Annotated in this window: 47 protein-coding genes and 2 tRNA genes (1 of these 49 only partly in view); 15 read left to right on the top strand and 34 right to left on the bottom strand. The window is 43.0% G+C overall.

Annotated elements, in window-relative coordinates:
- On the top strand, nucleotides 1–1,812 hold the 3' portion of the coding sequence (locus tag T426_RS0103655) for a glycoside hydrolase family 95 protein (protein ID WP_027585293.1). It extends 645 nt beyond the left edge of the window; only the last 1,812 of its 2,457 coding nucleotides appear in the window; its start codon lies off the left edge, out of view; the stop codon is at nucleotides 1,810–1,812.
- Nucleotides 1,813–2,523: 711 nt separating this feature from the next.
- Here the strand turns inward: T426_RS0103655 and T426_RS0103650 are convergent.
- The 14 genes from T426_RS0103650 to T426_RS22610 all read right to left on the bottom strand — a co-directional run bounded on the left by T426_RS0103650 (nucleotide 2,524) and on the right by T426_RS22610 (nucleotide 27,707).
- Nucleotides 2,524–3,495 carry a glycoside hydrolase family 43 protein gene (locus T426_RS0103650; protein WP_025864158.1) on the bottom strand — a complete coding sequence of 324 codons (972 nt, stop codon included), beginning with the start codon at nucleotides 3,493–3,495 and terminating at the stop codon, nucleotides 2,524–2,526.
- Nucleotides 3,496–3,507: 12 nt separating this feature from the next.
- On the bottom strand, nucleotides 3,508–4,665 hold the full coding sequence (locus T426_RS0103645) for an endo-1,4-beta-xylanase (protein WP_025864157.1): 1,158 nt from the start codon (nucleotides 4,663–4,665) through the stop codon (nucleotides 3,508–3,510).
- Between the two features lie 17 nt (nucleotides 4,666–4,682).
- A complete protein-coding gene (locus T426_RS0103640) occupies nucleotides 4,683–6,155 on the bottom strand; it encodes an MFS transporter (RefSeq protein ID WP_025864156.1) in 1,473 nt (490 codons plus the stop codon).
- A gap of 554 nt (nucleotides 6,156–6,709) precedes the next feature.
- Nucleotides 6,710–8,719: a family 43 glycosylhydrolase gene (locus T426_RS22615; RefSeq protein WP_169737669.1), complete on the bottom strand. Its 2,010-nt coding sequence runs from the start codon at nucleotides 8,717–8,719 to the stop codon at nucleotides 6,710–6,712.
- Nucleotides 8,720–9,037: 318 nt separating this feature from the next.
- Entirely contained in the window at nucleotides 9,038–10,081 is a 1,044-nt protein-coding gene (locus T426_RS0103630; RefSeq protein ID WP_025864155.1) for a DUF5627 domain-containing protein, read from the bottom strand.
- A 30-nt stretch (nucleotides 10,082–10,111) separates the two neighbouring features.
- A complete protein-coding gene (locus T426_RS0103625; RefSeq protein ID WP_025864154.1) occupies nucleotides 10,112–11,869 on the bottom strand; it encodes a RagB/SusD family nutrient uptake outer membrane protein in 1,758 nt (585 codons plus the stop codon).
- 23 nt (nucleotides 11,870–11,892) lie between these two features.
- Complete coding sequence (locus tag T426_RS0103620; RefSeq protein WP_199898526.1) at nucleotides 11,893–14,721, bottom strand: SusC/RagA family TonB-linked outer membrane protein; 2,829 nt, start codon at nucleotides 14,719–14,721, stop codon at nucleotides 11,893–11,895.
- Between the two features lie 26 nt (nucleotides 14,722–14,747).
- Entirely contained in the window at nucleotides 14,748–16,568 is a 1,821-nt protein-coding gene (locus tag T426_RS0103615) for a RagB/SusD family nutrient uptake outer membrane protein (RefSeq protein WP_025864152.1), read from the bottom strand.
- Between the two features lie 10 nt (nucleotides 16,569–16,578).
- Nucleotides 16,579–19,734, bottom strand: coding sequence for a SusC/RagA family TonB-linked outer membrane protein (locus tag T426_RS0103610; protein ID WP_025864151.1), 3,156 nt, complete (start codon nucleotides 19,732–19,734; stop codon nucleotides 16,579–16,581).
- A gap of 1,038 nt (nucleotides 19,735–20,772) precedes the next feature.
- Entirely contained in the window at nucleotides 20,773–24,585 is a 3,813-nt protein-coding gene (locus T426_RS0103605) for a hybrid sensor histidine kinase/response regulator transcription factor (RefSeq protein ID WP_244957738.1), read from the bottom strand.
- A gap of 629 nt (nucleotides 24,586–25,214) precedes the next feature.
- A tRNA-Pro gene (locus tag T426_RS0103600) sits at nucleotides 25,215–25,289 on the bottom strand.
- A gap of 34 nt (nucleotides 25,290–25,323) precedes the next feature.
- A tRNA-Ser gene (locus T426_RS0103595) sits at nucleotides 25,324–25,413 on the bottom strand.
- 619 nt (nucleotides 25,414–26,032) lie between these two features.
- Nucleotides 26,033–26,953: a bifunctional metallophosphatase/5'-nucleotidase gene (locus T426_RS0103590; RefSeq protein WP_025864150.1), complete on the bottom strand. Its 921-nt coding sequence runs from the start codon at nucleotides 26,951–26,953 to the stop codon at nucleotides 26,033–26,035.
- Nucleotides 26,943–27,707: a 5'-nucleotidase C-terminal domain-containing protein gene (locus T426_RS22610; protein ID WP_025864149.1), complete on the bottom strand. Its 765-nt coding sequence runs from the start codon at nucleotides 27,705–27,707 to the stop codon at nucleotides 26,943–26,945. The genes T426_RS0103590 and T426_RS22610 overlap by 11 nt, the downstream gene beginning before the upstream one ends.
- Nucleotides 27,708–27,899: 192 nt before the next feature.
- Between T426_RS22610 and T426_RS0103580 the strand changes: the two genes are divergently transcribed.
- Both T426_RS0103580 and T426_RS0103575 read left to right on the top strand, forming a co-directional pair.
- Nucleotides 27,900–28,919: an N-acetylmuramoyl-L-alanine amidase family protein gene (locus T426_RS0103580; RefSeq protein WP_081782414.1), complete on the top strand. Its 1,020-nt coding sequence runs from the start codon at nucleotides 27,900–27,902 to the stop codon at nucleotides 28,917–28,919.
- Between the two features lie 11 nt (nucleotides 28,920–28,930).
- Complete coding sequence (locus T426_RS0103575; protein ID WP_025864147.1) at nucleotides 28,931–29,338, top strand: thiol-disulfide oxidoreductase DCC family protein; 408 nt, start codon at nucleotides 28,931–28,933, stop codon at nucleotides 29,336–29,338.
- 14 nt (nucleotides 29,339–29,352) lie between these two features.
- On the opposite strand, the gene T426_RS0103570 is transcribed toward T426_RS0103575, so the two are convergent.
- From T426_RS0103570 to T426_RS0103535, 8 genes are all read right to left on the bottom strand, one after another.
- Nucleotides 29,353–29,895 carry a DUF4924 family protein gene (locus T426_RS0103570; RefSeq protein WP_025864146.1) on the bottom strand — a complete coding sequence of 181 codons (543 nt, stop codon included), beginning with the start codon at nucleotides 29,893–29,895 and terminating at the stop codon, nucleotides 29,353–29,355.
- A 55-nt stretch (nucleotides 29,896–29,950) separates the two neighbouring features.
- Entirely contained in the window at nucleotides 29,951–30,331 is a 381-nt protein-coding gene (locus tag T426_RS0103565) for an RNA-binding S4 domain-containing protein (RefSeq protein WP_025864145.1), read from the bottom strand.
- A gap of 38 nt (nucleotides 30,332–30,369) precedes the next feature.
- Nucleotides 30,370–30,933, bottom strand: coding sequence for an aminoacyl-tRNA hydrolase (gene pth, locus T426_RS0103560; protein ID WP_027585289.1), 564 nt, complete (start codon nucleotides 30,931–30,933; stop codon nucleotides 30,370–30,372).
- A gap of 15 nt (nucleotides 30,934–30,948) precedes the next feature.
- A complete protein-coding gene (locus T426_RS0103555) occupies nucleotides 30,949–31,533 on the bottom strand; it encodes a 50S ribosomal protein L25/general stress protein Ctc (RefSeq protein WP_025864144.1) in 585 nt (194 codons plus the stop codon).
- A 201-nt stretch (nucleotides 31,534–31,734) separates the two neighbouring features.
- Entirely contained in the window at nucleotides 31,735–32,670 is a 936-nt protein-coding gene (locus T426_RS0103550; RefSeq protein WP_025864143.1) for a ribose-phosphate pyrophosphokinase, read from the bottom strand.
- Between the two features lie 139 nt (nucleotides 32,671–32,809).
- On the bottom strand, nucleotides 32,810–33,412 hold the full coding sequence (gene yihA, locus T426_RS0103545) for a ribosome biogenesis GTP-binding protein YihA/YsxC (protein WP_025864142.1): 603 nt from the start codon (nucleotides 33,410–33,412) through the stop codon (nucleotides 32,810–32,812).
- Nucleotides 33,413–33,475: 63 nt separating this feature from the next.
- On the bottom strand, nucleotides 33,476–34,465 hold the full coding sequence (locus T426_RS0103540) for a type I phosphomannose isomerase catalytic subunit (RefSeq protein WP_025864141.1): 990 nt from the start codon (nucleotides 34,463–34,465) through the stop codon (nucleotides 33,476–33,478).
- Between the two features lie 87 nt (nucleotides 34,466–34,552).
- Nucleotides 34,553–34,855 carry a Dabb family protein gene (locus tag T426_RS0103535; protein ID WP_025864140.1) on the bottom strand — a complete coding sequence of 101 codons (303 nt, stop codon included), beginning with the start codon at nucleotides 34,853–34,855 and terminating at the stop codon, nucleotides 34,553–34,555.
- A gap of 185 nt (nucleotides 34,856–35,040) precedes the next feature.
- Between T426_RS0103535 and udk the strand changes: the two genes are divergently transcribed.
- Nucleotides 35,041–35,658: a uridine kinase gene (gene udk / locus T426_RS0103530; protein ID WP_025864139.1), complete on the top strand. Its 618-nt coding sequence runs from the start codon at nucleotides 35,041–35,043 to the stop codon at nucleotides 35,656–35,658.
- Between the two features lie 12 nt (nucleotides 35,659–35,670).
- Nucleotides 35,671–36,402: a 3'-5' exonuclease gene (locus T426_RS0103525; RefSeq protein WP_025864138.1), complete on the top strand. Its 732-nt coding sequence runs from the start codon at nucleotides 35,671–35,673 to the stop codon at nucleotides 36,400–36,402.
- 61 nt (nucleotides 36,403–36,463) lie between these two features.
- Here the strand turns inward: T426_RS0103525 and smpB are convergent, their stop codons facing one another.
- A complete protein-coding gene (gene smpB / locus T426_RS0103520; RefSeq protein ID WP_025864137.1) occupies nucleotides 36,464–36,919 on the bottom strand; it encodes an SsrA-binding protein SmpB in 456 nt (151 codons plus the stop codon).
- Between the two features lie 43 nt (nucleotides 36,920–36,962).
- Nucleotides 36,963–37,544 (bottom strand): Yip1 family protein, encoded by a 582-nt coding sequence (locus T426_RS0103515; protein WP_025864136.1) that lies wholly within the window; start codon nucleotides 37,542–37,544, stop codon nucleotides 36,963–36,965.
- Nucleotides 37,545–37,629: 85 nt separating this feature from the next.
- Here T426_RS0103515 and miaA point away from each other — a divergent pair, with 85 nt between their 5' ends.
- Complete coding sequence (gene miaA, locus T426_RS0103510) at nucleotides 37,630–38,553, top strand: tRNA (adenosine(37)-N6)-dimethylallyltransferase MiaA (protein ID WP_027585288.1); 924 nt, start codon at nucleotides 37,630–37,632, stop codon at nucleotides 38,551–38,553.
- Between the two features lie 116 nt (nucleotides 38,554–38,669).
- Nucleotides 38,670–39,446: a type I methionyl aminopeptidase gene (gene map, locus T426_RS0103505; RefSeq protein ID WP_025864135.1), complete on the top strand. Its 777-nt coding sequence runs from the start codon at nucleotides 38,670–38,672 to the stop codon at nucleotides 39,444–39,446.
- A gap of 73 nt (nucleotides 39,447–39,519) precedes the next feature.
- Here map and T426_RS0103500 read toward each other — a convergent pair whose 3' ends face one another.
- The 4 genes from T426_RS0103500 to T426_RS0103485 all read right to left on the bottom strand — a co-directional run bounded on the left by T426_RS0103500 (nucleotide 39,520) and on the right by T426_RS0103485 (nucleotide 44,431).
- Nucleotides 39,520–40,155, bottom strand: a complete 636-nt coding sequence (locus T426_RS0103500; protein ID WP_025864134.1) for a cysteine hydrolase family protein — start codon at nucleotides 40,153–40,155, stop codon at nucleotides 39,520–39,522.
- A 94-nt stretch (nucleotides 40,156–40,249) separates the two neighbouring features.
- Entirely contained in the window at nucleotides 40,250–42,268 is a 2,019-nt protein-coding gene (locus T426_RS0103495; protein ID WP_025864133.1) for a protein-disulfide reductase DsbD family protein, read from the bottom strand.
- Nucleotides 42,269–42,376: 108 nt separating this feature from the next.
- Nucleotides 42,377–43,924: an Rne/Rng family ribonuclease gene (locus tag T426_RS0103490; protein WP_025864132.1), complete on the bottom strand. Its 1,548-nt coding sequence runs from the start codon at nucleotides 43,922–43,924 to the stop codon at nucleotides 42,377–42,379.
- A 222-nt stretch (nucleotides 43,925–44,146) separates the two neighbouring features.
- Nucleotides 44,147–44,431: an HU family DNA-binding protein gene (locus tag T426_RS0103485; protein ID WP_025864131.1), complete on the bottom strand. Its 285-nt coding sequence runs from the start codon at nucleotides 44,429–44,431 to the stop codon at nucleotides 44,147–44,149.
- Between the two features lie 132 nt (nucleotides 44,432–44,563).
- Here T426_RS0103485 and mutY point away from each other — a divergent pair, with 132 nt between their 5' ends.
- The 7 genes from mutY to pgl all read left to right on the top strand — a co-directional run bounded on the left by mutY (nucleotide 44,564) and on the right by pgl (nucleotide 51,244).
- Complete coding sequence (gene mutY / locus T426_RS0103480) at nucleotides 44,564–45,625, top strand: A/G-specific adenine glycosylase (RefSeq protein ID WP_025864130.1); 1,062 nt, start codon at nucleotides 44,564–44,566, stop codon at nucleotides 45,623–45,625.
- A gap of 92 nt (nucleotides 45,626–45,717) precedes the next feature.
- Nucleotides 45,718–46,167: a single-stranded DNA-binding protein gene (locus T426_RS0103475; protein WP_025864129.1), complete on the top strand. Its 450-nt coding sequence runs from the start codon at nucleotides 45,718–45,720 to the stop codon at nucleotides 46,165–46,167.
- Nucleotides 46,168–46,185: 18 nt separating this feature from the next.
- Nucleotides 46,186–47,532, top strand: coding sequence for a gliding motility-associated protein GldE (gene gldE / locus T426_RS0103470; protein ID WP_025864128.1), 1,347 nt, complete (start codon nucleotides 46,186–46,188; stop codon nucleotides 47,530–47,532).
- 1 nt (nucleotide 47,533) lies between these two features.
- On the top strand, nucleotides 47,534–48,136 hold the full coding sequence (gldD, locus tag T426_RS0103465) for a gliding motility lipoprotein GldD (RefSeq protein WP_051538747.1): 603 nt from the start codon (nucleotides 47,534–47,536) through the stop codon (nucleotides 48,134–48,136).
- Nucleotides 48,136–48,777, top strand: a complete 642-nt coding sequence (locus T426_RS0103460; RefSeq protein ID WP_025864126.1) for a 4'-phosphopantetheinyl transferase family protein — start codon at nucleotides 48,136–48,138, stop codon at nucleotides 48,775–48,777. Before gldD ends, T426_RS0103460 begins: the two co-directional genes overlap by 1 nt.
- Before the next feature lie 210 nt (nucleotides 48,778–48,987).
- On the top strand, nucleotides 48,988–50,499 hold the full coding sequence (gene zwf / locus T426_RS0103455) for a glucose-6-phosphate dehydrogenase (protein WP_027585286.1): 1,512 nt from the start codon (nucleotides 48,988–48,990) through the stop codon (nucleotides 50,497–50,499).
- Between the two features lie 19 nt (nucleotides 50,500–50,518).
- Nucleotides 50,519–51,244 (top strand): 6-phosphogluconolactonase, encoded by a 726-nt coding sequence (gene pgl, locus T426_RS0103450; RefSeq protein WP_025864125.1) that lies wholly within the window; start codon nucleotides 50,519–50,521, stop codon nucleotides 51,242–51,244.
- 71 nt (nucleotides 51,245–51,315) lie between these two features.
- Here the strand turns inward: pgl and T426_RS0103445 are convergent, their stop codons facing one another.
- The 4 genes from T426_RS0103445 to T426_RS0103425 all read right to left on the bottom strand — a co-directional run bounded on the left by T426_RS0103445 (nucleotide 51,316) and on the right by T426_RS0103425 (nucleotide 54,986).
- Nucleotides 51,316–52,275, bottom strand: a complete 960-nt coding sequence (locus T426_RS0103445; RefSeq protein WP_036984428.1) for an NAD(P)/FAD-dependent oxidoreductase — start codon at nucleotides 52,273–52,275, stop codon at nucleotides 51,316–51,318.
- A 92-nt stretch (nucleotides 52,276–52,367) separates the two neighbouring features.
- Nucleotides 52,368–52,718 carry a thioredoxin family protein gene (locus T426_RS0103440; RefSeq protein WP_025864123.1) on the bottom strand — a complete coding sequence of 117 codons (351 nt, stop codon included), beginning with the start codon at nucleotides 52,716–52,718 and terminating at the stop codon, nucleotides 52,368–52,370.
- Nucleotides 52,719–53,016: 298 nt separating this feature from the next.
- Complete coding sequence (locus T426_RS0103430; RefSeq protein WP_025864122.1) at nucleotides 53,017–53,814, bottom strand: DUF6599 family protein; 798 nt, start codon at nucleotides 53,812–53,814, stop codon at nucleotides 53,017–53,019.
- Nucleotides 53,814–54,986, bottom strand: a complete 1,173-nt coding sequence (locus tag T426_RS0103425; protein ID WP_027585284.1) for a DUF362 domain-containing protein — start codon at nucleotides 54,984–54,986, stop codon at nucleotides 53,814–53,816. Before T426_RS0103425 ends, T426_RS0103430 begins: the two co-directional genes overlap by 1 nt.
- A gap of 124 nt (nucleotides 54,987–55,110) precedes the next feature.
- Here T426_RS0103425 and T426_RS0103420 point away from each other — a divergent pair, with 124 nt between their 5' ends.
- The gene (locus T426_RS0103420) at nucleotides 55,111–55,824 is read left to right on the top strand and encodes an NUDIX hydrolase (RefSeq protein WP_244957737.1); all 714 of its coding nucleotides are present in this window, start codon (nucleotides 55,111–55,113) and stop codon (nucleotides 55,822–55,824) included.
- A 130-nt stretch (nucleotides 55,825–55,954) separates the two neighbouring features.
- Here T426_RS0103420 and T426_RS0103415 read toward each other — a convergent pair whose 3' ends face one another.
- Entirely contained in the window at nucleotides 55,955–56,281 is a 327-nt protein-coding gene (locus tag T426_RS0103415; protein WP_025864121.1) for a hypothetical protein, read from the bottom strand.
- 226 nt (nucleotides 56,282–56,507) lie between these two features.
- The gene (gene ychF / locus T426_RS0103410) at nucleotides 56,508–57,608 is read right to left on the bottom strand and encodes a redox-regulated ATPase YchF (protein WP_025864120.1); all 1,101 of its coding nucleotides are present in this window, start codon (nucleotides 57,606–57,608) and stop codon (nucleotides 56,508–56,510) included.
- Between the last annotated feature and the right edge of the window lie 63 nt (nucleotides 57,609–57,671).

Below are 57,671 nucleotides of genomic sequence, written 5' to 3'. Positions count from 1 at the left end.
GACCACGAAACAGTTAAAGGCGCTGTCCGGTTCGAAGCCCGGGTAAAAGTGGTTCCCCGGGGCGGTACAGTATCCGCCAATGATACCGTCGTGAATGTTTCCAATGCCGATGCGGCAACCATCTACATCTCCATTGCCACCAACTTTAAAAACGACAATGACATCAGTGGCAATGCCGATGCACTGGCAAGTTCCTATCTTCAGCAGGCGCTGAAAAAAAGTTACGAGCAGATTCAGAAAACCAGCACAGCCGACTACCGGAAATATTTTCAACGGGTAAAACTCGACCTGGGCGTAACGGATTCGGTGAAAAATCCCACCGATGTTCGCCTCGCGCAATTTGCCGGCGATAATGATCCGCAACTGGTAGCTCTGTACTTCCAGTTTGGCCGCTACCTGCTCATCTCCTCTTCGCGACCGGGAGGACAGCCGGCGAACCTGCAAGGAATATGGAACAACCAGCTTTTCCCGCCATGGGACAGCAAATATACCATCAACATCAATACCGAGATGAACTACTGGCCGTCGGAAGTCACCAACCTGACGGAGATGAATGAGCCCCTGATTCAGATGGTCCGCGAACTTTCGCAAACCGGAAGAAAAACCGCAGAGGATATGTACGGAGCCGGTGGCTGGACAGCCCATCATAATACTGATATTTGGCGCATTACCGGCCCCATAGACGGAGCCAACTGGGGAATGTGGCCCATGGGCGGCGTGTGGCTTTCACAGCATCTGTTCTACAAATACGCTTTCGGTGGCGATAAAGAGTACCTGAAGTCCATCTATCCGGTAGTGAAAGGAGCGGCAGAGTTTCTGCTCGATTTCATGGTGGAAGAGCCGGAACATCACTGGCTGGTCGTTTGTCCCTCCATTTCGCCGGAGCATATTCCGCCGGGACACCACACTGCTTTAACGGCCGGCGCGACCATGGATAATCAGCTGGCGTTCGATCTGTTTACAAAAACCATGATGGCCGCAAAAATCCTGCATACCGACGATGCCTTTGTTGCCCGGCTGCAGGATGCCATCAAACGTCTTCCTCCGATGCAAATAGGGCGTTGGGGGCAGTTACAGGAGTGGTTGCACGACTGGGATAGTCCTAGTGATCATCACCGCCATGTATCGCATTTGTACGGCTTATACCCGTCGAATCAAATTTCGCCGTACCGTACCCCAGAATTGTTTTCTGCTGCCAGAACATCGCTACTGGCACGTGGCGACGAATCGACCGGATGGTCGATGGGATGGAAAGTAAACCTCTGGGCGCGGCTGCTCGACGGAAACCATGCCTATAAATTAATCACAGATCAGCTAAGACCGGTGAACCATTCGAGAGGAATGGAAGGCGGAGGTACCTACCCCAACCTGTTCGATGCCCATCCCCCTTTCCAGATTGACGGTAACTTCGGTTGTACCTCGGGTATTGCAGAGATGCTGTTACAAAGCCAGGATGGCGCCGTTCAACTCTTGCCGGCGCTTCCAACGGCATGGCAGAAAGGTAGCGTAACCGGACTCAGGGCCCGCGGCGGTTTCACAGTCGACTTGAAATGGGAAAACGGTGGACTGGCCCATGCAACCATCCGTTCAACCGAAGGAGGTAATTGTCGCCTGCGCTCATATGTTCCGCTAAAAGGTAAAGGTCTGACGAAAGCAAAAGGGCAGAATCCCAATCCTTTTTTCGCCATTCCGGCTCAGAAGAGTCCGCTGGTGCACTCGGAAGTTCCGTTAGACATGCCCAAATTAAAAAAAGTATACGAGTATGATGTCCCGACCCGAAAAGGCGATGTTATTGAAGTAAGTAAAATGTAGTTTGATAAATAACGACATGCAATAAGGAATAAAAGCAAACCTTAATCAAACAACCAACTACTACAAAGGCCGTCCCATTATTTCGGACGGCTTTTTTTGTTTGCTATAATTCAAAAATCAAGAAGATAATTGTAGTTGTATCCGATAAGAATAAAGCGAATTTTCCGTGGAATGAAGTTCACTTTTGAACGACGAAATAACAAGTCCAAAACCTTCTGCGATTCGTGTCAAAAACTTCTACGTAGAAGTTCTCATCTTTATAAGTAGAAGTCTCCATCTTTCTACGTAGAAGTGATCCTCCTTTCTACGTAGAAAGATGGAAAAAGAACAGTATAAAGATGACAAGAGAACAGTATAAGTTTTCACCGTTCGGACATTAAGCATCATTTAACATCTTCCTGTGATGATTCAATCATCAGCTATACAACTCATTCACAACTTCTTTTAGCGACAGTGCATATTCCGTCACAGTATGCTCTATTGTTATAAACTGTCATTCATAACTACCTGGAAATATCTTTAATCTTAAATGGCTGAAGAATGTAAATGAACATACCAGAATAACCTGTGCTAAATAAATAATCGGAAGCTTCTTTTTAAGGAGCTTCCGATATTTACTAATCAAGCTAACTGAAACAAAACTAACTAAACCTATTTCTATAACAACTTTGGAAGTGTTTATTCTGACAGATACATTAGGTATCTCGAACTCTAATCTTCTATTCCTTCAATCGTTTCAATGCCCCCGTCTTCTGTATATTCCAGTTCAATCACTTTCATACTTCGCAACCATGTTTTGCCACCCGACGGGACACTATCGTGATAAAACAGGTACCACTTGCCTTTAAACTCCACAATGGAGTGATGAGTAGTCCAGCCAACAACCGGTGTAAGAATCACTCCCTGGTAAGTAAACGGACCGTAAGGATTGTCACCAATAGCATAGCACAGCTTATGCGTGTCACCTGTTGAATACGAGAAATAGTATTTCCCTTTGTATTTGTGTATCCACGATGCCTCAAAGAACCGGCGTTCGTTATCACCTGCCTTCAGAGGCTCTCTGTTGTCGTCCAGTATAACCACAGCTTTCGGCTCTTCAGCAAATTCCAGCATATTGTCATCGAGTTTCACCACCCGCGAAGGCAATGCAGGCTGCCCGTCCTCGGGAAGCTGTCCGCATTCAATGGCTTTATTATCGCGGTAGCGCTGCAATTGTCCGCCCCACAAGCCTCCAAAGTACATGTAATGAGTACCATCGTCATCACAAAAAACACAGGGATCAATCGAATAACTTCCTCTGATTGGATTATCAAGCGGAACGAAAGGTCCTTCAGGTTTCTCACTCACAGCTACACCTATACGGAAAATATCAGTCTTGTCCTTCAACGGAAAGTACAAATAGTACTTCCCATTCTTAAAAGCTGCATCACAATCCCACAGTTGTCTTCCGGCCCAGGGAATATCCTTTACGTCCAAGGCAACCCCATGATCGGTCACTTCCCCTTCAATGGAGTCCATTGAAAACACGTGATAGTCACGCATATCGAAATGGTCGCCGTTATCATTCTCGGGAATGCCCGCATCGATATCGTGCGAAGGGTAGATATACAGTTTGCCATTAAAAACGTGTACAGCCGGGTCCGCGGTATACATGTGTTCAACCAGGTATCTTGCTTTTTTCATTGCTATATAAGTTTAATCGGCTTTCGGATAATTCATCGCCGCATCAATAATTTCTTTTACTACAGGTTTAGGCAGATTATTCCGATCGAATAACAACGGATAATCGGTGCGACCTCTGACCGGCCAGTTGTTCTTCCACGATTGTCCGTCGTTTACTCCCCAGAGCGTAACCCGTTCGATTACATCCTGATGCTTCAAAAAGAGGTTGAAGAAGTCGAGACAGCGCTGGTTGAATGCCTTAGCTACACTGTCGGGAAGTGCTTCTGCATAAGGATTCAATTTCTTATCATACTTGAAATTATCAGACACATTCGCGCCTGTATGGAAGTCCGGGTTAGGTAGAACAGAGAGATCCAATTCGGAGATATTTATTTGCACCCCCAGACTGGCAAAGGCTTCGAGGCTTTTTTCAAACTCATCAATATCAGGATGTGTTAATCCAATATGTCCTTGCATGCCAATGCCATCAATCCGGACGCCCTCACTCTGAAGCTCTTTCACCATCCGAATAACTCCTTCCCTTTTCTGCGGATTCGCCATCGAATAATCGTTGTAGTATAGTTCGGCGTTTGGATCCGCTTCATGGGCGAATTCGAAAGCAAGCTTGATAAAATCGGGACCAATAATTTGGTAAAATTTGCTTTTCCGTAAGGAACCATCGTCCAGTACCGCTTCATTAACCACGTCCCATCCTTTAACTTTTCCTTTGAAGTGCCCCACCACAGTGGATATGTAATTCTTCATCCGCGCAATCATAACGTCGCGTGATACATCATGTCCCAGACTATCCGTAAAGAACCACCGAGGAGCCTGAGAATGCCAGATTAAGGTATGACCGGTGACAAACAAATGATTATCTAATCCAAACTGGACAAACTTATCAGCCGTCGAAAAGTCAAAAAAACCTTCCTGAGGTTCCAGATGCCCGCTCTTCATACAATTTTCAGCAACGATCGCATCAAACTGATTTTTAACCACCTTCAGGGAAGCAGAATCTCGTCCAAGTATCTGTGGAATATTTAGTGCCGTACCAATATAAAATTTACCGGCAAAAGCATCTTTCAGTGTAGGTTCTTTTTTAGTATCCGGGCTCTTTGCACAACCACTCATCACTATAGTAGCAAGCAATAACAACACGGCGATTTGGTTTCGTTGTTTATTCATTTTCATAAGAATCAATCTATTATTTACAAATTCTCTTTTCTTCGAAGCATTAAATCTTTCTGAATTTGGAGTTCCTTTTTCTTATCGATCTCATAGAGGAATAGAAAGGCGACTCCAATACAAAAAGTCAAAGCAGGAAAAACACTGACAGATAATTTTATGCCGGTAATCGTTCCGGGAGATTGAATCGGTAATTGTGGATCGTAGCCGTATACAGCCAGGATACCGGCAACTAATGCCCCGCCAATGCTAAGACCAGCTTTCAAACCAAAAATCATGGCAGAAAAGACAATGGCGGTTGCCCTGCGTTTGTTCTTCCACTCGGAATAGTCGGCCACATCGGCAATCATTGCCCATAATAAGGGAGTAGATATTCCGTAGAAGAATCCGTGGGCAAGTTGAGTCCCGAAAACCAGCGCAATAGATTGCGGACTATAGAAGAGGAAAAGCAACAGACACACAGCCGAAAGAAACAGACTAGCTCCAAAAACATCACGCTTACCAAATTTGTCAGCCAGTTTTTTGGAAAAAGCAATTCCCACAATCATCATGATGATACCTCCCCCGTTGAAAAGGCTAAATCCGGAGGTCGGGGCATCCTTTGGCCAGGTAAAACCATGCAGTCCCATACCGATGAGGAGATTGTTCAATCCATTAATGAAATCATTGAAACCAATATTCTGAAGGAAATCGGCCAGATGTTTCGCGCTCAGGTAATTTTCAAAATAATAAACATACATTCCCCCCTTAAGTGATAAGGTAATGAAAACAAATATGGTGAGGATGAGCATAATGATCCAGGGCCTGTTCCTGATTAAATCTCTCAAATCATCTTTTACACTGGTTTTCTGCTCCGGATTAGGCAAAATTCGTTCGCGTGTAGTCAGAAACGTAATCAAAAAGAAAATAACCCCGGTTACAGCGAAGATGCCGATTGTATGTTCAAATCCTTTAGTCTTGTCTCCATCTCCCAGAATAAGTACGAGGGGCAACAACAATCCCTGCACAATAAACTGGGCAATCATTACGGCAACAAAGCGGTAAGACGAGATACTGTTACGTTCGGCCATATCGCCCGTCAGCACGCCACTCAGTGATGCATAAGGCAGGTTATTGGCAGAATAGGTAATGACCAATAGAATGTACGTAATCAGTGCATAAGCAATTTTTCCCCCCGGGCTAAAGTCGGGAGTACTGAAGGCCAGTATGGCAATGATACCGAATGGCAAAGCTGTCCATAATATCCAGGGCCGGAACTTACCCCAGCGTGTATTAGTCCGATCGGCGATAATACCCATAACCGGATTAAAAAACGCGCCAATCATACCACCAGTGAATATAATAGCTGATGCTGTTCCCGGCGGAATTTTGTATACGTCGGTATAAAAGAATGCCAAAAAGGTCATTAAGGTTTGAAAAATCAGGTTCGCGGCCAAATCACCAAGACTATAGCCGATTTTTTCAAGGACCGTAACTTTCGAAGAAGTTGTTTTCATATGTAGATTTTTTACCGTGCCAATCAAATGTGACGAGCCACCACCTTTTGCACAAATTGATTTTTGATTCGGGATTGCTTAGCAATCTCAGTTGAGACACTCGTTGCGTAATAGAATTCCGGTTTTTCGCCGGACTAATCTTCTGTTAAGGCTCACTTCACTGTAGAGTTCCACGTTTAGAAGGCGCGTAATGTCTGGATTCATTTTATCTGTTTTATTTATTGGACGGAGAAAGAATTAACACCTCTTGATCATCTATTATTCGACGAAAATCCGGCTCAATTCAAACTCCTTAATTAAGTTAGATGCCTAAAATTATCGATACCACCCCATATAGACTTTTGATTTGAGATATTTCACTTCAAATTTGAGACATGAAATTTCCCTTCGAAAAATTGCTTCCAGTCGTCACCTGGAAGAACGAAGTTCTACCCACACCCAAACTCAGTTCAGTCAATCATACACACACCAATTTTTCTTCAAAAGAAATAATTCGCTTCTGGAACTCGCTCCTTCCCTAGCAGAACCGTATACGTATCTATTGAACTTAGTACCTAATGATTAACCACTTCCGAGCTAGGAGAGGTAATAAAAACCAAATTTCTCAACGACATGATATTTTCGTCACCTGGGCCGAGAAACCGAAGATAAACATCATGCATTCCTTTACTTTTATCGGTCTTGGCAGAGAAAGTATGATATGAATTTAACCCGCCGGTTTTGAAAATATGACATGAGGCAATCCTCTTTCCCGTACCAATAGAATCCAGCCAAACCTCTACTGTAGCATCGTGAATGCTTGAAGCCGTAATCTTTACAGAATCACAGTTTCTGGCATAATCATCTTCACCAAACTCGACACCTGCGTAAAGGGCCCAGTCTCCATTATTAATATCACCCAATGCATAATCACCTGCTGACACCTGAATACGCTTGGTACCAGACTGGTTTGCCGGACACTCAGCCAGAATGGGCGTGTAGGCATCCCGATAGATATACAGATCGAAATCTGCACTTTTACTACCCTGTACATATAATCCCTGCCGGTTACCACACCAACCATCAAAATCGGCACTGTAACTATCCAGCTTGGAAACATCGATATCCTGCCCCACTTTGGTCCAATCGAATCCATCTGAACTGTAATAGCCAGAAAGTATATGATCATCTCTTACCAGCTTCAGCCAGATGATATTTTCAGTTTGATTTTCTGAACTATAGCTCGTATTATCAAAACTGAACCGTACGACTTCTTTTCCCTCAGAATTTAGCGTACAGAAGACTTTTGCAAAAAGATTTTCCATCCCGTTCATAATACGGATACCTGCTTCATCATTGATGGAAGACGGAGCAAAATCAACCCGGGTTATCAGTGAATAGTTATGCTCCGGATCGGTTTTGATAATTGTATTCGGTTTGTCAATTGATTTCGGTGTTAACCGAATCCAACCCGGACGAACAGACAGGGACCATGTATTATCAGGTGTATAGCCTAAAAAAGACCATTCCGGATTAAGCTTGTCGCTGGTAAAAAAATCAGCTTTGGGAACCATCCACGGTATTCCGCTACTAGATAATTTGGGTGCCGTAAAACTCCGGTTAGAAGGATAATCGGCTACCGCATTATTATTTGCATCATAGTATACCTGACTCAACAATCCTTGCCTGCCCTGGCCAAACCATTCACCTTTATTTCCCCGCGCCCATACAGGGTGTACAACCCAGCTGGTACTATCGTCAATCATCACTGCAGCCGAGCTATGATTCGGTCCAGAAAATATGGCAGTGGCTTTTCCCTGATCGTTTTCATTAAAAAAATCGACAGGAGTTGTCCAGGCAGAAGAATCGGCAGTTAAAACCTTACTCCTCATATATTTTTGCCCGCCACTTACATCCCTCGCAAATGAATAATAGTAGTATCCATTGTGCTTCCACATAACAGGTCCCTCTGCCCAACTATAAGGGAAACTTCCATCGGAAGATTTTGCATTCAACCAACTAAGATCATAAACAACTCCGGTCGGCTGCCCATTCGGTCCCAGTTCAACAATACCATTGTTCGCCTGTCCATTCTTAACTATCATATACCATTTCCCATTGTCGTCAATGAAGATGGAATTATCATAACCTAAAGAATAAGGCAGTTCTGAAGGATTCTGAACTCTTACCGGCATACTCCAGGGGCCCTCTGGCCGATCGGCTGTAGTGAACATCATTCCACCATGGCTAAAAAAGAACCAGTATTTATGATTATAATATACCATTTGCCCACCCCAGCAACCGCCTTGAGGCTTATCGCCATAATCTTTCCAATTTGCTGATACAGGTTGAGCGATAGCTTCCCAATGCACCAAATCGGTCGAGTGATAAATAACCGGAGTCGGATTAAAAGATGAGCCCGTTGTATAAAAGTCGTGTCCAACTTTTGTTAATGTACAGTCGGAATGATCGCCCGGAATTACCGGATTATTGTAGGTTTTAAATGATACTGACTGACAATGAGCAGCACTAGTCCCCAGCATATATAAAATCATATATAACAGGACAAAAAATATCTTTTTCACGCTATAAACCGTTTTTAACTTTGATGTTTTAATAAGATGAGAAATTCTGCTCTCCCAATATGAAACCCCGACGACCTCCATATCACTCCTAGTGTGATGTCATGCACCAGGCACATTTGCATACTTTGCGTAATATCCTTCGCTGACGACACCTTCATTTTTCCATATACCGAACCCATCACGTATCCAAATGACTGACAAGTGCCTTCAACCAGAATCGTTACTACATCCAACTGATGTCACACACGCCTTCTCATATAAAAATATTGGAGAGGCTTTGAAGACCTCTCCAATATGATATAGCTCTAACTTATTTGATTAATTGCCGACAACATAGGGGGTAAACGTTTCCATTTTTACGTTCCGATCCCGAATGACCAGTGTATCGGTAAATGAATGTGTTGTCGTTCCAAAATCGACGTTGTATTTCAGGTGCATCACGTCGTGTTTCTCACCGCCCCAGGAATCTCCATTTTCTACAAAATCACCACTGCCAGAGATAGTATAACCAGCCGAATTCGGATTGGTGACAGTGCATTTCCCTGAATCATCGACTTTAACTCTGAGCTCGAACGGCATTTCCGTTGCATCTCCTTTGTTTACTGTTTTAAGCGCAATAGAAACCTCATCCATCGACAACGTTCTGGCGGTAACGACTTCATCTTCTACCGTATATTCCTGATGATAAACGATTGTCGTATCCATAGAACTGTTTCCACCGTTGCCTTTTACATCGTCTACACCTCTCCGCAAGTAACTGCCATTCCAAGGATTCACATACTTGACACCGTAAAGAATGTAATTCTTAGGAACAATTGTCCAATCAGCAGCCACCCGCGGATCAGGGTTATCCATACTGCTCTTTCCGCTCAATATTGAATCAGCATTTTCTACCGATGTAATACGCACAGGAATAACAAACGTGTTTTTAATCGAACGGGGATCAGCAAAGAAGGCATCGGTAAGTTGCACTTCAATTCCCCCCGCGATGGAATCAGCAGGAATGACGAGCTGCTTATCACTTGAAAGCGTGTAATAATTTGATGGCATAGCGATCACATCATCTCCGGATGCATCATCAAATTTCAGATTGTCACAGAGCGAATTGTCTACTTCAATGTGAAGTATCCTGTCAACGTTATTATTATACACTCCCCCCATAGTTGCCATTATTTTGCATTTGTGCGCATTATCGAGGGTGTTGTCGTAGATATCCTTTCCGAGTACCAATGTCCTCACCGGAGCCTGGTAAGGAAAATACACCGTAGTATATTTATAATCAGGGAACGACCAGTCCTGATTATGGCAAGCACTCATCAGGAAAGGAAAAGCTATTAATAAGATATAAAAAATCCTTTTCATTGTTCTAAAGTTTAAAGTTGTAACTGAGCACTACCAACCTGCATTCTGTTCCAGATTATTTGCTTTAAGTATTTCATTGTATGGAATCGGTCCATAGTACATGTAATCACTATATTGCCTTTTTTCGACAGTACTAAACTGGAAATTTCCATTTGTAATACGCACGCCTTGAGCAGGATCGGTAATGCTTTCCTTCCAACGACGCAGATCCCAAAAGCGGAAGCCTTCAAAGCATAATTCCAATCGTCTTTCGTTGTGGATCAGTTTTCTCATATCCTCCTTTGTGCTAATGGATGCCAAATAGTCATCAGGTTGAGAAATACCAGCTCTTTCACGTAATGCAGCAATGACATCACGTGCAGAATATCCGTGAGTTCCTTCACCATCTGGTCCCCAGGCTTCGTTTGCCGCCTCTGCATAATCGAGGAATATCTCTGTATAACGAATACGCGCAACATAATGCTTTTGTGTATTGGTATTCACTGGGTCAAGATTGACATCTTCACGAAGCAGTTTGCGCATATAGTAACCGGTACGTGTAGAGGTTGAAATAGCATCCAGTCCGTCGTCTGTTTTTCCTACCTCGGTATAAACAGTCGATCCACCGGGACCTTCCGAACTTCCGTTCACAACAACATACTTGTTTAACCGAGGGTCGCGATTCGCGTAAGGGTTGTTGGGATCATAGCCACTGGCAGCGTCTGTTATAGGATAACCATTAGCCATAGGAAAAGCATTTACCAGATTCTGGGTTGGATTAACTCGTCCCTCACCATACAGACTGGGCGGATAATTATCTGATTCCAAAGTGTTCTCATCACTTACATTCGTTCTCCAAAGCACCTCTGCCGGATTAGCCCCCGCGGATAAACCATCAATCTCACCGGAGTTGGATTTGGCATACCAGGAGCCTCCATTACTTGCCATGCCGGAGACACCACCGATCAAATCAAGTACCTTCGCGGCATCATCCGCTGCATCCGACCATTTAACAGTGGTTCCCTGATTAAAGGCAGGACTTGCTGCCAGTATCGAAACTCGGGCACGTATCGCTTTAACAATACGAGCAGTTAGTCGTTGCCGGTTATAAGCACCAAACACCCTGTTATAATCAGAAACATTTGTTTTGCCTGCATATTTGTCTGGTATCTCACTGGTGCTATTGATATCCTCAAAGTCAAGAGGCAAATACTTCTCAGCTTGATCGAGGTCCTTATAAATTTGCTGCACACACTCTTCAAATGTATTACGCGGGAGATTAAAATCGGACTTAGCATCCAGAGGTTCAGTCAGGATCGGTACTCCTAAAAGTCTACCGTCTGAAGTCCATCCACCATGAGCCTGTAGGAGGTAGTACATAAAGAGAGCACGTAATCCATACGCTTCTCCTTTAGTCCGATCATTGAACATTTCTTTAGTGTACTCACCGGTGGTCGCCCAATCGACCTTATCTGTTTCTTTCAATATCCTGTTTAAATATTGAATGGCTGCAAAACCGCTGCTCCATTCTTCCATCGGGTTATTCATAGCCGACCATTGACCAGTAGCCATAGAGAGATATTGGTTATTTCCGTCATTCGTTACCGCATCATCTGTGGCAACATCATTGAATGAATAACTTCCGGAGGGTAGCCTAACGTAGCCGTTTAGCAAGAGTCCCTCTGCGAATGCTGCATCGCCATATATATCGTCCAAGCCACGGTTGTTTTCATCAGCGGGAGACAGGAAATCCTGACAACCGGAGAAAACCAAGGCCATGGCTAATAATATGATTAATTTCTTTTTCATATTCATGTCTGTTTTTTAGTCCCTTAAAATTCAGCTTTGATACCCATATTGTAGAAACGTGTCTGGGGTACACCACCAACGTTCAGCTGCAGAATATCCCTATTCTTTGAAATAGTCAGCAGGTTTGAGCCACTGACATAAATATTCAAACCTTTCAGATAAGAGTTTTGCAAAACACTCTTCGGCAAAGAATAAGTCAACTGTACTTTAGAAAGATCTACACGATCAGTACTATAAGTCCAGAAATCTGAGTTACGGAAGTTATTGTTTCCACTTAGAGTAGTTAACCGAGGATAGGTTGCAGTATTCTTATTTTCTTCAGTCCAGCTGTCGCGGACGACATCTGAATACTTTCTATCACCGTATACCCAATAATAGTCACTGTTCTTCATGCCTGTTCCTCCAATCGACGTTGTTCCGAGAACAAAGAGTGTCAAGTCTTTCCATTGAGCTGTAAAATTTAATCCACCGGTAAACGTACTTCCCCAATGTCCGATCATTACTTCATCTCGTTCATCAATCACACCGTCTCCGTTCTGGTCTTTGTACTTAATATCACCCGGCTTGACCTCACCAAATTTCTGCAATGCATGGCTATCAATATCAGCTTGGTCGGCGAAAAAACCTTCGCTCTGCAAGCCGAAAATAGCGTCGACCGGTTTACCGGCACGATTGCGATACGAGTCTTCATAAAGCTCATCGCGCTTCAATGCTTTCGTCTTTACATAGGTTCCGGCTGCACCAATCGTCAAATTCACTTCTCCCAACTGTTTATGGAAATTCAACTGAAAATCAAATCCATGATAGCCGTTTGCTTCAAAATTTGTATAAGGCACAAAAGATGTTTCGGGGTAAGAAGTATAGAAATAACTCGGATATTGTGTATAAGCCAGAACAGGCATTCCATCCTTTTTGATAAAGAATGCAGTCGCCTTGAGATCCAGTTTCCTGTTAAACAAAGAACTTTCTATTCCGAAATTGACTTCCTTTCGCTTGGTATAGGTCAAATTTCTGTTTGCCCCACGTAAAATGGTAGTCGTTCTGTTCGTGAAGTTTCCATCCTGCCATGAAAAATAGGCAGTGGGAGCATAAACAGCATCGTACAAATAATAGTTGTCAATATCCAAATCGGTGTTAACAATACCAGCGGAGGCGGTCAGCTTTAAGTGATTAATTACGTCAGAACCTTTCAGAAAACCTTCATCGCTCAATACCCATCCCAAATTCAGCGTTGGTGAAAAAGCAACTCGTTTTTTGGTAGACAATTTGGTCGAGTTAACAACTGCGCCACTGAAGTCTACATAGTATTTGTGCGCATAATTGTATGCCATTTGAACTCCAAGATTGGCGTTAGTGCCATACTGGAAATTGTCGGTTTGTCGTTGCCGGGTTGCCGCAGCAACTAACATGGCAGATACATTATGCTTTTCCTTGAAAGTATTCACATAGTCGAAGTGAAAATTAAAATCAATCACCTGATCGTTCCAATTGTCACTCAGATTTTGAGTACCGGTATTACTATCTTTATTGTATTTGGTAAGACTGGTAATGGAGTCATTATTAGCGTCCCAAGTCGGAACATAGACAGCATACGTATTATTAATCGATTCATTATACGTATTCGAATAGTCGACACTCATTTGTCCATGAAAGGACAAGCCTTGCAAAAACTTGTTAAGATCGGCATTAACTCCGCCAGTATACTGAAACTGACGACTGGTGAAAGTAGTATATCCAGCCGCATATGCATCGGCAATCGGGTTTGTGAGATATTGCTGAGAGCCTCCCAACAAATATTTTCCACCAATAATATGCCGGCTATTAGCCACCAACTGCTGAGCAGCATCCGAGGTTTTCGAAATTAAATCAATCGGGATAAGTGGTGAAAAACGATGAGGCTGAATAGAAGCTGCCTCATTCCAATAATTACCATTTGCCGAGCGGCTGTCATAGAATACTGTTGAGACATTAACATAGGTAGTGATATAGTCATTAATCTTTAAATCAATATTACCACGCACGTTCAACCGATTATTCGTCTCGTTGTTTCCTTCACCAATTTTCAACAACGAATTCTGGTTCTGAAAGCCAACCTCTGCATAGAATCGGGCACGATCGTTACCACCCGAAAATTGCGCATTAGCGGAATAGGTGTTAAACAACTTGCGCAAATAATCGGACGAATAGTAGTTAACGTCCGGGTATCGATATGGATTTGATTGAGTTGCATAATTACTAATCGTGGCATCATCATACAAAGGAGCAAGTCCATCATTCACCGAAGCCTGATTGTAATACTTCATGTATTCAGCTGAGCCAAGATATTTTGGATAAGCTATCGGCATGTTAACACCTGCGTTAGCACGAACACTAGTCCAACGTTTACCGGCTTTTCCTCGTTTTGTCGTAATCTGAATTACTCCGTTGGCGGCACGACTACCATATAATACAACTGCATTAGCGCCTTTTAAAAATGTAATCTGCGCTATTTCACTTGGCGTAACATCATTTATAGAACGAGGGACTCCGTCAATTAGTACTAACGCATTTCCCATATTCCACAGATTATTTCCGCCAACATAAGCGGCAACACCATCCAACGTATTAGTACTATATCCCTTATCCAGGTAATCCGAAGGATTCAATACGGAGATAGCACCGGACACGTCTTTCTCTTCTTCAGTCCTATATGCTACATTCACCGTTTTATCACCGGCTCCGTAAACCACATGCACCAAAGAGTCATTTCCGGAAATGGCATTATTTTCAATATTGGAAGTTTGTCCTGCAGCTCCCCCAATGAAACCGAAGCACATTCCGAATAAAATCATTCCTATTCTTATAAGTTTCATTATTCTTCCTTTTTTAGTTAAGTTATTTACCATCCCGGATTCTGACCAAATGAAGGATAGAGGGATACATCGTCAATTTTCAGTGGCAACCAATAGTCTTTGGGTTCAAAGGGACGTGTCAAAATCACTTTTTCTTTCATATTGATTGGTTTACCATCAGCACCACGGTCAAAATCGACTTCGGTTTTTTCCCGATATTTCAATTCTCCCGCAAGCATCCAACGCCGTAGATCATTAAAACGGAAGTCACCCTCAAAACCGAGTTCAACAGCACGCTCACGGACAATCTCGCCCATAAACTTATCTTTGTCGGCTACATATTTCTGTGCAACCGGACCAGCTCCACTGCGGGTTCTCACCTTGTTGAATGCCTCCTCAGCAGTCATATATCCTGGATAACTAGCAGTTGCCGAACCATATCCTTGCAAAACTGCTTCGGAATACATCAGGTAAACATCTGCCAAACGCATATAGGACAAGTGCATGTAATTGTCAGGGAAATTATCAATGCTATTGGCCGTCATTGGCGTAAGTTTTCGAAGCAAATAGCCGGTACGACCTGTAGCCTGGGCATTTCGACTGTGTCCTCCGTTATATAATGCCGCATAACGATACTTTTCTTTGTCTGCCGGAGCCGAACCTTTAATTACCTGATCGCCGTCAATAACAATGTCGTGGTAAAAGCGCGGATCACGATTAGCCCAGGGATCTGCCGGATCATAACCAGATTGGGGATCATCGATCGGCAAACCATTAGCCATACCATAATTTTCAACAAACCGGGCATTCGGTGATGAATAACCACCACCAATATTTGCCTCCGTAAAAAGAGAACTTGGCCCCCAGGGACAACCTAAAAACCAAGAGCTATAAACAGGTGACTGAAAAATGGTTTCAGGATATCCAGGTATTGCTCCGTTTCGTCCACTACTATAAAAAAGATTGCTGTAATTCGAGAAATCAACCAACCTTACTTTAGTAGCTCCGCTATCGACATACTTCAATAATTCAGCAAATGCTGCTGCCGCCTTCTGACAATAATCGGCATTAAAAGTAGCATTGCCGGTAGAAGATTTATTCATCAAGGGGCTTCCTGCATAGAGATAATCTTTGCCTAAATAGCCCAACGCTGTTATCTTGGTGATTCGTTGTTCGTTTTTCCCCAGTGTAAGCTTACCTGCCTCTGTATTATCCCAATCAACTGGTAAAAGGTTGGCAGCTTCCCTAAAGTCACGAGCCACACTATCGGCCAGCTGCTGATAACTCAGACGCGGCAATTCCAGCTTTTCGTTGGATGACAACACATGATTTATGTACGGAAGTCCTCCCCAGTAACTCATCAGCTCGAAATGGAACCAGCCTCTGAAAAACAACAATTGACCTTTAATCAGATCCTTCTCCTCCTGAGTCGCATCTGTTAGCAGATCCAAATTCTCCAAACCTAAATTAGCTTTACGAATAGCGTACCAAGCATTGGGCCACAAGCCTCTCCCCCGATCACCAGCTCCAGTTACAACAGAGCCATTATCTAACCAGGAAATCCAAGCGCTGTTTGTCCAACCCCAGTAGTCTCCCTTATCAAATATGTCATCCAACCATATTCCACCATCTTTGTGAACAACTTCGTCCCCCATATTCCAGTCACAGGCCCAAGTCGCCGAAGTATAATCCGGAACACAGCTATATAACATTTCTGTATATCCCTGGAAATTAATGAAGTTAATAAAAGCATCCGTTGACGAAACTTCCGCCTCAGGTGCCCTGTCGAGAAATTTAGTACAAGCGGTTAGTCCTATTATCGAGAAAAAGACCAGACCTCTTAAAATATTTTTTATATATCTTTTCATTACGCCTGTTTTAGAAAGTTAAATTAAGCCCAAGATTGATACGTCTCACGGTAGGATAGGCAGTAGATGCCCCCATATTAACTTCACGATCATCCGGCATCTTCGTCCATAACAATAAATTATCGCCGTTCAAATAAACACGAAGAGAATTAGCACCAATTCGGTCAAGCCAGGATGATATATTGCTCCTGAACGTATAAGCAATCTCAGCATTCTTCAATCGAACATAGGATCCATCGTACAAATAAGTGGTTCCCGTATAGGCCATGTGAGAATCCCACCGCGGCATCGGTATATTCGCATTCGGATTATCTTTCGTCCAAACGGTACCGTTGTTGTAAGCCCTGTCAATATGTCCCGAGAAATCGGCCAGTGACAAATAGCGATTGGCATTGTTTACACCGTAGAACTGCACAAAAGCACTAAATCCTTTCCAATCGACACCGACTTTTGCACTATATGTATTCTGAGGACGCTCGGGATATCCATAGGGCACATTATCGTAAGAGTCAATAACACCATCGCCATTAAAATCCACGATATAAAGGTTCCCAGGTAGCTTCTCTGCATCATATGTATTCAACTGAGTACTACTGTAAACCTGATCCCAAGTATTATAGTAACCGTCACTTATCATTGAACGGGTTTGTCCAATCTGTTTTCCTTCAGTTTTCAGATAATTATCCTTGAGCAGCGGATCATCCGCTTCAATAACCCGATCTTTCGAATGTGACATATTAAAGTTCCCCCACAGGTGAACTCCGTTAGGTAATGTCTTATTAACACGTAATTCTAATTCATAACCTTTTACCCGAACCTTACCGAGGTTAGCCATTGCCGGTGTACCGCCAAAATAGGAAGGAACAGCCCGGCGGTCGCCTGCCAACAGAATATCTGTCCGATAATCGTTAAAAACGTCTACACTACCTGCAAATAAGTTATTCAGGAAAGAGTAGTCTACCCCAAAGTTGGCTTTCGCGACCTTCTCCCAATGAATATCCGGGTTTCCGATTTTAGATTCCGACCACCACGTATAGGGACTGGTATCGGAACTGGTTGACCCCAGATGCGTATTACCTCCGTAGGACCACTGGGTCATGTAGAGCCACCGTTCACTCACGTTGTCATCCCCTACCAATCCATAGGAAGCACGAAGTTTCAGCATATCCAGAAATTTCAATGATTTCATAAACCCTTCCTGGCTAATCATCCATCCTACAGCTCCGGAAGGGAAAAAAGCAAAACGATTGTTAGGGCCAAATTTCTCCGATCCGTTATAGGCACCATTTACCTCGAGAAAGTATTTGGATGCATAATTATAAGTAACACGGGAAACCCAGTCCTCACGAAAATGCTGAAATTCACTACCGGTAGCGTATTGGTCACGACTAAACACTCCCATCGCTGTTACGTCGTGCTGACCGAATTTTCTGCCATAATTTAACTGCAATTCATAATACAACTTGCGGTAGTTCTCACTTCCTCCCCACTTGTTTTTATACGTTTCATCAGCCCGGGGGCTCCAACGCGTTGGTATAAAGTCAAACTGGTTTGTGCCTAAATATTGAGTATAGGTTGCTTCTCCAGTAGCAGGATCTATCCATTTTTGCTGGATATTACCATTGTCATAAATTCCTCCGACGGTTTTAAAGGTATTATCGTAAGAGAAAGTACCTTTTGCATTCAGCCCCTTTAGGATCATACTTAAATCCTGCTTCAAAGTATAATCAGTATTAATCCGGGTAGTTGTAATTTTCCGGATACCGTTATTGGCTATTGTAGCAGCAGAGTTAATAGCATCAACCTCATGCTTGAAATAGTATCCCCACGAACCATCCGGATACTTAGGTAAATAGGCGTCTGGTGGGGTACTGTAAATACTACTCCATATACGATATTCCCAATCGTCCTGACCGTATGCATCCTGCTTAACGCCGTATGAACCGGAAAGATTGACTGTAAGTACCGTTGTTTTAGTCAAATTGAAATCCAAATTGCTTCGAACATTAAGGCGATTATATCCATATCCGGGACTATAAGATTTTCCATTGGGGATCTTCTTTAAAATATCGCCTTCGTATAAATAGTCAACCGAAGTGAAGTATTTTACAAACGAAGTACCACCCGAAGCATTTACATTAACATTATGATCCATGGCAAATTTCTTGATCATCACGTCATGCCAATCTACGTTTGGGTAACGCTCTCTTTCTGTTTCATTGGCAGGATTACGATATTTGTTGAGTATTTCTTGAGGCAGATATTCATTCCACGCTGACGGATAAAGCGCCAATTCACGTTCGATTGCTTGATTTCGCAAATTCAGCGCATCATAAGAGTCATATTTACTCGCCAGTTTCGATGGCAATTTCATGGTTGTATTGGTAGTAACCCGGATCTGAGCCTTACCTTCCTTTCCATGCTTTGTGGTAATCAAAATTACACCATTCGCACCTCTTACACCATACACCGCAGTAGCCGAAGCATCCTTTAATACAGAGATACTGGCAATCGAACTAACATCCACACTGTTCATTGGTCGTTCGATTCCATCAACCAAAATCAGCGGGTCGCTGTTATTCCACGTACTTTGGCCCCGAATATAAATCTTGGGATCTTCGGCTCCTGGAGTTCCTTGTGTTGAGACTGTTATAACTCCCGGCAAATTACCGGTTAAAGCTTGCCCCACAGTCGGAACACCTCCAGACTTCTCCAGTACTTCGCCCTTGGTCTGCGCTATTGCGCCAACCACACTCTTCTTTTTCTGCTGACCATATCCAACCACAACTGTTTCATTCAACTGAACCGATTGAGGCTTTAAGACAACAGTAATACTCTTTTTTGTATCAACCGGAATTTCCTGTGCCTTCATACCGATGAAAGAAACCATGAGTGCTTTTGCCCCTTCTGGCACTCTGAGAGAGAACTTTCCGTTTACATCAGTAACAACACCAATCGTTGGCTCTCCTTTTACCACAACTGCAGCTCCGACAATTGGTTCGTGCTGTTCGTCTACCACAGTACCGTGAACATAAGTCTCGTTTTGTGCAAACACTGATGTACTACTGCAAATTAGCAATAAGACAATCCCGATTCCTGAGACAAACAACTTCAATCTTAATGCTGATAAAGAAATTGTTTGATATTGTATCTTTCTGTTTTTCATTTCCTATATTAATTTCATTATCTATATCTTTTGACAGTTTTCCACTAACAAGAAATATTCAGGTGACTATTTTGTCGCAAATAATCATTGACCTCCCAAGAGGCATACAGTAGTTGTTCTTTGTCTTAATCATAGGCTTGAATTTTAAATCGATTTTAGTTATTCAATAGTAGTAGTTACAAATCACTTGAGAATCAATCCCAAATAAGTGTGCTGCAGAAGAAGTCAGAAAATTCCTGGAAATGAAAAAGTAATCCCTAATCCAGGTGATATGCTTTTTGTCTGAGCCAATTGGAGTAAAGTGAATCACAAGAGATCCCAAGACACAAAATACCCGATAAGTATTTCGATAACTCCGCTTACGAATACAGCTTCTAAAGCTATGCACAACAAGCTATTTGAATGATACCTATCATCGCAATACTGAAATATCCACGCATTGCAGATCACATTCCAAATCAAATCAACCTGCCATTTGGCAATGTTGATTTATCACCCGGAATCAGCAGGTAATCAAACTCGTGCACACAACAAGTGACACTACACAATCTCCTGAACAATAGAAAAATGAGGGTGTGGGAATTTTAGTTTTAGAAAAAGCCAAACGCTTTACTGGTCGTAATGATAATTTATTCATAGCAACAATGTTAGGTTTGAAACATTTATCGTACTAGCGTAAAACTAAACCCTGACATTATTTTGATATTTCAATTACAGACACAGATTTTTAAATTTGAGACACAAATAAATGGAAGGAATCAAAAAACAACACAACACGCTCATATTATGACCATTAACAACAAGCAATCTCACCTCAATTCTGAACTGTATGTTAAATCAACTTCTTGATGGTATGCTTTTGTAATTTTAGATATTGATTTTAAAATTTAGATTTTTACACTCAAGCAAAACACATTAAAATCTAAATATCAATCACTTAGCGAAAACATAAATAACTAAAATATATGACAACTCTTCGTATATCATTTTAACGAACATACATCAGCTACAACAACGACCAGACCAATCCATACCGAGCTACAATACATCTGTCGGGGATTTTCCAAAATGCTTTTTAAATACAGTGCTAAAATATCCGACACTGGAGAATCCACATAGCTCACTAATCTCTGTGACCGTGTGACGTCCCTCCTGCAAGAGCTCCAACGCATGATCCAGCCGAACGCTTTTTACAAAATCCGTAGGAGATTGATCCGTCAGAGATTTAACCTTTTTGTACAGTAGAGATGAACTCACGTTCATGGCAGATGCAAATTCATCTTTGTTGAATTCGGTATTGGAAATATTTGCCCTGACAACCTCTAACATCTGTTTTACAAACTTATCATTCATCTCATTTGTCAGTATAGATTCCTGTTCGTCACTTCTTATTAATTTCAGAGCCTTTTCCCTTACCGCATTTCGGTTCTGAACAATTGATTTTATCTTCTGTATCAAAACAGACACATCAAATGGTTTGGTCAAATAATCATCGGCCCCAAGACCCAGACCATGCAACTCCTGCGCTTTTGCAGACATGGATGTAAGAAGAATGACAGGAATATGGGAAGTCTCATAAGTTAACTTCATCTTTTGGCACAATTCGAAGCCATTCATATTAGGCATCATAATATCCGAAACAACCAAGTCGGGCATACTTTTCTGAATGAGTCTCCACGCCTCATCACCATCGCCAGCATCGTGTACTTCAAATTGTTCCCCAAATGCATTCTTCAAAAACCCTCTTAAATCATCATTATCCTCAACCACCAAGATCCGCATTTTAGTTAGCGGAGCCTGAACAGGTGGTTCTTCAATCTCCCCGTCATCCAAATATAAAGGCGAACCAATTTTCTTGCTTTTTTCATCTTTTCTGAGGGACTCTTCATCCGGTAATATCTTTTTCTTTGGAATAACCACCTGAAATGTAGTTCCTGTATTCTCCTGGCTGGTGCAAAAAATATCGCCGCCATGCATATGAATATAATTCCTGGTCAGTATAAGCCCGATGCCTGAACCAACAATTTTTGAGTTTATAGCATTCTCTGCCCGGTAAAACTCTTTAAAAAGCTGCCGTTGAGCCTTTTTACTTATACCAATACCATGATCTGTTACTTCCAAACTCCATTTACTATCGTTACATTCCAAACTAATGTGAACCTCAGAATTAGGATGAGAATACTTGATTGCATTTGATAAGAGATTATCCAAAACTTTCTCAATCAAAACTTCATCCAAAGCCGCTTCATACCTCGATTGATCTGAATCAAAGACAAGGCTTATATCTTTACTTTTCGCCAGCGATTCAAACATCTGGATTCTATTTTGAATCACTTTCACTACATCTGTCATCGTCAGATTAAGCTGCTCCTTTCCAACATCTACTTTCTCGAAATCCATTAACTGTGTTACCACGGAAGATAGGCGTCGGGTTTGCTCTGTTGCCAGGTTTAAATAGTAGCGTCCAAGTTTGCTCAGGTTCGACTCTTTATTCAGTTCCTCAATAGGTGCACCAATAAGAGTCAGCGAAGTACGAATATCATGCACCGTATTTGTAAAAAAACGAATTTTTTCTTCCGAGTGCTGTTTCTTGAGTCTATCGATATAATAGGCAAAAACAATTATTGTTATTCCCATGACAAAAAGGAACATCAGAAACTTAAACCAACCCAGTTGCCAAAAAGGGGGAATCATATGCAAAACGATGGCTCGAGCATCAATCAAATGAGACATTGAACCATCATACATCCTGATCTTCAACACATAATCTCCACTCGGGATATTAGCATAAGTAAGTGTATGATTACCAGAAGGCGTACTCCATTTATTATCCAATCCTTCCAATTTCCACGAAAATTTCGAATCTGCAACAGAAGTACCAACCGATACTAAACTAAGAGCCAGCGTATTCTGTGTATACTTTAGAGAAATAGATTTCAGACTATCAAGAGGGCTTTTTAATTTGAATTTGGGAATATCACGAATTGAGCGTCCCGAAATTAAAAGATCCTGGAAATAGATTTTTCCTTTGGGGTTTACCCGACGTATTGACTTGGGATTGAATATCACGGCTCCGCGATTAGTTCCCCAAATCAATCGACCATCCCTAAGTTGATAGTTTGCATCCCGGTTAAATGAGACGTGAGAAAGCGCCACACGCGTTGGATACACGAGCACACTGTTGTCATTAGGATCGAAACGACATAAGCCATTTTCGGTACCTATCCACAAGAAGCCGTTGGCATAAGTGATGCTGTTCAAGAAATTAGACGGCAAACCTGTCTTCGTAGTAAACTTCCCTGATTTATGAGTTTTGATGTTATACCAAACCAGCCCATCCCCACTGGTACACAACCAGATAACATCACCCCGTACCAGAATATCATAGACCAGAAATCCATCCAACAACCTGGTCGCTTCTCCGGTGCGTTTATCCAACATCACCAATCCATACGTGCAACCGAGCAAAATTTTATTAGGTGAAAGTTCCTTAATAACATCAACAGGAAAGTTGGAATATGAACGAACTTTATTTTCTTTTCCCGAGTAACAAGTTAAATCACCTTGAACCCCTCCAATCCAAATATCTCCCTGAGAATCGTTGAGAATACTAAAGACATAGTTAACGGAGATTTTTGAGTTTTTACCTCCCTTGGAATAATGTGCCAATTCCCTCCCATTCCGACTATCCAACACATATATACCCGAAGAATAAGTACCTGCCCAAATTCTTCCTTGACTGTCTTCTGATAGTGAAAGAAAAACCTGCGCTTGTTTTTTCTCGTTCTCGTAATAGGAACTCCACTTATTGTTTTTTGTATCCCAGCGACTTATCCCATTATTTGTTGCAAACCAAATATTTCGGTTCTCATCTTCAACAACGCTATTAACATCATTATCTACCAGCGAGTTATGATTATTAATCATATGCTCCACTCGCTCAACCTGAGGAGTTGCCTGTTCAAAATATGAAAGCCCCCCGCTGTATGTGCATACCCAAACTCTTCTTGAATCATCGCAAAAAATATCGTAGACTCCATTTCCATTAAGAGATGTTGGATTATCAGCATCTTGTTTGTACACGTTAAGAATCTGATCGTTACTTTTATTCAACTCCCAAATTCCTTGCCCATCAATCCCAACTAATATGGTTGAATCGGAATTCGTCTCAATAGCCAAGACCGGCTGTTTTGGTAAACCATTTATCTTATGGCTGGATACATCTTTATTATCTGTAGTAAGATAAAACATCCCATTAGATAGGGTTCCAACCCAAAGTCGATCGGATTCTTTATCATAAAACAACTTTGATACAATGATGCCCTCCGATATTCCTTTATAAAATGGCTCTGTTTCTTCATCAATTGTATTAAAGAGCATGATCTTACCTTGATAAGCAACAAATAACCGATCTCTTGTATACCATTCCAATCCGTGAATATTAGTATCGTACTTCCCAACTTGTTTCAGCTTTCCATCAGCATATCGATAAAGCCCCGCCGATGTTCCCAGCCAGATGATATTGTTGTCGTTAACCAGCACATTATTTACACTTAAATACTGGTTGGACATCATTTTACTAAGATTGGCCAGCAAATCAAAACGGTCATAGATGGAGTTATATTTAAAAATCTGCCCGTTGTTCGTATAGGCAAAAAGAACCGATTTTTTCTTGTTAAAAGCGAGTTTAACGCTAATAACGTCAGCTGTTTCGTACGGGAGCTTATAAATGTGGTAATCGTCCTCGGCAAGTCTTAAAACTCCCATTTTGGAAGAAACCCAAATGAAACCATAATTATCCTTCAGGACTTCATTAGTCTCTCTTAAAGAAATGCCAAATTTCTTGTTCATATCATGAAACTGAACATTGGCAGAAAATGAGACTATACTTGAAAACAACAAATATATAAAGAGTAACCCCTTCACTATGATAAGCTTACTTTTCCCCATTTTTTCGGCATAAGTTCCATTTTTGGAATAAGTGTAAAATATACAAATCTAAACAATACAAACAGCCATCCAAATAAATTCGCTTCCAATTCGCCCCAAAATCCCTCGTATGTTTTCCTCAGTAACAGGATAATAATTGGATTCAGATTCTCCTGGAGAAAGGTATTCCTGTCAGGTCAAGTTGTTCGTCGGTTGTTTCATCAATCACGGTTTGTGGTTGTAATAATCCGTTTCAGCCGGGAGTCATCTGTCCATTCCGGTTGTTCTCTTTTCCCCATAAACTGATCCTATCGAAAGTTCTGTCTGGTGCGCGCCGGAAAAAAGCCGGAGCCGCCACAAGCTCAGTTTAACTGAATCATTATATGACTAATAATCAATCTAAACAAAAAGCAATTTCACCAATATATGAGGTTTCATTAGCTGCATTAATGATCCTTCACTAATGCACCATTAATGACTCTTTTCCGGAGAACAGAAGATATTACAAACAAAAAAGGAGTTAAAGCAATGCTCTAACTCCCTTATTTTCGTCGGGGTACCAGGATTCGAACCTGGGACCCCCTGCTCCCAAAGCAGGTGCGCTAACCGGACTGCGCTACACCCCGAAACATATGTGACTCCCGGAGGAGTCTAAAACTGTGGCGGAGAGAGGGGGATTCGAACCCCCGGTACGGTTACCCGTACGGCAGTTTAGCAAACTGCTGGTTTCAGCCACTCACCCACCTCTCCTTTGATTTTGGGTGCTGCAAATGTAGAAATGATTTTCACTTGCTCAAAATAATTTTTGCAAAAAATAACCACTCATTGCACTTTAACTTAACAACACTACACATTTATTTGATTTTAAGAACACTACGCTAACCACTTTAACATAAACGTTAAATATTGCAAAACAGGTATTCCCAATGATTTAAGAATCAGATAGGTTTACCTCTGAATATGGGACCCAAGCACAAAAAAGCTTCCGAATGCTTGGAAAATTAGGAGATGCGGTGTACTTTCGATGTATAGATATTCAAGAACGTTCATTGAAAACGAAATAATTTTTCCGCATTAATTCCTGTATATTGGTAAACTCAACGTTATTAATAGTACCGAGTAAGCTTATGACTGTTAAGACAGGCCTCGCTCTACCTTCGGGTAGAGGCAGTTTTACTGCCGTTGGAAGTCTGACCAGCCAGGCACTCAAATCCTGTTTCATCGGGGTTTTACACAACTAGGGGTTAATGCGGTTTTTTTATGTCTTTTTCAATCAAATCTAATGCGTTCCCGTTCCACATCATCATATACAATAAAAAATCCCCAACCAAGCAGGCCGGGGATATATCGTCTCATTGTCTTGTTCTCGTTATTTAATCGGGATGGCTGTATACTCCGATTTAGCGTGTCCTCGGCGGGTTACATAAAAATCGATACGCCCCAGTAACAAACCGGCCCAGCCGACCTGATTCACCAAAATCTGCTTATTGGCTTTGTTCGTATGCATTTCCGGATGCTCGAGGAAAGTATGTGTATGTCCACCGATAATCAGGTCAGTTGCATAGGTATTATCGGCAATAATCTGATCGCTTACTTTGTCACTCCGATACTTATACCCCAGGTGCGAGAGACAAATCACCATGTCTGCGCCCTGCTGCTCCCGCAATAACTTCTCTTGCTCCAAAGCCACCTTTAGCGGATCAAGATAGCGGGTTTTTCCAAAGTTATCGGGAGCCACCAAACCATCCAGCTCTACGCCCAATCCGTAAACACCGATACGAAGGCCTCCTCGCTCAAATACTTTGTTTGGAATCGTTTTCCCGGCAAGAATGGTATCCGAGAAATCGTAATTGGAGCAGATAAACGGAAATTTGGCGTGCGGCAACTGGCTGTCGATACCTTCCAGTCCATTGTCGAACTCATGGTTTCCAATGGTCGCGGCATCGTATCCAATTTCGCTCATCAGTTCAAACTCTATTTTTCCTTTATAGAAATTGAAATAAGGAGTACCCTGAAATACATCTCCGGCATCGAGCAACAGCACGTTTTCTTCCTCTTTTCGTATCTGGTTGATTAACGCACTACGGCGGGCAATTCCTCCTTCGTTGGCATGCCGCGGCGCATCCGCCGGAAACGGATCAATATGCGAATGCCAGTCATTGGTATGTAGTACCGTCAGTTTTATGTACTCATTACTTTGGGCAGCCAGCGAAACAGCTGCTTCTCCCAACAGACCTACACCAACCGAGCCGGCAGCCAGATTTTTAATGAACGCTCTCCTATTTTGCATGATAAATCCTCCCGTCAAGTTTTGCCGTTGCCATTTTTCCTTCGTCTCCCAGTTTCCGCATATGAGCAATAATCATATCGCGCAGTTTCACGCCGGTATTCACCCGCTGCAAATTTTTCGACAATGACTTACTGCCGTCGCCTCCGTCGGCCAGGTAATCGCTGGTTATCATCCAATATGTTTTGTCGTTATCCAGCGGAGCTCCGTCAACTTTGCATTTTATGGCCTTATCCTTTCGGATACCCAACCGCATTCCGGCAACACCTTCTCCCCCTCTCGAGGCCATATGATTCATCAGGCGCCGCAGGTCGCTTCCTTTCAACTTTAGTAAAACGACTTCATTCTCAAAAGGCATTAGTTCAAAAATGCTTTTTACGGTCACTTCTCCTTTCGGAATGGGAGCCCGAAAACCGCCCCTGTTCATGTAACTTACTACCGGATGAATGTCCGGATATTTCTTTTGACACAATACTTTTCCTTCGGAAAGGACCAAATCGGAAACAAAATTGCCCAACAAGCTCTCCGGCCGGCCGGCAAACAGATCTTCTGAAGCCACACAAAGTTTTTGCGACATCTGTGCCTGGAGACTATCTCGATAAGGTTTAATCTGAGCTTCAATTTTTGGATCGATCGATACCTTTAGTGTGGAATCTAGTTTTATATTTTGGTACCGTACCTGGTCTACCGTTGCGGTATGTTGCTTACATGCTGCAAGAGCCATTGCAAATACCAGCAACAGAAAAAACTTCCTCATTTTCTCATTTTTCGTTAGTGGATAAAATGACTTGTCTTTTTAATAGTCATTCAAAATAACAAAACATTCAGCAAACTATTTATTACCGAAAGAGTTTAATTGTAAAATACCTTGGCTGCAATGTTGGTTTTGTCTGAATCTGAGGTTATTTTAGCGAAAAGTGAAGTAGGATTAAAAAAAGGCACTAACCTGATGCATAAAACAACTCCCGGTCCCGGTTTCCCCTCCATTTTCATACGTATCACCATTCATACCCTTTTTATCTTTCTTTGGTTCAGCAATAGTTATGCACAAAGTTCCGGTCATCCGGAAGTAAAAGCAAAAAGAGGAGACGGAATATACAATTTACTGGAACGAAATGGTTTACCTGCCGGTGAATACCTGAATAAGTTTATCCAACTGAACAAATCGAAGTTGGGGCCAAACAATTCGCTTTACGAAGGACGGAGTTATTCACTCCCGGTAGCTACCTTATATGCAGAAGAACCACTATTCGGGAAAGAGCATGAGAAGGTACGCATTCAGGACCGGAAACTGGAGGGCGCTGTATTTTACCTGGTGAGTGGTCATGGAGGTCCCGACCCGGGAGCCATCGGAAAAATCGGTAAACACCGGTTGACTGAAGATGAATATGCCTACGATGTCACGTTGCGTTTGGGACGCGCACTACTTCAACACGGAGCCAAAGTATATTTCATCATTCGTGACCCGAAAGACGGAATCCGCGATGACCATTACCTGAAAAACCGCTCGGATGAGTATTGCTATCCACATCAAAAAATTCCACTTGACCAAAACCAGAGGCTTCGCCAACGGGCTGCCACCGTAAATGAACTCTACCGGAAAGATCCTTCAGCGAAATACAAACGCTGCATTATCATTCATGTTGATGCGCGTAACCGCCACCGGAACATCGATCTCTTTTTCTATCATTACGAAAAGAGTAAAAGCGGAGAGCAACTGGCCGATGCTATGCGGCATTCGATGATGGAGAATTACAAGGAAAATCAACCGAACCGGGGATACAATGGAACAGTGTCGAGCCGGCGGCTTTACATGCTGACGCGAACAAATCCAACGGCGGTTTACATTGAAATGGGAAACATTAATCATTCGCGCGACCAACAACGGATTATTTATCCAAGTAATCGCCAGGCACTGGCTGATTGGTTGACCGAAGGCATAGTAAAAGACTACCAATCGCGACAATAAAATCGGGAGGCATGAATAGAGAGGAGAATGAACCGGTTATACTCTATGATGGTGTTTGCAACTTATGCAATGCATCCGTGCGGTTTATCCTGAAATATGAAAAAAATCCCCGCTACCGGTTTGCTCCGCTACAAGGCGGATTTGCTTCAAAAGTTCGCCATGAATATGCCCTTCCGGAAGATGCCGACAGCGTGGTTTTAATCGAAAACAACCAGATTTTTACGGCCTCAACAGCAGCACTCCGAATCGCCAAACAGTTGAAAGTGCCATGGAGCTGGCTGATTATTTTCGAAGTATTACCGGTTTCCTTTCGGGATGCTGTTTACCATTGGATTGCCAGAAATCGGTATCGCTGGTTTGGAAAGAAAGATTATTGTGAAGTGCCTTTACCGGAAGTAGCTCACCGGTTTCTTAGCTGAAGAAAGCAGAATCGCTAAAGTTCCAGTTTTCCGCTTTCGTATTGCTTGTAATAGTGTGCCAAATGCGCCAAAAACTGGCTAAACATTTTCACCGAAGCCAACGTTCCCGGCGATACCTCCTCGCCCTTCAGTTTTAATAACAGTACTCCGTAAAGCGCATTCAGGCTGGTTTCTACATCATTTTCCCCGGCTCCTCCGGCTTTCGCCGAAAATTCATCAATAAAGGGTTTCGCCTGACGAAAGAGCGTATCATATTGAGGAAGCTGACCGCTTTTCATCACCAACAAATGGAACTCATACAAATCGTTCACCTGGTTCCGGTTGATTTGCAAATGCCCTTTTTCCTTGACATTCTCGCGCTCCATCATCTGAAGCAGATTTTCATACCAACGGGCAATCTCTTCCTGCTCTCCGTTTTTACTGTCAAACTTGTCCACAATGTTTTTGCGGATGCGGGCCATGTCGAATTGATGCGCACGAATCAAATCTTCCACCTGCCACATGTAGAGGATGTACTCAACAATATTCTCTTTGCGTTTCTGACGAGCAATTAACATCGAACAAAAAATTTAGTGCTGATTTTGAAAATAGCCTTTGAGAAGTATACCGGAATCACCAGTCTCCTTTCAGTCGATCGATATCGCGACGTTCCTTTTTGGTTGGACGGCCGGTTCCGCGTTCGCGCTCGAACCAACTCATATTCTTTTGCATTTCCAGAATTTCCAGTTCTGAAGCCGGTGTAACATCCTCCATGTATTCCGGAACCAACTTAGCTCCCACCCGTTTCCCGATTAACTGTTTTACTTTGTACGAGTAAGTCACCGGATTTTTACGGACTTTCACCACTTCACCGGGTTTCAATGTCCGCGAGGGTTTTGCCGACTGACCATCAATGGTTACCCGTCCTTTTTTGCATGCATCGGTAGCGATACTGCGGGTTTTGAAAACCCGTACCGCCCACAACCATTTATCGATACGAACCTGATCTTCCATGATGCAAAATTAAAAAATGGAGGTTGTTCCAGCAACAATCACTTGCTGTTGAACTGGCTCATGGTCCGGTGCACACCAATCATTGCAAATGCCTTGACAATATCGATGCAAAGGTCAATTCGCTCCGGAAGAATCTTCTCTTCTTCCCGTGACCATTTTCCCAGAACATGGTCGATCTGGTAACCTTGCGGGAAATCATCGCCAATACCAAACCGCAAACGGGCATAATCCTGTCGGCCCAATACCTGGTTGATATTTTTCAGACCGTTGTGACCGGCGTCGCTTCCTTTGGCTCGCAGGCGAATTTTACCTACCGGTAAAGCCAAATCGTCAACCAGTATTAAAACTTTATCGATTGGAATCTTCTCCTTCTGCATCCAGTACTGAACCGCCTTTCCACTCAGATTCATAAATGTGGAGGGCTTCAGAAGAATAAAGGTACGCCCGGCATGTTTCATTTCAGCGACAGCGCCATAACGCTTATCGCTAAAAGAAATATTGGACGCTCCGGCAAGAGCATCCAATATTTTAAATCCGATATTGTGTCGGGTATTTTGATATTCTTCCCCGATATTTCCTAAACCTACTATCAGGTACTTCAAAACACAATTGCTTTATTAGTTTCCGCCTTTGGCAGCTGCAGTCAATGCCGCACGAGCTGCACGGGTAATTACTACGCTGGCTACCGGAACTGATTTCGTATTCAAAATTTCAAGTCCTTCAGCTTTTACATCGCCAACACGAATACTTTCACCTAATTCCAGCTCCGTTACATCGATATCGATGGTATCAGGCAGGTTTTTTGCCAGACCTTTCACGCGCAATACGCGAAGGTTGGTTTTCAAACGTCCACCTTTCTGGATACCTTTCGCGAAACCAGTCAGTTTAACAGGAATATCGATTTTAACCGGTTTGTCATCCGTAATGCGAAGGAAGTCGATATGCTGAACTTTGTCGGTTACAGGATGAAACTGAATATCCTGCATAGAGGCCTGGTATTTTTTACCACCAATTTCAATGTTAATCAAGTAAACATTGGGCGTATAGATTACGTGACGGAATTCGCCTGCTTCAGCTTCGAAATGAATAACTTCGTCGCCACCGTAAAGTACACAAGGAACTTTTCCTTCGGCGCGCAGTTTTTTTGTCTCTTTTTTTCCTACTGCTGTACGGGCAGTACCTTTTACTTCAAACGTTTTCATCGTAAATAAATTAATTAAATTTTTAAGTGCTTACTCAGATCTCCCTCCTTTAACAGGAAGGCATCCGCATCACACCAGTAAAGGTATGCTGCAAAATCGGGCGCAAATATAGCAAATAATCAGATGAAAACTTCACCCAAGAAGAATTTTCATGAATATTCTCCGGCAAAGTATTTCAACGGATTGATAAGTCAATCATCATTAAATGAACGAAGTACTAATGGATTCGTTCTTGTAAACTTTCTGAATAACGTCGGCAATCAGTCCGGAACACGAAATAATCTTAATTTTGTCTGACTTTTTCCTCAACGGGATGGAATCGGTAAAATAAATTTCGTCCAGGTCTGATTCGTCAATGCGTTCGTATGCCGGTCCTGAAAGAACAGCATGAGTTGCAAAGGCACGTACGCTGTTGGCTCCCTTAGCTTTCATCAGATTGGCGGCTTTGGCGATGGTTCCGGCCGTATCAATCATGTCATCAACAATAACGACATCTTTGCCTTTCACATCACCAATAACGGTCATATTACCCACCACGTTGGCCTGACTGCGTGATTTATGACAAATCACCAAATCAGTTCCCAGCAATTTGGAATAAGTGTTAGCACGCTTGGTTCCCCCAACATCCGGCGATGCCACCACCAGATTTTCCAGGTTCATTTTCCGGATATGCGGAATAAAAAGCGTTGATGCAGTTAAATGATCAACCGGCACATCGAAAAATCCCTGAATCTGATCGGCGTGTAAGTCCATGGTAATCAATCGATCGATTCCTGCAGCTGAAAGCATATCGGCCATCAACTTTGCACCAATTGAAACACGGGGCTTGTCTTTCCGGTCCTGGCGAGCATATCCGAAATAAGGCATAACTGCAATGATTTTGTATGCCGATGCCCGTTTGGCAGCGTCAATCATCAACAGCAGTTCCAGAATATTATCAGCCGGCGGAAAGGTGGACTGAATGATGAAACAGTGCGAACCGCGAATCGTCTCTTCGTAACACGGTTCAAATTCACCGTCAGAAAATACCGGACAAGACGAGCGGCCCAAATGCACGTCGGCACTCTCGGATATTTTTTCTGCTAAGTAACGGGTTTGGGTTCCTGAAAAGATTTTGATGGGAGCATTTACAGCCATTTCCTCTGATTTTCAAGTTTGAAGTTGCATGTAGTTCAGGTGCGCAAATGTAGCAATAATGCATCAACTACTAAATGGGTAAAATCACTTTTTATCAAAAATATAGCAAAGCGGACTACTGACGAAGTCGATTTTTTGTTTACTGGTAGTTGCCTTCGTTAATCTGCTGAATAAAGTCCAGTATCTCGTCCTTTCCGGCTTCTGATGTAGCCGATGTAACAAATTGAGGTGGCAATTCTTCCCAGCTTTTCAACATTTCACGACGATAAGCCGCCAGGTTTTTATCCAGTTGTGTTTTTCCCAGTTTGTCAGCTTTAGTAAACACCATAGCAAACGGGATACCGCTCACTCCCAACCAGTTCATAAAATCCATGTCGAGCTCCTGCGGCTCCAGCCGTACATCAATCAGCACCATGACACAGTAGAGATTTTTCCGCGAAAGCATGTACTCGCGGATAAACCCCATCCACTTATTGCGCTGGTTGCGCATTACTTTAGCGTAACCGTAACCGGGAAGGTCGACCAGGTACCACTCGTTGTTAATCACAAAATGATTAATCAGCTGCGTCTTTCCTGGCTGCGAGGATGTTTTGGCCAACTTTTTATGCTGGGTCAGCATGTTTATCAGCGATGACTTTCCCACATTGGAACGGCCAATAAATGCATATTCGGGCCGATCGCTTTTCGGGCATTTGGCCGGGTCGGTATTACTAATAACAAATTTGGCGCTTTTTATCTGCATAAGTCAATCGTGATTAATAAAAGCAGAAGGGAAACGTTTGTCGTTGTTTCCCTTCTTCATATTTTACTTAACAAAAACTTCCAGCATTTTCACTTTCTGCCCGTCCTTGGGCACCAGGATGAAATTCTCTATTGAGGCCGGGACCAGAATGGTTTCTCCTTTCGAAACTTCCATCGCCTTGTCTTCACCCCAGCTGATGGCATAATTTCCTTCGAGGCACATATAAATGATGAAGGAATCGAGGTCGTTGTAATCCTTCTCAATCGAATGTGTCAACTCAATCATATTGGTGGTAAAATACGGACAACTCACCAATTCAGAGGACTGATTCTTGTGCGTATGATAATGTGTCCGGTACTCTTTCTCGAAAGTGTAATCAATCGCATCCAGTGCCAGATCCGTATGAAGTTCGCGGGTATTTCCCTTATCGTCCTTCCGGTTATAATCGTAAATGCGATAAGTCACATCGGATGTTTGCTGAATCTCAGCCACCACAATCCCTTTTCCTATCGCGTGAACCCTTCCGGCCGGCATGAAGAAAACATCACCCGCTTTCACCTTTTCGGTATTGAGGATTTCCATCAGGGTATTTTTTTCCAGGTGTTCCAGGTACTTCTTCTGGTCGACCTCCTGATTAAATCCGGCAATCAGTTCAGAGCCCTCATCAGCCTGAAGCACATACCACATTTCGGTCTTCCCGAAAGCATTGTGCCGTTCTTTCGACATTTCGTCATCGGGGTGTACCTGGATGGAAAGATCGTCATTGGCGTCGATAAACTTAATGAGCAGCGGAAACTCCACTCCGAACTTCTCGTACACTTTTTCGCCAACCAGTTCGCCCATGTAAATTTCGATGAGCTCTTCCAGATTATTCCCCTCAAGGAATCCATTGGCTACTACAGAAATTTCATCCTGTACTCCGGATATTTCCCATGATTCCCCACAATTTGGCAACGGTGAAAATTCTTTGTTCAGAAGTTTCTTCAACTTCTGTCCACCCCAAATCTTATCTTTATTAATCGGCTTAAACTTAAAAGGATACAATTCCTGCACGTCTTACGCTTTTGGATGTTAACTATTCAGTTTATTTCTATACGGAATTCAAACTCGAAATGAGTCTATCTCCCTAACGGGAAAAAATCAGAAGTTGAAATCAACGGCGGCTCGTTCGGTAGTCAGCTCTTTCACCAGATCAATAACTTTCAGATGCTCCGGATGAACGCGATAAACGTCCAGGTCGGCAATACTTTCAAAATGAGTAATCAGGCAAATATCGAATGATGGTGCATCCAGCGTATAGTGCGGATTCACTTCGATATGTTTCAACTCTGAAATTTCATTTTTTAAATTAAGAAGAACGGCTGTCAATCTTTCAATTGCCTCTTTTTTAGCTGAATCCGAATCAAAATCTTTGAATTTAAACAGCACGGTATGGTTAATCATAACAGCAATGGTTTTTTATTGTTGTTCCAAATTTCTTTTGCGAAATTAATACTTTATAATTTTACAGCCACTTTTTTTCAAAAGGCAGCGTAAATGATCCTTCAGATTTAACGAAGATTGATATATTTGGTTAGATCAGGCAAAGGGCTGATTGATGCAATACACTCAACTATTAAAACGCAAACATGCTTGTTATTGGAATTGCCGGGGGAACCGGATCGGGGAAAACAACCGTCGTAAAAAAGATTATTGAACGTCTTCCGGAAGGCGATGTGGAAGTTCTGGCACAGGATGCTTACTACCGCGACAATAGTGACATTCCGTTGGAAGAACGACAGAAAATTAACTTTGACCACCCCGATGCCATCGAGTTTGAGTTGCTCGCCGAGCATATTCGCCAGTTGCGAAAAGGAAGCACGGTAAAGCAGCCCATTTATTCCTACCTCACGTGTACACGTGCCGAAGAAACCATTCCGGTGAGTCCGAAAAAAGTAGTCATTGTGGAAGGAATTCTCTGTCTGGCCCCTAAAGAGCTGCGCGACTTGATGAATATCCGGATATTTGTGGATTGCGAAGCGGATTTACGACTTTCCCGTGTCATCCAGCGCGACATCATCGAACGTGGGCGAAATGTAGCTCAAGTGCTTGAACGTTATGAGAAAACCGTACGACCAAGTCACCTACAATTCATCGAGCCCACAAAACGTTACGCTGATATTATTGTCCCACAGGGCGGACAAAACACAGTCGCCATCGACATTATTACCCAGTTCATTGAGAAACACCTGAACGATAACGCCTAAAACCGTCCAACCATGCTCGAACACCTCAAACCTGAACACGTACTTTACCTCGACATCGAAACGGTTCCACTGACCAAATCGCTGGAGGAAATGCCCGAGCGCCTGCAGGAACAATGGGCCAAAAAGGCAGGCAACATTGGCTCCGAAGAAGATACACCGGAAAGTTTATTTCAACGTGCCGGTATCTATGCTGAATTCGGAAAGATCATCTGCATTTCAGCCGGAACCATTTACCGGAAGGCCAAACAACGGGTTTACCGGGTAAAATCTTTTTATGGCGACGACGAAAAACAATTGCTGGTTGATTTTGCCGATATGCTGGATAAATTCACTTCCAATCCGGCACATAAACTTTGTGCACACAATGGGCAGGAATTTGATTTTCCGTGGATAGCGCGTCGCATGTTAATTCATGGTCTGAAACTTCCTAAGATACTCGATATCGCCGGTGCCAAGCCCTGGGAAATAAGGGACACGTTAATTGACACCATGCAGCTGTGGAAGTTTGGCGATTATAAGCATTACACTTCACTGAACCTGTTATGCGCCGTTTTCGATATTCCCACGCCGAAAGACGACATCGACGGAAGTCAGGTAGCTGAGGTTTATTATGAACAAGGAGATCTGGAACGAATCGCCCGTTACTGTGAAAAAGACACGCTTGCCGTTGCCCAACTATTGCTTCGTTACAAAGGCGAACCGCTGATCGCTCCGGACAATATTGAATTGGCTCTACCGAATTAAACCAACTAAAAAATCCCTGGAGGGAATAACCTTCAGGGATTAATATCGATAAAATCAGATTTTACACTTTCCGCATACGGTCCATTTCCCGTTTGGCATCTTTCTTTTTCAGCGTCTCTCGCTTATCGTGCTGTTTCTTTCCTTTGGCCAACGCAATTTCCAGTTTGGCCAACCCCCGGTCGTTAATAAACAGCCTGGTGGGAATAATCGTTAATCCCGATTCTTTTGTCTTCCGTTCCAGCTTACGCAATTCCTTCTTATTCAATAACAGCTTCCGTTCGCGTCGCGTTTCGTGATTATAATGCGTACCGTAAGCATATTCAGCAATATGTAAGTTCTTCACATACAACTCTCCTTTCATAAAATAACAGTAAGCATCAGACAAACCCGCTTTCCCCAGTCGTATCGACTTAATTTCGGTGCCCAATAAAACCAGCCCGGTCACGAATTTATCGATAAACTCGTACTCAAAACTCGCCCTACGGTTCTTAATATTTATTTTTTGTTGTAATGCCATCGTTTTCCTTTGATAGTAAATTGCAAAATCAATGCCTGATGTTTCAGGCAAATGCCATCAGGAAGGTAGTCAGAAAATAGCGGATGAAGGCAAAAACAATAATCATTAATAATGCCGACGTGAGAAAAAATCCCACGTGTTTCTGTTCCGGCACATCGAATAATACAGGTATCCCGACATAAAACAGGTAAAAGGAATACAATCCCAGTACACCCAACGGATACAAAGCAGGAATCAGGCCGGTAACCATCGATACCACCAATGACGGTACCGTCGAATAAATCACCAGGTTAGCCGAACGCCTCAGATTCTTTTCCCCGCCAAAACTTTTGACCAACTCGTTGACCAAATACGTACTGGCATATACCGAAAGTAGAAAGCCAAAGAACTCACGCAACCCATCTGCCATCAACAAATTTCCATCCAGTCCGATATTGACTTTTTGAATAATACGCCCAAGCAATGAAGCCAATGTTGCGACCAACAACAATGGCAAAAGAAAATTCCGAACAACCAAATTCATGGTAACATTCTCTTCTTCGATAACCTTCCATTCTTCCTTCGGTTGCAGAATTAACGCCTTACTGCGCTCATAAATTCCGGAAGCCAGTTTTTTAAAATCCATTAATCCTTCCTTTAATTCTACAAAAATAACTTATTTTGACATTCTCAAAATATTTCATCAATAAATCGGAACCTTCCGGAATACAATGGCAGCATTAAGATACAATATGGTAACTATTCTCGGCGCAACGGCATCAGGGAAAACAGCTATTGCAGCTCATCTGGCCAAATCCATCGGAGGAGAAATTATCTCAGCCGATTCCCGGCAGGTTTACAGGGGAATGGATATCGGTACAGGGAAGGATCTTTCCGATTACATCATTGATGGAACATTAGTGCCTTACCACCTGATTGATATCGCCAATGCCGGCTACCAGTACAACGTATTCGAATATCAGCGCGACTTTCTGAACGTTTTTGACAAACTGCAAAAACGCGGGAAGTTTCCGGTACTATGCGGAGGAACAGGTTTATACATCGAGGCCATACTGAAAGGCTACAAATTAATTCAGGTTCCGGTGAATGAAATTCGCCGGAAAGAACTTCAGGAGATGTCGCTGGAAGAGCTGACCAAAATTCTTTCCGGATACAAAGAGCTGCACAACACCAGCGATATAGAAAACAAGAAGCGAGCAGTCCGTGCTATAGAAATTGAAGAATATTACCAAAAGCATCCCGAAATCGACTTATCCTTCCCCGAAATCAATAGTCTGATTGTGGGCGTAAAGTTTGACCGGGATTCCCGGCGTCGCCGCATTACGCAACGACTAAAAGACCGGTTGCAAAATGGAATGATTGAAGAGGTGGAAAAACTACTGGCCAGCGGGCTTTCGCCCGAATCACTAACATACTACGGACTGGAGTACAAATACCTGACAATGTATGTGACCGGCGAGATCTCGTATGATGAAATGTTTCAAAGCCTGAACACAGCCATCCATCAGTTTTCCAAAAGACAAATGACCTGGTTCCGGAAAATGGAGCGAGAAGGCTTTCAGATTCATTGGCTTGACGGATACATGCCCCTTCCGGAGAAAATCGAGCAAATTAAGCGCTGGATGCAATCGTAACTCCCCTTATTTTCTTTTCAAAATATTATTCGAAACAAAAGACAGGTAGCTTCTGTTATTTTGAATTGATTATGAATTTATTCAATTTTGCGCAAACTTATCGAACATAATTTAATATGAGCATTCGCATAAAAACCCAGGAACAAATTGACGGCATACGCAAAAGCTCTAAACTGGCAGCGGAAACGCTGAAATTTATTGAACCACATGTTAAAGAAGGGGTTACAACAGAACACCTCGACAACCTGATTCATCAGTTTATTCTTGACCACGGCGCTATTCCCGCCACTTTAAATTATAACGGTTACCCGAAATCAAGTTGCATTTCACTGAATGAAGTGGTTTGCCACGGCATTCCATCACCTGATATTACCTTGAAAAACGGAGACATTCTGAATATCGATGTAACGACAATACTCGATGGCTACTATGGTGACACCAGTAGAATGTTCACTGTAGGTGAAGTAAGTGAGAAAGCACAAAAGCTTATTGAAGTAACCAAGCATTGCCTCGATTTGGCCATTCAGCAGGTTCGTCCCGGAAATTACCTGGGAAATATCGGCTATGTCATTTCACGGTACGCCACATCACAAGGCTTTAGTGTGGTTTACGAATTCTGTGGACACGGTGTGGGCGTGGAATTTCATGAAGACCCACAGGTTGACCACTCATCGAGAAAGAACAGCGGTCCTAAAATGCGCCCGGGAATGACGTTTACCATCGAGCCCATGATTAATGAAGGACGTCCGCGTGTAAAACTCGACAAGCATGACGGATGGACCGCCCGTACCATTGACGAGCAGCTTTCGGCACAATTTGAACACACGATACTGGTAACCGAAACCGGTTTTGAAGTTCTGACCGACATCTCGGATGAATATCCGGTTTCCTGAAAAAAATGAAACTAAAAAGGATTGCAAAACTTGCAATCCTTTTTTATGTTTTGTTCATTAAAGACTAAGCAATCTATCCCATATACTTTTCAACATCGTTGAAAGGAATCATCATCACTCCCAGCGTCTTCCATTTTTCAAATGGCAAGGGAATATTCGGCAGTTCTTTTATGGCATCAGAAAATACAAAAACTTCCTTTCCTCTTTCCGCTAAACCCGTCACGGCCTGATCAACACACACATTGGTGGTTACGCCATACACAAATATCCGATCGGGTTGGATAATATCGAGCACTCTCTCTGTATATGGATTTCCGGCAAATACATCAAAAGCATCTTTTCGGATAAGCACGTTCCTGAAACGCTCGGGGTTATCTAAGCGGGAATCCAGCATCAACTCCTGATTCCAGTCAATAATAAGAGGTCGTTCCGGATCGGTTTCGGAAATATACATGGCTCCCTTCGTTTCGGCCATGCAGTGTGGAGGAAAAGTATTGACAAAATCCGGAGAGTTTGAAAGCTCGGCCGAATTGACCAAATGATAATCAGCCGTGTTCACTACCCGGATGTTGTTATCACTGGCAAAACGGGTAATTTTTCCAAGAATCGGCCGAATCTCCTCTGCCCCCTGAACGTAAAGTTTTCCATCAGGCTCCATGAAATCGACCTGCGTATCAACGTTCCAGAAAATAATTTTCGGACTTTTCATATCATTTGCATTTTATCAAACTCAGTAAAGTTATAATAAAACACTTCTAAAAAAAGAAAAACCCTCCGGTTTTCGGAGGGTTCATCCTATTGTGTTATTCTTCATTTCGTTTCTTATACTCCGCTAATCCCTTATCCAGGAAATCGACAAAGTGATCGGGATTCAAATCTCTTGCAGTTGGCTGAGTGAGCATCTTCCCATTGTTATCGAGTAACACGTAATAAGGCTGTGCATTCACGCCAAACCGGGAAATCTGGAAATCAGCATATTTCTTTCCCAATGTTTTCTTAATCTTCCCGTCATAGGTTGACTTCACCCAATCCCCTTCCGGCAACTTGGTCTTATCATCCACATACAGGGCGATAATCACATAGTCATTTTCCAAACGCTCCAACACCCGGGGATCGGACCAAACATTCGCTTCCATTTCACGACAGTTCACACAACCGTGACCGGTGAAATCGATGAATACTGGCTTGTGTTGTTCTTTCGCACAAGCCATTCCCTGGTCGTAATCAAAATATCCCTGCAATCCATGAGGTAACTCCAGAAAGTCGGAATATTTAGGTTTTTCACAAAGCTCAGATTCTCCTTTCTTAAAATCGTATGTACCACTGGTATTATTGACAAGTCTCACTTCATCCCGAATAATTTTATGCAAATCAAAATCATGCGTAGCCATAGGCGGCAGGTATCCTGAAATCGCTTTCAGCGGAGCACCAAACATACCGGGAATCAGATAAACAACGAATGAAAATGTTATTATCGAGAGTATTAATCGGGGTACAGTTACATGAGGTACGTCACTGTCATGAGCAAATTTGAGTTTTCCCAAGAGGTAGAAACCTAAGAGGGCAAATATGACAATCCAGAAAGCCAGGTAAACTTCCCTGTCGAGTATTCCCCAATGATAAGTTTGGTCGGCAATACTCAGAAATTTTAATCCGAGGGCAAGCTCCAGGAATCCAAGAACCACTTTTACTGAATTCAGCCAACCACCCGACTTGGGCAGATTGCTCAGCCACTGCGGGAAGAAAGCAAACAATGTAAATGGCAAGGCAAATGCCATAGCAAAGCCAAACATACCAATCACCGGTTTCAGAATCATCCCCCCTGCCGATTCAACCAAAATAGCTCCGACAATCGGTCCCGTACAAGAGAACGATACCAACACCAGCGTCAAAGCCATAAAGAATGCTCCTCCAAACCCACCTTTATCCGCTTTGCGATCGCTCCTGTTCACCCAACTACTGGGTAACACAATTTCGAATGCGCCAAAGAATGAGAAGGCAAACACAAGGAAAATGATAAAGAATAGGGTATTCGGCAACCAGTGAGTGCTAAGCCAGTTAGCAAAACCAGGCCCCAAGGTCACCGCCACAATCGTTCCAATCAAGGTGTATATCAAAATAATAGACAGACCATAGACCAACGCCTGCATTTTCGCTTTTACCTTTGATTCGCTGCTGTGCATAAAGAACGACACCGTCATCGGAATCATCGGGAAAACACAGGGAGTCAGAATCGCAGCCAATCCGGCCAGAAAACTGAACAGGAAAAACCATCCCAAGCCGTGATGCTTAGTTCCAACGGGGTCTATCGGTTCAACAGGTGTTGTTTTCTCAGCAGCGGGCGCGGCTACTGCCTCTTTTCCTCCTCCGTTAAATGAAAAAGAGAAATCCTTCTCGGTAGGTGGCAGGCAGGTTTCATCGTTACAACTCATAAACTCAACCGAGCCTTTTATTTCCAAAGGCTTATTGGTTAAAAGTTTCACACGTTGCACAAACACTGCTTCATGTGCATAATACTCCAGTTCCATCTGGAAAGTCTGATCAAACTTTTTGATCATGGAACTTTTGGCATCCAGTTTTCCATCCAACTCGAAACCGTCGCCTGGTTTAATATTGATGGAGGTTTTTACCGGACCACCTGATGGAAGGTCAGTAGAATAGAGGTGCCATCCCTGGTCGATTGACGCCTTGAATGTCAGATCGTATACACTGTCGGACACCTGTTTTTGCTCAAAAGTCCATTTTACCGGCTCGAGAATCTGAGAAAAAGCAGGCAATGAGCCCAACACCAGGAATAATGTAAACAGGATATATCTTTTCATCGGGTCACGTTTCGATTATTAACGTATTTAAATTCTTGAATAAGTTCAAAAATATAAAAAAAAACCGCCCGATCATGTGACTAATGACCGGGCGATTCTTAAAACTTTTTAGAATACGATTTCCTCTCTGTTTTCATCGAAATATTTCGATTCAAGGAAATTAAGCGAGCCGACCTCGTCGACGGTGACCCGCTTTCGGAATTCAAGCATCCATCGGAGCCTTCGCGAAGGAAATCCCTTCTTCAAATAGGCAGCTACAAATGGATGCAACTGAATTGTCAATCTTTTCTTTGCCAGCTCACCGAAAATGAATTTGACCCGCTGTTCGATTTCTTCTGTAAACAGAACGGTTGGTGTTACTTTTCCGGTCCCTTTACATACCGGACACACCTCAGTCGTATCAATATTCATTTCGGGCCGCACCCTCTGTCTGGTGATCTGCATCAGACAGAATTTGCTCAGAGGAAGGATGTTGTGCTTTGTTCTGTCGGCACCCATCGCCTCCTTCATCTTATCGAAAACTTTCTGACGGTTTTCATTACCGTGCATATCGATAAAATCGATCACGATAATGCCACCCATATCGCGCAACCTGAGTTGTCTAGCAATCTCATCAGCTGCAGCCAGGTTAACCTCCAGGGCATTTGTTTCCTGATTTCCGCTTTTTGACCGATTCCCGCTATTAACATCAATAACATGGAATGCTTCGGTATGCTCGATAATCAGGTAGGCACCGCTCTTAAACGAGACGGTTTTACCAAAAGATGCTTTAATCTGTTTGTCAATTCCAAAGTGTTCGAAAATTGGAGCCCGACCGCTGTAATATTTTAAAATCTTTTTCTTTTCCGGTGCAATGGTGCCCAGATAATCTTTTATTTCAATGGCAGCTTCCTGATCATTGATCATGATAGCACCAAAGTCTGGCGTGTACACATCACGAATCATCGCAATAGTACGGTCGAGTTCGCCCAGAACAAGCGACGGAGCAGTATGCCGGCCTAATTTAGCCATGGCATTTTCAAATTTTGCCACCAGTCGTTTCAGTTCCTGATCCAATTCTGCAACACGTTTTCCTTCAGCAGCTGTTCGAATGATTACCCCATACCGTTTGGGGCGAATGCTTTGAATTAATTTTTTCAGCCGATTTTTCTCTTCGGTCGATTTAATTTTCTGCGAAACAGAAACTTTATCGCTGAATGGCATTAACACCATATTACGGCCAGCGACAGAAATTTCAGAGGTTAACCGGGGGCCTTTGGTAGAGATGGGCTCTTTGGCAATTTGAACCAGAATACTCTGGCCTTGTTTTACCACCTCGGTTATTTTTCCCTCTTTGTTAATGTCCGGATCCGATTGGATTTTGGAAACGGGCACAAACTTGCTTTTCTTCGAACCTGCAAGCTTCAGGAATTTGTTCAGTGTCTGGAATTGCGGTCCCAGATCCAAATAATGAAGGAACGCATCTTTTTCATAGCCTACATCAACAAAGGCAGCATTCAAGCCGGGCATAATCTTTTTGACTTTCCCGAGGTAGATGTCTCCTACCGCGAACTTGGCATTGCTGTCCTCCCTATTGAGTTCAACCAGTCTTTTGTTTTCGAGTAAGGCAATTTCTACGTGTGAGGGTGATACATCAATAATTAGTTCATTACTCACGGCCTTTACTCATTTTACGAAAAATAAATTCAACTTCAGCTTAAACACAATAAACCTAAAGCGCTTTTGCACTTTAGGTTTACCGATAGTTAAGCCATTATCGAAAGCTTACTTACTTCTTCTTCTTATGACGATTCTTCCGCAAGCGTTTTTTCCGCTTGTGGGTCGCCATCTTATGTCTTTTTCTTTTTTTACCGCTCGGCATAATTTCAGGCTTTAAAATTATTTTACGTTATTCTTAACCTTATTCACGAACGACTTAGCAGGTTTGAAAGCCGGGATGAAGTGTTCAGGAATAATAATCGTGGTATTCTTTGAGATGTTGCGGGCAGTTTTCTCAGCGCGCTTTTTAACGATAAAGCTACCGAAGCCTCGCAAATAAACATTTTTTCCATCAACCAATGAACCGGAAACGGTTTCCATGAATGCTTCAACAGTTTTCTGTACAGTAACTTTTTCGATACCAGTGTTCTTCGAAATCTCGTTTACGATATCTGCCTTTGTCATTGCTATTAATTTAATTATACACTTCTTTCTTAAAATTTTGGTGAACAAAGATAGACTTTTTCGTATGATTAAAGAAATACAAATCAATTATTTTTGTCCCGTAGAACTAAAATTTAGCTTATTTAACAATATATGAACATTTTCGCCAAACATCTGATTGACTGGTATAAATACGAAGGGCGTGAACTTCCATGGCGCGAAACCCGTGATCCGTATACAATTTGGGTATCTGAAATCATTCTCCAGCAAACACGAATTAGCCAGGGAACAGCTTATTTCCATCGTTTTATTGAACAATATCCTGATGTTTCTAAATTAGCTTCAGCCGACGAACATGATGTACTAAAACTTTGGCAGGGACTGGGCTATTACTCCCGAGCCCGCAATATGCTTACCGCAGCCAAACAGGTTATGGAACAATTTGGTGGTAAGTTTCCGGGCACGTACAAAGAGTTGTTGCAATTAAAAGGCGTTGGTGAATATACTGCAGGAGCCATTGCATCCATTGCGTACAACCTGCCGCATGCCGCAGTCGATGGAAATGTGTTGCGTGTGCTATCGCGGCTTTATGCCATCGATACGCCAATCAATTCAACCAAGGGGAAAAAACTTTTTTCCCAACTCGCAACCGAAATGGTTCCGAAAGAAGCCCCGGGGACGTTTAATCAGGCTATAATGGATTTCGGAGCAACTCTTTGCACTCCCGGCAAGCCAGATTGTCCCGGTTGTCCACTTTCAGATATGTGCGAGGCCTATATTAATAACAGCGTAGAGAATTATCCTGTAAAAGAAAAAAAGACCAAAGTTCTCGACCGCTACATGCACTATCTGTTCATCAGGCATGAAGACCGGCTTTGGCTGGAAAAGAGAAATGACCAGGATATTTGGAAAAACATGTACCAGCTTCCGCTGATTGAATCATACGAAGTACTACTCCCCGAACAGGTTCTACACTCGAAGGAATGGCAGGCAATCTTTGACAATGCGCAAGTCGAGGTACGTTCAGTTTCCAACGAAATCATTCATTTGCTAAGTCATCGGAAGATACATGCCTTTTTTTATGAAATACAATTGATAAAAGGCGAAGTTCATCATCCGGCAAAACCGGTTTATTTGAAAGATATTTTTAATTTTGCCGTACCAAAACTAATCGAAAACTACCTGACTGAGAAGATTCAAATAACTCAATCATAGTAAGAATTTTAGTAAACAGAGGTGGAGAATCGATTTTTAAAAATTAATCGGTTTTCGTAAATTTAATTTTATTCATTAAAATTGCTTTTAATATGTCTATCAACAAAGTTATCTTAGTCGGAAATGTCGGGAAAGATCCCGAAATCAGGCATCTGGACAACAATGTATCCGTTGCCAATTTTCCATTGGCCACCTCTGAAACCTACACCAACAAAAACGGTGAGAGAGTAACAACAACTGAGTGGCACAATATTGTCGCATGGCGCGGTCTTGCCGAGGTATGCGAAAAGTACATTCAGAAAGGGAAACAGCTGTACATTGAAGGAAAGATTCGTACACGTTCCTACGATGCGCAAGACGGAACGAAAAGATACATGACGGAGATTTATGCCGACGCGCTGCAAATGCTGGGCCGCAAGGATGATTTCCAAAACGACTCAGCACCCGATCGCTCTTCGGCTACCGTAAATGAGCCAAGTGGCAACAATGGCCCACTCGATAGTTCTCCGGGTGATGCTGAAGAAGACGATTTACCATTTTGATACTAAAACTTTTATAGTTTGGAAACAGACATAGTTCCTCCGGCGGGAGCCCATTTTGGAGATATTCAATTTTATCCGTTTACGATCGAGACGTTGATTGGGCTCTTCGTGCTGGTAATTTTACTAATTATTTCTGCATTAATTTCAGGATCCGAAGTTGCATTTTTCTCTTTGGGCCCAAAAGATAAACACGAGCTGGAAGAGAACAAGGGCCGTTCCAATGCCCTTGTTCTCCGACTGCTTACCATCCCTGAGCAACTGCTAGCCACAATCCTGGTTGGGAATAATTTTGTCAATATTGGAATTGTTATTCTATCGGCTCACATCACCAATATGCTGATTGATTTTTCGGCAGTTCCCACGCTGGGATTTATATTTCAGGCAGTTGTCATTACCTTTTTATTGCTTCTGTTTGGTGAAATTATTCCAAAGGTATACGCAACGCAATATCCGCGTTCGTTTGCCATACGAATGGCTCCCATGTTGAACGGACTCGAAAAAATAACCCGTCCACTGAACCATATTCTAATTTCGTCGACCGCGTTTGTCAACAAACGGGCTACAAAGCACCGAAAATATCTTTCCATCGACGAAATATCGAAAGCGCTTGAGCTAACCGATGAAATGGAGTTTACCGAGGATAAGGAGATTCTGGAAGGGATTGTCAAATTTGGGAACAAGAGCGTGACCGATATTATGCGTTCCCGTGTCGATTTGGTAACTCTTAATATACGCGACGATTACACCGAAGTACTGCGGTTGATCAGTGAATCGGGATACAGCCGAATTCCGGTTTATTCCGAAACTTTCGACAACATTCGTGGCATACTATATATCAAGGATTTGCTGGCTCATCTCCCAAAAGGCAATACATTCCGGTGGCAATCGCTGCTTCGACCGCCTTTCTATGTTCCTGAATCGAAAAAGATTGACGAACTGTTGGAAGAGTTCCAGAAAAACAAAGTCCACATGGCCATTGTAGTCGATGAATATGGAGGAACCTCCGGGCTGGTAACGTTGGAGGATGTCCTGGAAGAGATTGTCGGTGATATTGCCGACGAATTCGACGAAGAAGAAGAATATTATACCCGCATTGGCGAAAACGAATATCTGTTCGATGGAAAAACAATGCTCAATGACTTTTACAAAGTATTTGATGTCCCGGATAATATTTTCGATGACAAGAAGGGCGACGCCGATACACTTGCCGGATTAATACTGGAGCTCCAGGGAGAAATCCCGGCTAAAAACGAGAAAATTGAGTGCGACGATTTTCTTTTCCAGATTGAAGAATCAGATGCGCGTCGAATCAAAAGGATTCGGGTATTCGATACACGTGATAATGAGAAGGGAGAAAATATTTGATATGGGAAGAAGGATTCACCGGATGCAATTGCCAATCGCCATTATCCTTATAGTGATAACGGTAAGTATGATTTCATGCAAACATGATTATACCCCAAAACCAAGGGGCTATTTTCGCATTGCATTCCCACAGAAGGCTTACCATCAAATGAATAAGAATCTGCCTTATACCTTTAAAATCCCCAACTATTCCAGTGTATCAAAAGACTCTGACTACCAGGCAAAGCGATATTGGATTAACATTGATGTACCGTCCAATAAAGCTTCAATACACATCAGTTACAAAGCGATACACAATAATCTGGCAAAATACACCGAAGAATCACGGATGCTGGCATACAAACATGCTCAGAAAGCCAGTGCCATCGATGAGAAAATATACGTTAACCGGGCGAAAAAGGTTTATGGAACACTCTACAACATCAAAGGGAATGTTGCCTCGCCCATGCAATTTTACCTGACTGACAGCACACGTCACTTCATTCGCGGAGCACTGTATATTCGCGAAATTCCTAATATTGACAGCTTACAACCTGTCATTAATTTTCTGGAACAGGATGTTCTTCAACTGGTCGAATCAACTGAATGGAAAGACGTTAAATAATGCCTCTTTTTACCACTGAAAACGTAGATGATTCCCTTCTGGGATTATGGGAGATAACCGAAAGGCCTGAAGAATTAAGGCAAATAGTTTCCCTGACGCCTGCAGAAGAAAAAGAATTCAAGACCTTCACAAATATTCGCAGGCAACGTGAATGGCTGGCCACCCGGGCACTGTTGCAACAGATGCTCGACGAACCATTCGAAATCCGCCACCTCATGGATGGTAGACCGGTATTGGAAAATGCGCCCTACCATATCAGCATTTCGCATTCGACGGAATACGCTGCCGTTCTGCTGCACAAGGAAATGCAAACCGGCATCGATATTGAAAACGTATCACGTTCCATCGATAAAGTTGCGCCCCGTTTTCTTTCAGCCGAAGAGCTGCAAAACTGCCTGACCAATGACGGCTATTCAAACATCAAGTTGTTTATGCATTGGTGCGCAAAAGAAGCCATCTTCAAAATGATTCCTCATCAGGGAGTTGAATTTTCAACGCAAATTCAAATTCCCGCTTTCGAAATGACTGGCTCAAACGGATCGTTCTCCGGACTATTCAAGGGACTTTTCGGCACCGATCACATCGACCTCAACTATCGTTTCGTTGAAGATAACCTGATGGTTTGGGGCCTTTATGAATAACCCACACCGTAACCGCAACAGATTTCCTGCTAATCGTATCTGAGATTCTAAGGCTTAACGGTTTGATGTAAAATAGCATGCCTCAATTTCGGTTTGGAACATCGAGTTTCACTACTTTTAACAGAAGCTTATCCTTCCCGACTAAACAAATAGTGGGGGATTTGTTTTATATAGGTGAGTAAATTTAGCATTCGAAAAACGATATAAGCAATGAATACACCCGAATCACATATTCTAGTCATATTCGGCGCATCAGGCGATTTAACCAAAAGGAAACTGATCCCGGCTATCTGTAAATTACACCACGAAAAGAGGTTACCCGAGAAGTTTGCTATTCTGGGCGCCAGCCGCACCGAAATGACAGATGAAGAGTTCCGCAAAAGTGTCACCGATTTTCTTCCGCAAGAAGACAATAAATGTAAGTGTGATGAATTCCTCGACAAACTGTACTACCAACCTCTGGGAACTGCAAATGCCGATGAATATGGCAAACTGAAAGACAGGCTAGAGGAGTTGAAAGAGAAGCTGGATATTCCCGGCAATTACATTTTCTACCTCTCCACCCCACCCAAATTGTACGGAATTATCCCGGCAAACCTGGCGTCGGTCGGACTAAACAAACAGGACGATGGCTATACCCGGTTGATTGTGGAAAAACCTTTCGGGAATAACCTGGAAACCGCGCAAAAACTGAACAAAGAACTGCTCGACTATTTCGACGAGAAGCAGATTTACCGTATCGATCACTATTTGGGCAAAGAAACCGTGCAGAATATGCTTGTTGCCCGATTCTCTAACGGAATTTTTGAGCCGATTTGGAACAGGAATTTCATTGAACGTGTGGAAATTTCCTCGGCTGAAAGCCTCGGTGTAGAAGGCCGTGGTGGCTACTACGACCAATCCGGAGCAATGCGCGACATGGTACAGAACCACCTGCTTCAGCTTGTTGGGATGGTTGGAATGGAACCTCCGGTTGTTGCCGAAGCAGATGCGATCCGTAACGAAACATTAAAGGTATTCCAATCACTCAGGCCACTCAAACCGGAGGAAATCAGCAGCAATGTTATTCGCGGTCAGTACATTGAATCGCATATCAAAAATGAGTTGGTCAATGGTTACCGTAGTGAAAAAGGTGTAGATCCGGAATCGCGGACTGAAACTTTTTTGGCCATGAAATTTTACATTGATAACTGGCGCTGGGCCGGCGTTCCTTTTTATATTCGTACCGGGAAAAAATTACCAACTCGTGTAACGGAGGTGGTCATTAAATTCCGTCCGACTCCACATCACCTTTTCCAGGAAGACGGTGTCACAGCGCATGTCACCAACCAGCTAATCATTCGCATCCAACCGGATGAAGGAATTCTGCTCAAATTTGGTTTGAAGGAACCGGGAGCCGGTTTCCGGGTACAACCGGTAAACATGGATTTCCATTACAGTGATTTATCGGATGTCGGGTTACCAACAGCGTACGAACGTCTTCTTCTCGACTGTATGATGGGTGACCAAACGCTTTACCTGCGCGGCGATGCAGTAGAAGCAGCCTGGAGTTTTGTTCAGCCGATCCTGGATGCATGGGAAGAAAATCCGTCACTTCCGATTTATGGATATCCCGCCGGTTCGTGGGGACCACAGGAGGCTGACGCTTTGATTGAAGGTGAAGATACCTGGCGTTATCCATGTAAAAATCTTTCCGACGACGGAACATATTGCGAATTGTAAATGAAAACAAACAGGATTGATGGAACCTGAATTAAAAATATACGACAATGCAGCCAGCGTGACTGAGGCGTTTGCGAAACATCTGGCGCAGTGGATTAAAGAAAGTAGAAGTCCGTTTTTTCACATTGCCCTTTCGGGCGGAAGCACGCCTAAGCTGCTATTCAAACATTTAGCCGAAAACTGCAAAAATACCATCGAATGGAATAAAGTACATTTTTGGTGGGGCGATGAACGGATGGTTCCGGCCGATGATGACGAAAGCAACTACAAAATGACCAATGAACTGTTGCTTTCCAAAATTGATATCCCGGAAGGCAATATTCACCGGGTTCATGGCGAAGAAGATCCGCCAACTGAATCGGTTCGGTATGGTGACGAAATTGAAATGCTGGTTCCGGAAAAGGAAACCTGGCCGGCTTTTGATTTGATTATTCTGGGTATGGGTGATGATGGGCACACCGCCTCCATCTTCCCGAATCAAATGGAACTGCTCCACTCGCTCGATGTTTGCGAAGTGGCCACACATCCTTCTTCGGGACAAAAAAGAATAACCTTAACGGGAAAAGTGCTGAACAGCGCAGAGAAGACTGCCTTCCTGGTTACAGGAGAAAACAAGGCAGAACGTTTGCAGGAAATATTTTCCGACCCGAATAAAGGTCGCTTACTGCCTGCTTACCACATTCACCCGGCAGGGGAATTATACTGGTTTTTGGATCAGGCAGCAGCCGAAAAACTGGAGAAATAATAAAAAATTACCCGTATACTATTGGGTCGACTTATGCCCAATAAAAGTATACGGGTTTGTTTTTTTCAAGCTTAAGCTTCCGATAAATCTTTCTGCTTTCGCTTTATTTCGTTGACATATTCTGCAGCAGAGAGAGCTGCTATTGTGCCGTCGGCAACGGCTGTTGTTACCTGACGGTAGGGTTTTTTAATACTATCGCCGGCACCATACACTCCGGGAATATTAGTTTTCATACGGCCGTCCGTCAAAAGTTCGCCGTATTCATTCAGCTCAACCACATCCTTAAAGAAAGCGGTATTCGGAACGTAACCGATGAAAATAAACGTTCCCTCTACATTGATAATCTTCTCCTCGCCTGTCCGCATATTCTTCACCCTGGCTGCTTCGAGGTTTTCGCTTCCGATGAACTCCTGAATCATGGATTCCATCTCGAACTCAATTTTTTCATTTTCGCGGGCGTCACGGATGGCGTGTTCAAATCCCTGAAAATGATCGAACTGGTGGACGATGGTCACTTTCGATGCATATTTCGTCAGCGAAACGGCTTCTTCCAGCGCGGAGTTACCACCGCCAACTACAATAATTTCCTTATCCTGGAAGAAGTCGCCATCGCAAGTAGCACAGTAGGAAATACCTTTTCCCTTAAATTCTTCTTCACCCGGAACATTCAGCATGCGTGGACGCCCCCCCGGTGCCAGAATGACTGTATGGGCAGCGTATGTATCTTTTCCGTTGACCTCAACGGTTTTGGTTTCGCTCTTCAGATCGACTGCGGTGATGTGCAGATTCGATTTTATTTTGCAGCCAAACGATTTGGCCTGCTTCTTCATAATATTTCCCAGTTGATATCCGCTGGTGGATTCAACTCCGGGATAGTTGGCAATTTCGTGTGTCAGTACCAATTGCCCACCGGGTGTACCCTCATTAAGAATAAGCGTACTGAGTTTAGCCCGTGATGTATAAATTCCGGCAGCTAAACCGGCAGCTCCTGCCCCCAGAATAATGACATCATAAATGGTATCTTCTTTCATCTGATTCCAATCTTAAAGTGTTTTCCGGTTTAACCGGAAGAAAGCTGAACCCGCTGCAACTTCCGTCTGACAGCAGGTCAGCTTTGTGTGTTTTATTTCGGCTCGCCAAACTGTTCGTTAAGAATAGCAGTAACCTGATCCATGGACTGAATGCTGCTGGTAGCTTTTACCAGTTTGCCATTTTTGTAATATACAGTGAACGGCAGTCCCATAAATCCACGGCACTCAGGAGCGTTTCGAATGACAGCTGCTTCTGGATTATCAAATTCCATATCAGCAAAAGTTACGTGAGTATAGTCATCTTCCAGCTCTTCCATAATTCCGTAAACCGGAATACACATGGGACCCATACGACCACAGCAAATCATTACATTATCATTCTCTTCGATGAACTTCTGATGTTCATCAGCGGTCATAATGTGTTTCAAGTTGGTTTGTAACATGATTTCAACTAATTAATGAATAAACTATATTTTTAAATATCTTGATGTATCGATATCAAATGACATACCAAAAGATCAAGCTCAAACACAAAACACATCTATTCGATTAATTTTTAACCCAATACAACACATTCAGCTATCGTCACATTGTCCTGACGTAGTGCCTGCCAAACAGAAAATACTGTCAAATCGTCACTTTTATTGCCATTAGCAAACTTTTTCATTGGAAAATAAAAAAGAGCCATCCGTCATCGGATAGCCCTTTATTTCAAAACCAAATATAGTAACAACAATATTCTCAATTCTCCCAAACAATCAGTCGGCCATCCTGCAGTTCAAAATCTTTGGAAGCAATACTGCGAGGCAAATCGGTTTCCTTTCCTGATGTCAGTAGTTCTTTAAACTTGGGTGGGATAACTCCGGAGTTCCATGTCAGCACCAGCAATGTCTTATCTTCAACAGGTAACATCCACAAATGATAATTTTCCCAACCAGACAAAAATTCGGACCAGTCAGGGTATCCATTCTGCACACCAAGTCGTCCCACCATCAATTTCAGTTTTATCCGGTTATTGGCTGTCAGGTTTTTCTCGATCTCACTTGGGAAAGCAACTTCCGGTTGTCCTTTCAGCTTTTGCTCAAACAGTCGACCTATTTGCAATGACGTTTCGATGGCTTTGGAACTTCCCACTTGATTCACAATGTTGATGTAATACTTTCCCGCGACGATTTGGTATTGGTAAGCATTCAGGCAATCGTTCGAAACCAGCGTGTCACAACCTAACTTACAACGAAAGCGGTTTACCGAATAAATGCCAAAAGCGGACAGCGGGTTGTTCATCTCAAAAATGTCTACCTGAAAAGAAACATCGTCGCATGTCACCGTTTGAGAAGTCAGTTTCTGAAAACCATACTCGAGATAGAGATCGGCACCACCATCCATGTATCCCCACAGGGAACCACCATCATATATTTTCGTTTCGGTTACTTTCAAACCGGGAAATTCATTATCATTCAACTCCACTTTATCAGCAGCAATCGCCTGCGATATCATGACAAAAAGGGAAAAAACCAGGTAATAGATACTCTTGAACATTATGCTTTTATTTCGATGTTTTCCAATGTTATTTTCGACGGGGTGGCTTCGCCCAAACCGTAACCGGAAGCCAATTCCATAAACTTTGTTCCGTTAGGAGATTCTTTTTTCTGAACACCTTCTTCCATTCTTTTCTTCAGAACGATGTCATATGCAATGCGGTCAACGGCCACCGGATCACTACCGAGCAGAATCGTTTTGTAATTAGTCAGAAACTGCGGGTTAGCTGCGGGTCCACCGTCGAAGCAACCTTTCAAACCATCCACAATGTTCAGCACCACTTTATCGCGCAAAGGCGGAAAGGCACAAACCTGTGCTGTTGTCTCTGACCAAAGCTGCTTGTGCAATCTTCCGGTATTGCTGATACTTCCGTACGCCAGATTTTTCATGCAACAGGTAACTGTGGTTCCGGCATTTTTTAAAATCGGAATGTTGATGATCTTATCCACCTCCTGCGTAATAATTTTTGTGAAGTACGATTCTTTTCCACCGTTTACCATGTAAGGCAAGGTGTACTCATCGTATTCGCCGTTGACATCAGCCCAGTAAAACCAATTTTTGTCGATGTTTTTTTCTCCATAAAGAATGCCGTCTTTGTCGAAAAATCCCCCGTCTTTGTCCTGCTGCTCCGTTCCGCGGATTGCGATTCCCGGATAATTATCTTCGGTAAAACCGGTTTCGTGCAACTGCATTTCCCTGCGGTCCCAAATGACAATATCCGAACGCGAAATGCCCGAATCTTCCAACTGCTTCACGACAGCCTGCACAACAGCGTGACTTGTCGTCAACAATTTCCCGGCTACGGGATTCACTTTCAAACCAATCTTCTCTCCCGGCTTCACAAACTTCCGCCAGGCTTTGTGCAGTTTCTTCTCTCCGGTCAATTTGAGGAGTCCATCTGCAATCATGCGATACGCTTCAGATTCAACCGGTTGGTTATCGACCACACTACCCGGATGGACCACTTTCACAACCCGGGCAGGATATTTCCCCGGCATGGAATTTTTATTGCGCGGATGTTGAAGCGCTTTGTCAATATTGGTTTCCGGTTTTTCGTTTTCGTCGGAAGCCATTACACTTTTCGGTATTCCGGCCATCAAGACCGAGCCGGCACCCCCGGCTGACAGCAGCCTAAAGAAGCTTCGACGTGAAAAGGAAGATTTCTGTTTCATAAGTTAACTGGTTTTTCATGTTAGTATGGATGGGTACCAAAATGTTACATTCAGAAACCAAAGATTTATCTTTTCATATTTCAGAAAATTAGGATAAACTTGCAGTATCAACAAAAGTGTCCGTTTGACACGTGAAACTTATTTAACGATGGTGGAATATTATTCCCAACAAACACCCTTTCTGTTAGCGCTCGACGTTATTATTTTCGGATTCGACGAGGAAGAATTGAAGCTGTTACTGATTAAAAGAGGCTTTGAACCCCGCAAAGGCCAATGGTCGCTGATGGGCGGTTTCCTAAAAGAAGATGAAGATATGGAACAAGCCGCCGACCGGGTTTTGCATCAACTGACCGGGCTGAGCGGTTTATATCTCGAACAACTTCGCCTTTACAGCAAACCCGACCGCGATTCGGATGGACGGGTGATTTCGATGGCCTACTATGCCCTGATGAAAACCGACCATCAGGATTCGGAACAATTGGAAAAACACAATGCGCAGTGGTTTAAAATAGACGAAATACCCGAGTTGGTTTTCGATCACCGGGAAATGGTTAATCACGCGCTGGCGCGATTACGCCGGAGATGCAAGACGCAGCCTATTGGTTTCGAGCTTCTGCCTGACAAGTTTACCATTCCGCAACTACAAAAATTGTACGAAGCCATTTTAGGTGTCGAGCTGGACAAACGAAACTTCCGGAAGAAAATCTTGTCGATGGAACTCCTTCAGAAACTGGAGGAAAAGGATAAACGTAGTTCCCGAAAAGGTGCCTTCTTGTATCGGTTCGATAAAGAAAAATATGATCGGTTAATTGGCGAAGGATTCAGCTTTGCTGTATAACTAACATAAAAAACTAAGCGGGGCACGCATCTTTCAACGTGCCCCGCTCATTTTCATCCAGGATACGGGATTAATTTAACATACTAAATCCTACCTCAGAAATCTTTTCCTCATTGCGGTTTCGGTAAAATCAGACTTCCTGGCAGTTCTCAATATACCAGGAAACCGGATGTTCTCTACCGGAAATCAACTCTTCGAGCAATTTATGATCATCCCATTTGCTGTGATAACTGCAAGTTTGATCTAGCGCCCTGGAGAGCAAAAGCCACTCCTGAACGACCCCCATGGTCAGCCGGCCTTCGAATTCCTTCAAAATAGCCAGGCAACGAGGATTAATCAGATCAACTTTGGGCTCTTCCCGCTTGAGTGAATCACGTGTAGTGAAAAGATGATCTTCAACTTTGATGAACTCATTTTCATCCAGCGTTACACTGAAATTGAATGTTACTGTACTCATGTTGGCACCTCCTGATAGATTAATTCCACATATCAGTAATTTAATACATTAGTGGGAATAATTGAAGCAAAAATGCTCCTGAACAGTAGGTTATTAAACATATCTTTCTCGTTGTAAAGAAAGGAGGTCAGTAAAACTGAATCATCCGGCTTATGTAGAATGCTACCAAATAAGAAAGCCGGACACAAATGTAGCCGGCTCTATTCTATAATGATTGACTTGAATGTTAAACATTAAAGCGGAAATGCATGATATCTCCGTCCTGTACAACGTACTCCTTTCCTTCCACAGAAATCTTTCCGGCATCACGGCAAGCTGCTTCGGACCCTAAACTCACGTAGTCGTCGTACTTAATTACTTCGGCACGAATAAATCCCTTTTCGAAATCGGTATGAATAATACCGGCTGCCCCCGGAGCTTTGGTTCCTTTTTTAAACGTCCAGGCTCTCGATTCGTCCGCACCGGTAGTGAAATAGGTTTCCAGATTCAACAACTGGTATGCCGAATGAATCAGCTTATTCACTCCGGGCTCATCCAATCCCAGGTCTTCCAGGAAAAGTTGTTTTTCTTCGTATGTTTCCAGCTCAGCAATATCTGCTTCAGTCGCTGCGGCAATAATCAGGATTTCGGCATTCTCGTTGGCAATATTTTCTTTCACCTTTTCGGTAAAAGCATTTCCCGAAGCAGCCGACGCCTCATCGACGTTGCAAACATACAATACAGGCTTATCGGTCAGGAGGAAGAAATCGTGAATCAACTCTTTTTCATCATCGGTTAGTTCGATGGCGCGCACTGAAATTCCTGATTCCAACGAAGCTTTCAGTTTCTCAGCTACAGCCAACGCTTTCATAGCCGCTTTATCCATTCCGACACGCGCCTGTTTTTGCAAACGGGCAATACGGTTTTCCACGGTTTCCAAATCCTTCAGCTGAAGCTCGGTGTCAATTACCTCCTTGTCGCGAACCGGATCAATTGTTCCGTCGACGTGCGTAATATTTTCGTTTTCGAAACAACGCAAAACATGAATGATGGCATCCACTTCACGAATATTGGCCAGGAACTGGTTACCCAATCCTTCACCCTTGCTCGCTCCTTTCACCAAACCAGCGATGTCAACAATTTCTACGGTAGTAGGCACAACCCGTTTAGGATTGTCAATCTTCTCCAACTCAATCAACCGCTTGTCGGGAACAGTAATAACGCCCACATTTGGTTCAATGGTGCAAAAGGGAAAATTGGCCGATTGCGCCCGGGCATTCGACAAACAGTTAAACAAGGTTGATTTTCCAACGTTGGGTAGCCCAACGATTCCACATTGCAATGCCATCTTATTCTCCTTACGTTTAAATTTTTCGGTGGGCAAAGTTACTATTTTCTGTGAGAAGATGCG

Source organism: Prolixibacter bellariivorans ATCC BAA-1284, from assembly GCF_000621705.1.
In the GTDB taxonomy this organism is placed as follows: Bacteria; Bacteroidota; Bacteroidia; order Bacteroidales; family Prolixibacteraceae; genus Prolixibacter; species Prolixibacter bellariivorans.
This window is presented reverse-complemented; position numbering and strand designations above follow the sequence as displayed.

Bases quoted from the DNA above. Each gene is read 5' to 3' on its own strand.
- T426_RS0103620 (WP_199898526.1), bottom strand. From the start codon at position 14,721: ATGAAACTTATAAGAATAGGAATGATTTTATTCGGAATGTGCTTCGGT.
- T426_RS0103525 (WP_025864138.1), top strand. From the start codon at position 35,671: ATGCTCGAACACCTCAAACCTGAACACGTACTTTACCTCGACATCGAA.
- T426_RS0103650 (WP_025864158.1), bottom strand. From the start codon at position 3,495: ATGAAAAAAGCAAGATACCTGGTTGAACACATGTATACCGCGGACCCG.
- T426_RS0103515 (WP_025864136.1), bottom strand. From the start codon at position 37,544: ATGGATTTTAAAAAACTGGCTTCCGGAATTTATGAGCGCAGTAAGGCG.
- T426_RS0103610 (WP_025864151.1), bottom strand. From the start codon at position 19,734: ATGAAAAACAGAAAGATACAATATCAAACAATTTCTTTATCAGCATTA.
- miaA (WP_027585288.1), top strand. From the start codon at position 37,630: ATGGCAGCATTAAGATACAATATGGTAACTATTCTCGGCGCAACGGCA.
- T426_RS0103625 (WP_025864154.1), bottom strand. From the start codon at position 11,869: ATGAAAAAGAAATTAATCATATTATTAGCCATGGCCTTGGTTTTCTCC.
- T426_RS0103645 (WP_025864157.1), bottom strand. From the start codon at position 4,665: ATGAAAATGAATAAACAACGAAACCAAATCGCCGTGTTGTTATTGCTT.
- yihA (WP_025864142.1), bottom strand. From the start codon at position 33,412: ATGCAGATAAAAAGCGCCAAATTTGTTATTAGTAATACCGACCCGGCC.
- T426_RS0103445 (WP_036984428.1), bottom strand. From the start codon at position 52,275: ATGAAAGAAGATACCATTTATGATGTCATTATTCTGGGGGCAGGAGCT.
- T426_RS0103425 (WP_027585284.1), bottom strand. From the start codon at position 54,986: ATGAAACAGAAATCTTCCTTTTCACGTCGAAGCTTCTTTAGGCTGCTG.
- T426_RS0103475 (WP_025864129.1), top strand. From the start codon at position 45,718: ATGTCTATCAACAAAGTTATCTTAGTCGGAAATGTCGGGAAAGATCCC.
- T426_RS0103565 (WP_025864145.1), bottom strand. From the start codon at position 30,331: ATGGAAGATCAGGTTCGTATCGATAAATGGTTGTGGGCGGTACGGGTT.
- T426_RS0103415 (WP_025864121.1), bottom strand. From the start codon at position 56,281: ATGAGTACAGTAACATTCAATTTCAGTGTAACGCTGGATGAAAATGAG.
- T426_RS0103440 (WP_025864123.1), bottom strand. From the start codon at position 52,718: ATGTTACAAACCAACTTGAAACACATTATGACCGCTGATGAACATCAG.
- zwf (WP_027585286.1), top strand. From the start codon at position 48,988: ATGAATACACCCGAATCACATATTCTAGTCATATTCGGCGCATCAGGC.
- T426_RS0103605 (WP_244957738.1), bottom strand. From the start codon at position 24,585: ATGAACAAGAAATTTGGCATTTCTTTAAGAGAGACTAATGAAGTCCTG.
- udk (WP_025864139.1), top strand. From the start codon at position 35,041: ATGCTTGTTATTGGAATTGCCGGGGGAACCGGATCGGGGAAAACAACC.
- mutY (WP_025864130.1), top strand. From the start codon at position 44,564: ATGAACATTTTCGCCAAACATCTGATTGACTGGTATAAATACGAAGGG.
- T426_RS0103575 (WP_025864147.1), top strand. From the start codon at position 28,931: ATGAATAGAGAGGAGAATGAACCGGTTATACTCTATGATGGTGTTTGC.
- smpB (WP_025864137.1), bottom strand. From the start codon at position 36,919: ATGGCATTACAACAAAAAATAAATATTAAGAACCGTAGGGCGAGTTTT.
- T426_RS22610 (WP_025864149.1), bottom strand. From the start codon at position 27,707: ATGAGGAAGTTTTTTCTGTTGCTGGTATTTGCAATGGCTCTTGCAGCA.
- T426_RS0103555 (WP_025864144.1), bottom strand. From the start codon at position 31,533: ATGAAAACGTTTGAAGTAAAAGGTACTGCCCGTACAGCAGTAGGAAAA.
- T426_RS0103630 (WP_025864155.1), bottom strand. From the start codon at position 10,081: ATGAAAAGGATTTTTTATATCTTATTAATAGCTTTTCCTTTCCTGATG.
- pgl (WP_025864125.1), top strand. From the start codon at position 50,519: ATGGAACCTGAATTAAAAATATACGACAATGCAGCCAGCGTGACTGAG.
- T426_RS0103580 (WP_081782414.1), top strand. From the start codon at position 27,900: ATGCATAAAACAACTCCCGGTCCCGGTTTCCCCTCCATTTTCATACGT.
- T426_RS0103460 (WP_025864126.1), top strand. From the start codon at position 48,136: ATGCCTCTTTTTACCACTGAAAACGTAGATGATTCCCTTCTGGGATTA.
- T426_RS0103640 (WP_025864156.1), bottom strand. From the start codon at position 6,155: ATGAAAACAACTTCTTCGAAAGTTACGGTCCTTGAAAAAATCGGCTAT.
- map (WP_025864135.1), top strand. From the start codon at position 38,670: ATGAGCATTCGCATAAAAACCCAGGAACAAATTGACGGCATACGCAAA.
- T426_RS0103430 (WP_025864122.1), bottom strand. From the start codon at position 53,814: ATGTTCAAGAGTATCTATTACCTGGTTTTTTCCCTTTTTGTCATGATA.
- T426_RS0103615 (WP_025864152.1), bottom strand. From the start codon at position 16,568: ATGAAAAGATATATAAAAAATATTTTAAGAGGTCTGGTCTTTTTCTCG.
- T426_RS0103485 (WP_025864131.1), bottom strand. From the start codon at position 44,431: ATGACAAAGGCAGATATCGTAAACGAGATTTCGAAGAACACTGGTATC.
- ychF (WP_025864120.1), bottom strand. From the start codon at position 57,608: ATGGCATTGCAATGTGGAATCGTTGGGCTACCCAACGTTGGAAAATCA.
- gldD (WP_051538747.1), top strand. From the start codon at position 47,534: ATGGGAAGAAGGATTCACCGGATGCAATTGCCAATCGCCATTATCCTT.
- T426_RS0103535 (WP_025864140.1), bottom strand. From the start codon at position 34,855: ATGATTAACCATACCGTGCTGTTTAAATTCAAAGATTTTGATTCGGAT.
- T426_RS0103500 (WP_025864134.1), bottom strand. From the start codon at position 40,155: ATGAAAAGTCCGAAAATTATTTTCTGGAACGTTGATACGCAGGTCGAT.
- T426_RS0103570 (WP_025864146.1), bottom strand. From the start codon at position 29,895: ATGTTAATTGCTCGTCAGAAACGCAAAGAGAATATTGTTGAGTACATC.
- T426_RS0103495 (WP_025864133.1), bottom strand. From the start codon at position 42,268: ATGAAAAGATATATCCTGTTTACATTATTCCTGGTGTTGGGCTCATTG.
- T426_RS0103590 (WP_025864150.1), bottom strand. From the start codon at position 26,953: ATGCAAAATAGGAGAGCGTTCATTAAAAATCTGGCTGCCGGCTCGGTT.
- T426_RS0103550 (WP_025864143.1), bottom strand. From the start codon at position 32,670: ATGGCTGTAAATGCTCCCATCAAAATCTTTTCAGGAACCCAAACCCGT.